Source organism: Burkholderia sp. Tr-20390, from assembly GCF_017104595.1.
Classification (GTDB): Bacteria; Pseudomonadota; Gammaproteobacteria; order Burkholderiales; family Burkholderiaceae; genus Burkholderia.
In genome coordinates this window covers 1-40,597 of record NZ_JAAGPC010000076.1, presented here as the reverse complement: position 1 = coordinate 40,597, position 40,597 = coordinate 1, and the positions used below count along the sequence as shown (strand labels likewise).

The 40,597-nt window shown below is 67.8% G+C and carries 36 protein-coding genes and 1 pseudogene; 29 read left to right on the top strand and 8 right to left on the bottom strand.

What is annotated here, in order from left to right; genetic code table 11:
* The 3 genes from G3N98_RS21115 to G3N98_RS21105 all read right to left on the bottom strand — a co-directional run.
* Window positions 1–619: PhaM family polyhydroxyalkanoate granule multifunctional regulatory protein (locus tag G3N98_RS21115; RefSeq protein WP_206149128.1), on the bottom strand; the 619-nt coding region annotated here is incomplete at its 3' end.
* An 88-nt stretch (window positions 620–707) separates the two neighbouring features.
* On the bottom strand, window positions 708–1,535 hold the full coding sequence (locus tag G3N98_RS21110; protein ID WP_039346345.1) for an enoyl-CoA hydratase/isomerase family protein: 828 nt from the start codon (window positions 1,533–1,535) through the stop codon (window positions 708–710).
* A gap of 137 nt (window positions 1,536–1,672) precedes the next feature.
* Entirely contained in the window at window positions 1,673–2,665 is a 993-nt protein-coding gene (locus tag G3N98_RS21105; RefSeq protein WP_039346348.1) for a fumarylacetoacetate hydrolase family protein, read from the bottom strand.
* Between the two features lie 167 nt (window positions 2,666–2,832).
* Here G3N98_RS21105 and G3N98_RS21100 point away from each other — a divergent pair, with 167 nt between their 5' ends.
* From G3N98_RS21100 to G3N98_RS21075, 6 genes are all read left to right on the top strand, one after another.
* Window positions 2,833–3,699: an IclR family transcriptional regulator gene (locus G3N98_RS21100; RefSeq protein ID WP_011353357.1), complete on the top strand. Its 867-nt coding sequence runs from the start codon at window positions 2,833–2,835 to the stop codon at window positions 3,697–3,699.
* Window positions 3,700–3,828: 129 nt separating this feature from the next.
* Window positions 3,829–5,118 (top strand): DUF3108 domain-containing protein, encoded by a 1,290-nt coding sequence (locus G3N98_RS21095; protein ID WP_206149127.1) that lies wholly within the window; start codon window positions 3,829–3,831, stop codon window positions 5,116–5,118.
* Window positions 5,119–5,372: 254 nt separating this feature from the next.
* Window positions 5,373–5,630 carry a DUF3567 domain-containing protein gene (locus G3N98_RS21090; RefSeq protein WP_006477667.1) on the top strand — a complete coding sequence of 86 codons (258 nt, stop codon included), beginning with the start codon at window positions 5,373–5,375 and terminating at the stop codon, window positions 5,628–5,630.
* Between the two features lie 201 nt (window positions 5,631–5,831).
* Entirely contained in the window at window positions 5,832–6,899 is a 1,068-nt protein-coding gene (locus tag G3N98_RS21085) for a homocysteine S-methyltransferase family protein (protein ID WP_206149126.1), read from the top strand.
* A gap of 43 nt (window positions 6,900–6,942) precedes the next feature.
* Window positions 6,943–9,660: a methionine synthase gene (metH, locus tag G3N98_RS21080; RefSeq protein WP_175236818.1), complete on the top strand. Its 2,718-nt coding sequence runs from the start codon at window positions 6,943–6,945 to the stop codon at window positions 9,658–9,660.
* 188 nt (window positions 9,661–9,848) lie between these two features.
* The gene (locus tag G3N98_RS21075; RefSeq protein ID WP_206149125.1) at window positions 9,849–10,436 is read left to right on the top strand and encodes a hypothetical protein; all 588 of its coding nucleotides are present in this window, start codon (window positions 9,849–9,851) and stop codon (window positions 10,434–10,436) included.
* 301 nt (window positions 10,437–10,737) lie between these two features.
* Here the strand turns inward: G3N98_RS21075 and G3N98_RS21070 are convergent, their stop codons facing one another.
* Entirely contained in the window at window positions 10,738–11,061 is a 324-nt protein-coding gene (locus tag G3N98_RS21070) for a DUF1840 domain-containing protein (protein WP_089426439.1), read from the bottom strand.
* A 200-nt stretch (window positions 11,062–11,261) separates the two neighbouring features.
* On the opposite strand from G3N98_RS21070, the gene argS reads away from it, so the two are divergent.
* The 6 genes from argS (at window position 11,262) to G3N98_RS21040 (ending at window position 19,382) form a co-directional block, all read left to right on the top strand.
* Entirely contained in the window at window positions 11,262–13,043 is a 1,782-nt protein-coding gene (gene argS, locus G3N98_RS21065; protein WP_089426440.1) for an arginine--tRNA ligase, read from the top strand.
* Window positions 13,044–13,148: 105 nt separating this feature from the next.
* Entirely contained in the window at window positions 13,149–14,054 is a 906-nt protein-coding gene (locus G3N98_RS21060; protein ID WP_089426441.1) for an SPOR domain-containing protein, read from the top strand.
* Window positions 14,055–14,123: 69 nt separating this feature from the next.
* Window positions 14,124–14,762, top strand: coding sequence for a thiol:disulfide interchange protein DsbA/DsbL (locus tag G3N98_RS21055; protein WP_085042702.1), 639 nt, complete (start codon window positions 14,124–14,126; stop codon window positions 14,760–14,762).
* Window positions 14,763–14,781: 19 nt separating this feature from the next.
* Window positions 14,782–15,555, top strand: coding sequence for an SDR family oxidoreductase (locus tag G3N98_RS21050; RefSeq protein WP_206149124.1), 774 nt, complete (start codon window positions 14,782–14,784; stop codon window positions 15,553–15,555).
* Window positions 15,556–15,940: 385 nt separating this feature from the next.
* Window positions 15,941–17,536, top strand: coding sequence for an ABC transporter substrate-binding protein (locus G3N98_RS21045; protein ID WP_206149123.1), 1,596 nt, complete (start codon window positions 15,941–15,943; stop codon window positions 17,534–17,536).
* 199 nt (window positions 17,537–17,735) lie between these two features.
* On the top strand, window positions 17,736–19,382 hold the full coding sequence (locus G3N98_RS21040; RefSeq protein ID WP_206149122.1) for an ABC-F family ATP-binding cassette domain-containing protein: 1,647 nt from the start codon (window positions 17,736–17,738) through the stop codon (window positions 19,380–19,382).
* Between the two features lie 16 nt (window positions 19,383–19,398).
* On the opposite strand, the gene G3N98_RS21035 is transcribed toward G3N98_RS21040, so the two are convergent.
* Window positions 19,399–20,478 carry an MBL fold metallo-hydrolase gene (locus tag G3N98_RS21035; RefSeq protein WP_206149121.1) on the bottom strand — a complete coding sequence of 360 codons (1,080 nt, stop codon included), beginning with the start codon at window positions 20,476–20,478 and terminating at the stop codon, window positions 19,399–19,401.
* 303 nt (window positions 20,479–20,781) lie between these two features.
* Here G3N98_RS21035 and aceK point away from each other — a divergent pair, with 303 nt between their 5' ends.
* The 11 genes from aceK to bioB all read left to right on the top strand — a co-directional run bounded on the left by aceK (window position 20,782) and on the right by bioB (window position 32,873).
* Window positions 20,782–22,599 carry a bifunctional isocitrate dehydrogenase kinase/phosphatase gene (aceK, locus tag G3N98_RS21030; RefSeq protein WP_206149120.1) on the top strand — a complete coding sequence of 606 codons (1,818 nt, stop codon included), beginning with the start codon at window positions 20,782–20,784 and terminating at the stop codon, window positions 22,597–22,599.
* 55 nt (window positions 22,600–22,654) lie between these two features.
* Complete coding sequence (gene can, locus G3N98_RS21025) at window positions 22,655–23,422, top strand: carbonate dehydratase (RefSeq protein WP_206149119.1); 768 nt, start codon at window positions 22,655–22,657, stop codon at window positions 23,420–23,422.
* A 112-nt stretch (window positions 23,423–23,534) separates the two neighbouring features.
* Window positions 23,535–24,212 (top strand): SDR family oxidoreductase, encoded by a 678-nt coding sequence (locus G3N98_RS21020; protein WP_089426447.1) that lies wholly within the window; start codon window positions 23,535–23,537, stop codon window positions 24,210–24,212.
* Between the two features lie 45 nt (window positions 24,213–24,257).
* Window positions 24,258–24,695: a YchJ family protein gene (locus tag G3N98_RS21015; RefSeq protein WP_069248996.1), complete on the top strand. Its 438-nt coding sequence runs from the start codon at window positions 24,258–24,260 to the stop codon at window positions 24,693–24,695.
* A 106-nt stretch (window positions 24,696–24,801) separates the two neighbouring features.
* Window positions 24,802–26,076 (top strand): CocE/NonD family hydrolase, encoded by a 1,275-nt coding sequence (locus tag G3N98_RS21010; RefSeq protein ID WP_206149118.1) that lies wholly within the window; start codon window positions 24,802–24,804, stop codon window positions 26,074–26,076.
* A 153-nt stretch (window positions 26,077–26,229) separates the two neighbouring features.
* Window positions 26,230–26,619, top strand: coding sequence for a helix-turn-helix transcriptional regulator (locus G3N98_RS21005; protein ID WP_241026014.1), 390 nt, complete (start codon window positions 26,230–26,232; stop codon window positions 26,617–26,619).
* Window positions 26,619–27,968: a HipA domain-containing protein gene (locus G3N98_RS21000; RefSeq protein ID WP_206149117.1), complete on the top strand. Its 1,350-nt coding sequence runs from the start codon at window positions 26,619–26,621 to the stop codon at window positions 27,966–27,968. The genes G3N98_RS21005 and G3N98_RS21000 overlap by 1 nt, the downstream gene beginning before the upstream one ends.
* A gap of 398 nt (window positions 27,969–28,366) precedes the next feature.
* Window positions 28,367–29,713, top strand: a complete 1,347-nt coding sequence (bioA, locus tag G3N98_RS20995; protein WP_175236828.1) for an adenosylmethionine--8-amino-7-oxononanoate transaminase — start codon at window positions 28,367–28,369, stop codon at window positions 29,711–29,713.
* Window positions 29,710–31,080, top strand: a complete 1,371-nt coding sequence (bioF, locus tag G3N98_RS20990) for an 8-amino-7-oxononanoate synthase (RefSeq protein ID WP_241026013.1) — start codon at window positions 29,710–29,712, stop codon at window positions 31,078–31,080. Before bioA ends, bioF begins: the two co-directional genes overlap by 4 nt.
* Window positions 31,077–31,796 carry a dethiobiotin synthase gene (gene bioD, locus G3N98_RS20985; RefSeq protein ID WP_089426452.1) on the top strand — a complete coding sequence of 240 codons (720 nt, stop codon included), beginning with the start codon at window positions 31,077–31,079 and terminating at the stop codon, window positions 31,794–31,796. The genes bioF and bioD overlap by 4 nt, the downstream gene beginning before the upstream one ends.
* 54 nt (window positions 31,797–31,850) lie before the next feature.
* Entirely contained in the window at window positions 31,851–32,873 is a 1,023-nt protein-coding gene (bioB, locus tag G3N98_RS20980) for a biotin synthase BioB (protein ID WP_206149116.1), read from the top strand.
* A gap of 78 nt (window positions 32,874–32,951) precedes the next feature.
* Here bioB and G3N98_RS20975 read toward each other — a convergent pair whose 3' ends face one another.
* Window positions 32,952–33,869, bottom strand: coding sequence for a LysR family transcriptional regulator (locus tag G3N98_RS20975; protein WP_069249003.1), 918 nt, complete (start codon window positions 33,867–33,869; stop codon window positions 32,952–32,954).
* A 259-nt stretch (window positions 33,870–34,128) separates the two neighbouring features.
* Between G3N98_RS20975 and G3N98_RS20970 the strand changes: the two genes are divergently transcribed.
* The 6 genes from G3N98_RS20970 (at window position 34,129) to G3N98_RS20945 (ending at window position 40,074) form a co-directional block, all read left to right on the top strand.
* On the top strand, window positions 34,129–34,911 hold the full coding sequence (locus G3N98_RS20970; RefSeq protein WP_089441145.1) for a 5-oxoprolinase subunit PxpA: 783 nt from the start codon (window positions 34,129–34,131) through the stop codon (window positions 34,909–34,911).
* 16 nt (window positions 34,912–34,927) lie between these two features.
* Window positions 34,928–35,170: an acetyl-CoA carboxylase gene (locus G3N98_RS20965; RefSeq protein WP_089457021.1), complete on the top strand. Its 243-nt coding sequence runs from the start codon at window positions 34,928–34,930 to the stop codon at window positions 35,168–35,170.
* A 4-nt stretch (window positions 35,171–35,174) separates the two neighbouring features.
* Complete coding sequence (locus G3N98_RS20960) at window positions 35,175–36,638, top strand: acetyl-CoA carboxylase biotin carboxylase subunit (RefSeq protein ID WP_206149115.1); 1,464 nt, start codon at window positions 35,175–35,177, stop codon at window positions 36,636–36,638.
* Window positions 36,635–37,510, top strand: coding sequence for an allophanate hydrolase subunit 1 (locus G3N98_RS20955; protein ID WP_069249007.1), 876 nt, complete (start codon window positions 36,635–36,637; stop codon window positions 37,508–37,510). Before G3N98_RS20960 ends, G3N98_RS20955 begins: the two co-directional genes overlap by 4 nt.
* Window positions 37,500–38,495, top strand: a complete 996-nt coding sequence (locus tag G3N98_RS20950) for a biotin-dependent carboxyltransferase family protein (RefSeq protein WP_206149114.1) — start codon at window positions 37,500–37,502, stop codon at window positions 38,493–38,495. The genes G3N98_RS20955 and G3N98_RS20950 overlap by 11 nt, the downstream gene beginning before the upstream one ends.
* Before the next feature lie 223 nt (window positions 38,496–38,718).
* Window positions 38,719–40,074 (top strand): allantoin permease, encoded by a 1,356-nt coding sequence (locus G3N98_RS20945; RefSeq protein ID WP_206149113.1) that lies wholly within the window; start codon window positions 38,719–38,721, stop codon window positions 40,072–40,074.
* On the opposite strand, the gene G3N98_RS20940 is transcribed toward G3N98_RS20945, so the two are convergent.
* On the bottom strand, window positions 40,020–40,280 hold the full coding sequence (locus G3N98_RS20940; protein WP_206149130.1) for a hypothetical protein: 261 nt from the start codon (window positions 40,278–40,280) through the stop codon (window positions 40,020–40,022). The two genes, G3N98_RS20945 and G3N98_RS20940, sit on opposite strands and share 55 nt — an antisense overlap.
* A gap of 86 nt (window positions 40,281–40,366) precedes the next feature.
* Window positions 40,367–40,597 (bottom strand): annotated as a pseudogene (locus G3N98_RS20935) (copper homeostasis protein CutC); the annotation flags it as partial.

Below are 40,597 nucleotides of genomic sequence, written 5' to 3'. Positions count from 1 at the left end.
CCGGCTCCGGCGCTGCGGCCGCGTCCGGCGGCGCATCGCCCGGCGCGGCGGGCTGCATGCCCGGCTGCGCCATCGCAAGGCTCGCGAGCTGGTTGAACTGCGACTGCAGCAGGCTCCACCAGCCCGACGGGTCGAAGGCTTGCTGCGCGGCGTCGCCCGACGCTGCCTCCGACGCGTCGGCATCCGGTGCCGGCGGTGTATCGCTCGACGCCGCCGACGCGTGTTTCGCCGCATGCGCGGCCGCGACGGCCGCTTCCTCGGCCGCCGACATCGAGCTCTGCGCGAACGCGCCGAACGCGCGCAGCGTCGCGAGCGTCGCGCGCTGCACCTCGAGCGCCTGGATCGCGGACTGCAGCATCCCGAGGTTGAGCTTCAGCCACTGCTCGACCGCGCGCAGGTCGGTGATCCGCTTGTCGAGTTCCTCGACGCTCGTGAGCGGCGCCATCATGTCGGACATGCTCGACAGCGACGGCGGCAGTCCTTGCGTGGCGCCCGGGAACGACGTCATCCCGCCGAACGGCGACATCCGCATCATGTCCCACATCCGGTCCATCATGTCGGCGGGCTTGAAGCCGGCAAAGCCGGCGAAAGGGTTGGAGCCGGAGGCATCGGTCGTCATACGGGCATCCTGGTTGACTGGGTGAGAGCGAGGCGGCCGCCATGCGTCGCGCGTGCCGCGCCTGGATCGATCATAGCGCCAGCGCGTGTCAGAACGGCGCGTCGCCGGGAAACTCGGGCGGGCGCCGCTCGCGCAGCGAGCGAATGCCTTCCTGCACGTCGGGCCCCGAAAAACCCATGAATTCGAGCGCCAGCGACGTGTCGAAGGTCGGCCCGGCCGTGCGCAGCCAGTTGTTCAATGCGTACTTGGTCCAGCGGATCGCCGACTGCGAACCGTGCGCGAGCCGCTCGGCCACTTCGTAGGCCTTCGGCAGCAGGTCGGCCGGCTCGACCGCGAGCGAGACCAGCCCGATCCGCTCGGCCTCCTCGCCGCTCACCGGCTCGCACAGCATCAGGTAGTACTTCGCCTTCGCCATCCCGCACAGCAGCGGCCACACGATCGCCGCATGGTCGCCGGCCGCGACGCCGAGCCGCGTGTGGCCGTCGATGATGCGCGCATCCTTCGCGGCGATCGAGATGTCGGCGAGCAGCCCGGCGACGAGCCCCGCGCCGACGGCCGGGCCATGCATCGCCGACACGATCGGCTTGCTGCAGTTGATCACGTTATAGACGAGGTCGCGCGCCTCGCGCCACACGCGGGCGCGCACGTCGAAGTCGTTCGCCATGTCCTCGACGAGCGCGAGGTCGCCGCCCGCGGAGAAGCCCTTGCCTTCGCCGCGGATCACCGCGACGCGCGTGTCGGGATCGCGGTCGACGTCGCGCCAGATGTCGGCGAGCTCGCGATGCATGCGTGCGTTCGCGGTCGCGAGGCCGCTGCGGTTCGCGCCCTCGCCGCTCATCACGATGTCGAGCACGCCATGGTCGCGGCGCGTCACCTTCAGTGCTTCGTAACCGCCGTACGCGGCGAGATCGGCCATGCGCTGCTCCTTGCTCGAGGCTCTCGCGCCCCTGAATCGAGTGTAGCCAAGCCCGCGCGGGCAAACATCAGGCGAAACCCGGCGCGCGGGCCGGGCCCGGGTTTCGCGAAAGCGGAGCGCTGCATGCTCCGCGTGACTTACGCCGCGCCGTCGGGCGGCGCGACCGACTGCTCGATCGCGCCGAAGATCGACTTGCCGGCCGTGTCGAACATCTCGATGCGCACGGTGTCACCGTAGCGCATGAATTCCGTCTGCGGCGCGCCGTGCTCGATCGTCTCGAGGCAGCGCTTCTCGGCGATGCAGCAGTAGCCGCGCTTCGCGTCCTTGTTCGACACCGTGCCCGAGCCGACGATCGAGCCGGCGCGCAGGTTGCGCGTCTTCGCCGCGTGCGCGATCAGCTGGCCGAAGTGAAACACCATGTCGGTGCCGGCATCGGGCTGGCCGACCTTCTTGCCGTTCCAGTGGACGATCATCGGCCGGTGCACGCGGCCTTCGCGCCATTCGTCGCCGAGCTCGTCGGGCGTCACGGCGACCGGCGCGAACGCGGTGGCCGGCTTGCTCTGGAAGAAGCCGAAGCCCTTCGCGAGCTCGGCCGGAATCAGGTTGCGCAGCGACACGTCGTTCACCAGCGTGACGAGCCGCACGGCCTTCAGCGCTTCGTCGGGCGTCGCGCTCATCCGCACGTCGCCGGTGATCACCGCGACTTCCGCCTCGAAATCGATGCCCCATTCCTCGGACGGGCACACGACGTCGTCGCGGGCCCCGAGAAAATCGTCGCTGCCGCCCTGGTACATCAGCGGATCGGTCCAGAATTCGGGCGGCATCTCCGCGCCGCGCGCGCGGCGCACGAGCTCGACGTGGTTCACGTACGCGGAGCCGTCGGCCCACTGGAACGCGCGCGGCAGCGGCGCCATGCAGTTGGCCGGATCGAACGCGAACGCATTGCGCGCGCGGCCGTGGTTCAGTGCGTCGTACAGGTCGCGCAGCTGCGGCGCGTAGAACGCCCAGTCGTCGAGGACGCGCTGCAGCGTCGGCGCGATCGCGTCGGCGATCGCCGCGGTGTGCAGGTCGCGCGACACGACGATCAGCTGGCCGTCGCGCGTGCCGTCCTTCAGCGAAGCAAGTTTCATAAGGGGACTCTGGCGTTGTAGTGACGATGGAGGGAATCTATTTTACGATGGTGAATCCCTGCGGCGCGCTGCGATCGTGCGTGCCGTTTTCGCCCCGATTTTTCGGCCCGGTTTTTCAGCCCGGTTTTTCAGCCCGCTTCCTGCCGCTTTTCGCGCCCCTGCCGCCCATGCCCGCCAGCCCGCTTCCCGACGACGATCTCGCCGACTCCGACACCGACGACGCCGCTTCCGGCGAGCACGGCGAGAAGGTCCGTTCCGGCATCCAGTCGATCGAGGTCGGCTTCCGCCTGCTCGACGTGCTGACGAGCGAGCCGCGCGCGATGATGCTGCGCGACCTCGCGCAGCGCGCGGGCATGAGTCCTGCGAAGGCGCACCGCTACCTGGTCAGCTTCTCGCGGCTCGGCGTGGTGTCGCAGGATCCCGTCTCCGGCCGCTACGAGCTTGGCGGCTTCGCGCTGCAGATGGGGCTCGCGCGGCTCGCACGCGTCGACGGCGTGAAGCTCGCGCGGATCGCGCTGACCGAATTCCGCGACCGGCTCGACCAGACGGTCGGCATCGCCGTGTGGGGCAACCAGGGGCCGACGATCGTGCACTGGATGGAATCGAGCCACCCGGCGAAGGCGTCGCTGAAGCTCGGCGACGTGATGCCGCTGCTCGGCTCCGCGACGGGGCTGCTGTTCGCCGCGTACCTGCCGCGCAGCAAGACCGCCGCGATGCTCGAGCGCGAACTCGCCGATACGCGCCGCTCGCCGCACCACGGCGGCCCGCGCACGCTCGACGAGGTCGACGCGGTGCTCGCCGACGTGCGCCGGCACGAGGCCGCGCGCGTCGAGGGGATGCTGCTGCCGACGATCCACGCGTTCTGCATGCCCGTGTTCGATGCGGTCGGCGAACTCGCGCTCGCGATCGTCGCGCTCGGCCAGGAAGGCTCGTTCGACATTGCATGGGGCGGCGAGATCGACACCGCGCTGCGCGCCTGCGCGCAGAAACTGTCTTACGAACTCGGCTATAGTCCCGACGCGCGCGACGCCTGACGCATCCGGCACACCTGCCCCCCGGCACCTGCCCGTCAAGCAGCGCGAACGCGCTGCGCAATCGACAGTCCGATTCCTGTGGCGCGCGCTGCGCGCCCGAGCTCACGCGAACGCCCCGATCCTGTTCCGATGCCCATGCAGCCTGCCGACACCCGCCCGAGTCACGCCGTGCCCCGCCACTGGCTGCGCGTGGGCATTGCGCTCGTCATCGTGCTGGTGCTGCACGCGCTCGCCGCGTTCTGGCTGATGCGCAACCGCGACGCGTTCACGCCGCCCGCGCCCGCCGAAGTCCCCATTCAGATCGAGCTGCTGAAACCGCAACCGATCGAGCGCCAACCCGCGCCGCCTGCGCCGAAGCCGGTCGAGCCGCCGGCCGCGCCCGCGCCGGTGCCCCCGAAGGCCGCCGCACCGAAACCCGCACCTGAGCCGGTTCTCACGTCGACGCAAACGGCCGAGCACGGCGAGCCGCCGGCCGCCGCGTCCGCCGCGAGTGGTGTGCCCGCCGCATCGGGCGCGCATGCCGCGTCGGCTGCCGGCGCCGCCAGCGCCGCCAGCACCGCGACTCCGGGCCCCGCGACGAACGGCGTGAAGTTCAACGCGCCGCCGTCCGGCGACCTGCAGTACGACACGTTCTACAACGGCATGCAGAACATGATCGGCACGATCCACTGGCGCACCGACGGGCACACCTACGACCTGTCGGTGTCGATGCCCGTGCCGTTCGTCGGCCCGTTCACCTACCGCAGCGAAGGCCGCATCGACGCGTTCGGCGTCGCGCCCGAGCGCTACGTCGAGAAGCGCGGCAAGCGGCCGGAAGACATCGCGATCTTCAACCGCGAGATTCGGCAGGTCGTGTTCACGCGCACGCCGAACAACGCGCCGCTGCCCGACGGCGTGCAGGACCGCTTCAGCATGCTGATGCAGCTGTCGGGGCTCGTGCGCGGCAATCCGTCCGCGTACAAGCCGGGCGTCACGCAGCAGTTCTTCGTGATCGACAACAACAGCGGCGAAACCTGGCCGATCACCGTGATCGGCGACGAGCAGGTGCAGACGCAGGCCGGCATCATCGGCGCGCGGCACTTCATGCGCCTGCCGCGGCGCGACGGCGATACGCGCCGCATCGACATGTGGCTCGCACCGTCGCTCGGCTGGCTGCCCGCGCGGCTCGTGCAGACCGAACCGAACGGCGCGCAGATCGAGCTGTTGTGGCATGGCCGGCTCGCGGCGCCGGGCGTATCGTCCGACGAAGCACCCGCAGGCGGCGCAACGCATGCGCCCGCCGGTGCGCCGACGCCCGACGCATCAACCGCTCCCGCCGCGGAACCGGCACAACCCGCGCCGCCGGCCACCGTGCAACCGCCGGCACAACCGGCTGCGCCGCCCGCGCCCTCGCCTGTCACATCGCCTGTCACACAGTGAACTCGCGCGCACATGGACGCGATTCGGCAATTTCGACCGATTACAGATTTCCGTGAAATGGCCGATGACACTCTTTAACAACTATTTCAGTCCACCGGCAGACAATGGGAAACGTTTCATAGACATCGGCTTCTAACCGATACACCCCATGCAGACGGGAACGGGGTGTGCAGCGCAAGCCCCTTGAAACCGGCAAGGCTCGCCCCACCTAGGGGACAACAAGGCCAGATGCCACTGCGAAGAGGAGTGCCGCCATGCAAATGATCTACAACAGCCCCAACTACTGCGTCGTCGAATTCGCGCCGCAGGCCGGTCACCACCTGATGAATGCCGGCGGATATGAAATCGTCGACAAGAACGCGCAGCGCGAAATCTTCATCGACGGCGAACTTGCCGAACGATTCCGCGCGCACGTGAAGCAGTTGATCGAGGATGAGCCGTCGCTCGATGAAGTCGACGAATTCCTCGGACAATTCGACAGCCTGATGATGATGCCCGTCGTGCTGCACTGACGACCCGCGGCCCGGCGCCTCGTGCGGCCGGGCCATTCGCCGCGCATCGACGCGGCGCCGCGAGCACTCCGATCCTGCCCCCGCCCGGTTCGCCGGCGGGGGTTTTCATTTGGCGGCCCGGCCGGCGCGGCGCAAGGCCGGGCGGCGCCCATGCGCACCGGCTACAATGACGGTTTTCCCGTCTTCGCCGGTCTTTCGCCCATGTCTGCGACTCCTCTCGCCGCTTCCGTCCCGCTCGACGCGTCCTATACGCGCGGCGCCGCTCTGCCTGCGCTGCTCAAATCGCGCATCCTGATCCTCGACGGCGCGATGGGCACGATGATCCAGCGCTACAAGCTCGACGAAGCCGCCTATCGCGGCGAGCGCTTCAAGGATTTCCCGCGCGACATCAAGGGCAACAACGAGCTGCTGTCGATCACGCAGCCGCAGATCATCCGCGAGATCCACGACCAGTACTTCGCGGCCGGCGCGGACATCGTCGAGACCAACACGTTCGGCGCGACGACCGTCGCGCAGTCCGACTACGAGATGGAAGATCTCGTCGTCGAGATGAACATCGAATCGGCGAAGCTCGCGCGCGAAGCGGCCGAGAAATACGCGACGCCGGAAAAACCGCGCTTCGTCGCGGGCGCGATCGGGCCGACGCCGAAGACGGCCAGCATCTCGCCGGACGTCAACGACCCGGGCGCACGCAACGTCACGTTCGACGAGCTGCGCGCGTCGTACTACCAGCAGGCGAAGGCGCTGCTCGACGGCGGCGTCGACCTGTTCCTCGTCGAGACGATCTTCGACACGCTGAACGCGAAGGCTGCGCTGTTCGCGCTCGACGAGCTGTTCGAGGACACCGGCGAGCGCCTGCCGATCATGATCTCGGGCACCGTCACCGATGCGTCGGGCCGGATCCTGTCGGGCCAGACGGTCGAGGCGTTCTGGAATTCGCTGCGCCATGCGAAGCCGCTCACGTTCGGCCTGAACTGCGCGCTCGGCGCGGCGCTGATGCGCCCGTACATCGCCGAGCTCGCGAAGCTGTGCGACACGTACGTGTCGTGCTATCCGAACGCGGGCCTGCCGAACCCGATGGCCGAGACGGGCTTCGACGAGACGCCGGACGTCACGTCGGGCCTCCTGAAGGAATTCGCGCAAGCCGGGCTCGTGAACCTCGCGGGCGGCTGCTGCGGCACGACGCCCGAACACATCGCCGAGATCGCGAAGGCGCTCGCCGACGTGAAGCCGCGCCGCTGGCCGAACCAGTACAGCGACAACGCCTGACCCGACCGCCCCCCCGTCCTTCATCACCAGAATTCGCACCGCCATGACCGATCACATGATGCGCCTTGCCGGCCTCGAGCCGTTCAACGTCACGCCCGGGACGCTCTTCATCAACGTCGGTGAACGCACCAACGTCACCGGCTCGAAGGCGTTCGCACGCATGATCCTCAACGGCCAGTTCGACGAGGCGCTCGCGGTCGCGCGCCAGCAGGTCGAGAACGGCGCGCAGGTGATCGACATCAACATGGACGAGGCGATGCTCGATTCGAAGGCGGCGATGGTGCGCTTCCTGAACCTGATCGCGTCGGAGCCGGACATCGCGCGCGTGCCGATCATGATCGACTCGTCGAAGTGGGACGTGATCGAGGCGGGCCTGAAGTGCGTGCAGGGCAAGGCGATCGTGAACTCGATCTCGCTGAAGGAAGGCGAGGACGCGTTCCGCCACCACGCGCACCTGATCCGCCGCTACGGCGCGGCGGCCGTCGTGATGGCGTTCGACGAAACCGGCCAGGCCGATACGTTCGCGCGCAAGACCGAGATCTGCAAGCGCTCGTACGACTTCCTCGTGAACGAAGTCGGCTTCCCGCCGGAAGACATCATCTTCGACCCGAACATCTTCGCGGTCGCGACCGGCATCGAGGAGCACAACAACTACGCGGTCGACTTCATCGAAGCGACCCGCTGGATCAAGCAGAACCTGCCGTACGCAAAGGTGAGCGGCGGCGTGTCGAACGTGTCGTTCTCGTTCCGCGGCAACGACCCGGTGCGCGAGGCGATCCACACCGTGTTCCTGTACCACGCGATCCAGGCGGGGATGGACATGGGCATCGTCAACGCGGGCCAGCTCGGCGTGTACGCCGACCTCGATCCGGAGCTGCGCGAGCGCGTCGAGGACGTGATCCTGAACCGCCGCGACGATTCGACCGACCGCCTGCTCGAGATCGCCGACAAGTTCAAGGCCGGGGGCGCGAAAAAGGAAGAGAACCTCGAGTGGCGCAACCAGCCGGTCGAGAAGCGGCTCTCGCATGCGCTGGTGCACGGCATCACGAACTTCATCGTCGAGGATACCGAAGAAGTGCGCGCGAAGATCGCCGCGGCCGGCGGCCGCCCGATCAATGTGATCGAAGGGCCGCTGATGGACGGGATGAACATCGTCGGCGACCTGTTCGGCCAGGGCAAGATGTTCCTGCCGCAGGTCGTGAAATCGGCGCGCGTGATGAAGCAGGCGGTTGCGCACCTGATCCCGTTCATCGAGGAAGAAAAGCGCCTGCTCGCGGAAGCGGGCGGCGACGTGCGCGCGAAGGGCAAGATCGTCATCGCGACCGTGAAGGGCGACGTGCACGACATCGGCAAGAACATCGTGTCGGTCGTGCTCCAGTGCAACAACTTCGAAGTCGTCAACATGGGCGTGATGGTCCCGTGCAACGAGATCCTCGCGAAGGCGAAGGTCGAGGGCGCGGACATCATCGGGCTGTCGGGCCTCATCACGCCGAGCCTCGAGGAAATGGCGTACGTCGCGTCCGAAATGCAGCGCGACGACTACTTCCGCGTGAAGAAGATCCCGCTGCTGATCGGCGGCGCGACGACCTCGCGCGTGCACACGGCCGTGAAGATCGCGCCGCACTACGAAGGCCCGGTGGTGTACGTGCCGGACGCGTCGCGCTCGGTGTCGGTCGCCTCCAGCCTGCTGTCCGACGAAGGCGCGACGAAGTACCTCGACGAGCTGAAGTCCGACTACGAACGCATCCGCGACCAGCACGCGAACCGCAAGGCACAGCCGATGGTCACGCTCGCCGAGGCGCGCGCGAACAAGACCAAGGTCGACTGGGCGGGCTACCAGCCGGTGAAGCCGAAGTTCATCGGCCGCCGCGTGTTCAAGAACTACGACCTGAACGAGCTCGCGCAGTACATCGACTGGGGCCCGTTCTTCCAGACCTGGGATCTCGCGGGCCCGTACCCGGCGATCCTGAACGACGAGATCGTCGGCGAATCGGCGCGGCGCGTGTTCTCCGACGCGAAATCGATGCTCGCGCGCCTGATCCAGGGCCGCTGGCTGACCGCGAGCGGCGTGATCTCGCTGCTGCCGGCGAATACCGTCAACGACGACGACATCGAGATCTACAGCGACGAGTCGCGCTCGGAAGTGCTGCTCACGTGGCGCAACCTGCGCCAGCAGAGCGTGCGCCCGGTGGTCGACGGCGTGATGCGGCCGAACCGCTCGCTCGCCGACTTCATCGCGCCGAAGGAATCGGGTGTCGCCGACTACATCGGGATGTTCGCGGTGACGGCCGGCCTCGGCGTCGACGCGAAGGAAAAGCAGTTCGAAGCCGACCACGACGACTACAGCGCGATCATGCTGAAGGCGCTCGCCGACCGCTTCGCGGAAGCCTTCGCAGAAGCGATGCACGCGCGCGTGCGGCGCGAGCTGTGGGGCTACGCGAGCGGCGAGACGCTCGACAACGATGCGCTGATCGCGGAAAAGTACGCGGGCATCCGCCCGGCACCGGGCTACCCGGCCTGCCCCGACCACCTCGTGAAGCGCGACATGTTCGACGTGCTGCGGGCGGACGAGATCGGCATGAGCGTGACCGACTCGCTGGCGATGCTGCCGGCCGCGAGCGTGTCGGGCTTCTATCTCGCGCATCCGGACAGCACGTATTTCTCGGTCGGCAAAATCGGCCAGGATCAGCTCGAGGACTACGCGCAGCGCATGGCGCTGTCGCTCGACGACGCGCGCCGCGCGCTCGCGCCGCAGCTCTGATCGATCGAACCGCGGCGCTACCGCCGCGCGTCGCCATCACGCGCCCCGTGGACGGGGCGCGTTGTACAACGCGCCAATCAATCAGGATAACTAATCTCAATATTATCCGTCCGAGGCAGCAAACGCCCTGGCCGTCAGGTAAAGGCGCAGGGAAAGCCCTTCCCGTTTAGCCCGAAATTCGCCCTGCCATGTCGACCTTCGAGATCCGGATCAACGAAACGCCAATCGATGCAGCCAGTCCGTTCCCGCCGACGCGCTATCGCGGCGAAAACTGGGACCTGAGTCATTTGCGTCCATTGACGTTCTCGTGCGATCTGGAAACCGGTTTCGACGTAACGGTTCTGGTCCTCTTCTCCTGTCACTGCTTCACCCGCAGTTTCAAATGGGACCCGCGCACCCGCGACAGCATTCCGGACGACGAGATCTACGACGATGGTCGCGAGACGCGTGTGCTCTGCGCGGACCGGTACCACGCGTCGCGACGCCTGTTGCGCGACGTGATCGTCGGGCTGGCGACGCGCCGGATCGTCGTCGCCGACGAACGGCAACCCAATTTCGTGACGGTGGAGACAGCCTCGCCGGATGGCGTACAGCGGATGTATGCCGTGTTCTTCGAGGTTTCGCGGGACCGGGCCAGAAAACGCCGGCTCATCCTGCGCGTCCAGTCGGCCTATATGCTGGATGGCGGGTTGAACAGGCGCCAGCGGGAAGCCAGGAAGGTGGCGTTGCGCACGTTGCTGCGCGCAAGCCTGGAGGGCCGCAAAATCCGGGCGTAGAAAAACCAACGGCCGCCTTTCGGCAGCCGTCGCATGCGGGATTCTCTTTCCGTCTTTCGACGAAGTACCCACTCCAGGTGGGGCCCGATCGCTCGGGCGGCGCCATGTTTTCGCACCCGCTTTCACATAGTCTTGCGTTGAATTATAAGGAATTTCACCTTTCGGTCAAGGCGAGCCGCCGTCCCCACGCGCTTCGAGCACACCACCGCCCAGCGCATTTTCGTCAGACAAAATAAAAAGCCCGCTCGGAAGCGGGCTTTTTCTGCCTTTCGATCCTTTCAGACCGGCCGGGCAAGCAGGCTCAGAAGCCCCAGTGCACGTCGGCTTCGCCGGCTTTCGCTTCGCGCAGCATCGTGAGGAAGGGCGCAACGCGCTGGGCCAGGCTCGCCGGCACTTCGTGGTGCGCGTGGTCGGCTTCGTCCTCGTGGAAATGGCCGGCGTGCTCGGCGCGTTCCTGCTTCGCCTGCGCTACCGCGCCTTCCAGCTTGGCGATCGCGTGGTCCAGCTCGTCGTGCGTAATCACCCCGCGCTCGCCCAGCTGCTTGCCGACGAGACCCAGCACATACACGGCGAAATCCTTCAGCACGTCGAGATCCTGTGCCGCCTTGCTCTTGAACGTAATCATGACAATTCCCTTTTCATCTTGTTGTGCCTGCGCGGCGCGGTTGGGGAACGCCGGCAGACCGGCGTCCGGCCTCGCGGACGCGGGCCGCCTGAGCGGCATATTAGCACCTGTTAAAATTCTGCGATCCCTGAAACGCGCGCTTAAAAAGCGCGCCGGCGGGCCGGCGTTTCCGGCCGCCACCAACGAAGCCTTCTACCAGCATGCTGCCAGCACACAAACAGACCCTCGAAGCCCTGCTCGCGGATAGCGTCAAGCAGGTCGCACACGCGCTGAAAGGCGCCGACGCCGCGTCCGTCGCCCCCGTCATCACGCTGGAGCGCCCGAAGGTCGCCGCGCACGGCGACGTCGCGTGCAACGTCGCGATGCAGCTTGCGAAGCCGCTCGGCACGAACCCGCGCCAGCTCGCCGAGCAGATCGTCGCCGCCCTCACCGCCCAGCCGGGCGCGCAAGGCCTCGTCGAAGCCGCCGAGATCGCCGGCCCCGGCTTCATCAACCTGCGCCTGTCGGCCGCCGCGAAGCAGGCGGTGATCGCCGCCGTGTTCGACCAGGGCCGCGCGTTCGGCACGTCGGATCGCGAGAAAGGCAAGCAGGTGCTGCTCGAATTCGTGTCGGCGAACCCGACCGGCCCGCTGCACGTCGGCCACGGCCGCCAGGCCGCGCTCGGCGACGTGCTCGCGAACGTGATCGCGAGCCAGGGCTACGCGGTGCACCGCGAGTTCTACTACAACGACGCAGGCGTGCAGATCGGCAACCTCGCGATCTCGACGCAGGCACGCGCACGCGGCCTGAAGCCGGGCGACGCGGGCTGGCCGGAAGCCGCGTACAACGGCGAATACATCGCCGACATCGCACGCGACTTCCTGAACGGCGAAACGGTCGCCGCGTCGGACGGCGAGCCGGTCAAGGGCACGGGCGACGTCGAGGATCTCGACGCGATCCGCAAGTTCGCGGTCACATACCTGCGTCGCGAGCAGGACATGGATCTGCAGGCATTCGGCGTGAAGTTCGACCAGTACTACCTCGAGTCGTCGCTGTACAGCGAAGGCCGTGTCGAAAAGACGGTCGACGCGCTGATCAAGGCCGGCATGACCTACGAGCAGGACGGCGCGCTGTGGCTGCGCACGACCGACGAAGGCGACGACAAGGATCGCGTGATGCGCAAGTCGGACGGCACGTACACGTACTTCGTGCCGGACGTCGCGTACCACGTGACGAAGTGGGAGCGCGGCTTCACGAAGGTGATCAACATCCAGGGTTCGGACCACCACGGCACGATCGCGCGCGTGCGCGCCGGCCTGCAGGGCCTGCACATCGGGATCCCGAAGGGCTACCCCGACTACGTGCTGCACAAGATGGTCACCGTGATGCGCGACGGCCAGGAAGTGAAGATCTCGAAGCGCGCGGGCAGCTACGTGACGGTGCGCGACCTGATCGAATGGTCGGGCGGCGCGGCGGCGGGCCAGGAAGCGGCGCCGGACCTGATCGACGAAGCGACCATCACGCGCGGCCGTGACGCGGTGCGGTTCTTCCTGATCTCGCGCAAGGCCGATACCGAGTTCGTGTTCGACATCGACCTCGCGCTGAAACAGAACGACGAAAACCCGGTCTATTACGTCCAGTACGCGCACGCGCGGATCTGCTCGGTGCTCAACGAGCTGAAGTCGCGCTACAACGTCGACGTCGCGCAGCTGCCGGGCGCCGACCTGTCGCAGCTGACGAGCACGCAAGCGGCGTCGCTGATGCAGAAGCTGGCCGAGTACCCGGACATGCTCACGCACGCGGCCAACGAACTGGCGCCGCACGCGGTTGCGTTCTACCTGCGCGACCTCGCTGGCGAATTCCACTCGTTCTACAATGCGGAGCGCGTGCTGGTCGACGACGAAGCGCCGCGCAATGCGCGCGCCGCACTCCTCGCCGCGACCCGGCAGGTGCTCGAGAATGGTCTGGCGGTGCTCGGCGTGTCCGCGCCCGCCAAGATGTAACGCAGCAAGCGGCCCGAACCGGGCGCGAATGGCTGCGGCTGGAGCGCCCGCCGTCGGGTGCCCGTCGCAGCCTTTTCACGATTCTTTTTGCAGGTGACTCAAGCAATGGCACAACCACGCCGAACTTCGAAGCAATCGAAACAAGCCGGAGGGACATTTCTTGGAATCGTGCTGGGCCTGATCGTCGGCCTCGCGATCGCCGTGGTGGTGGCGCTCTACATCACGCGTTCCCCGTCGCCGTTCGTGTCGAAGGTCGCGCCGCCGCCGGCCGACAACGGCGCGAGCCAGCCGCAGCAGTTCGATCCGAACCGCGCGCTGCAGGGCAAGACGCCAGGCCAGCCGGTGCCGCAGGCCGCGCAGCCCGCGCCGCCGAACACCGCGCCCGGCCAGGCCGCGAACCAGACCCAGGGCGGCCTGCTGCCCGAACCGCAGATCGTCGAAGTGCCGCCCCAGGCCAACGGGTCGAGCGGCTCGAACAACACCGGCAGCTCGAACAACACGACCGCGTCGAACAATACGTCGTCGAGTAACGGCGTCGCCGTCGCGCCGAAGCCGGCCGACACCACGCCGCCGCCCAAGAAGACGCAGCAAGCGCAGCAGCAACAGCAGCAAGGCGGCGAGGACGACCTCGCCCGCTTCGCCGCGCAGAAGCAGGCGCAGCAAGCCGCCGCGCAAAAGCAGCAGCAACAGCAACTGGCCGCGAACACGCCGAAGCCGACCTCGTCGGCCACGGCCGCCGCGACGGCAAAGCCGCCGACCGCGAACGACGCGAATACCGGCTACTTCCTGCAGGTGGGCGCGTACAAGACGGAAGGCGACGCCGAGCAACAGCGCGCGCGCCTCGGCTTCCAGGGTTTCGAGTCGAAGGTGTCGAAGCGCGATGTCAGCGGCGTGACGTATTTCCGCGTGCGGGTCGGCCCGTTCTCGAAGTTCGAGGATATGAACTCGGCCCGCCAGCGCCTGTCCGATGCAGGTGTCGACACGGCGGTGATCCGTTTCACGAAGCAGTAAGCAACCGGCCGAGCCCACGCAGAACCCGTTACGTTTCGTAACCCGAGCAACTGATTCGACGTTCACAACATGAAAAAACTGCTTAGCACGCTCCTTCTGTCCCTGGGTCTGGCCGCCGGCCTCGCGCAGGCTTCGCCCGCCGCACCGGTCGCCGGCAAGGACTTCGAGGTGATGAAGTCGCCGCAGCCGGTGTCCGCACCGGCCGGCAAGGTCGAGGTGATCGAATTCTTCTGGTACGGCTGCCCGCACTGCTACGAATTCGAGCCGACGATCGAGGCCTGGGTGAAGAAGCAAGGCAACAACATCGACTTCAAGCGCGTCCCTGTCGCATTCCGTGACGATTTCGTCCCGCACTCGAAGCTGTTCTACGCGGTGTCCGCGCTCGGCATCTCCGAGAAGGTCACGCCGGCGATCTTCAACGCGATCCACAAGCAGAAGAACTACCTGCTGACGCCGCAGGCGCAGGCCGACTTCCTGGCCACGCAGGGCGTCGACAAGAAGCAGTTCACGGACGCGTACAACTCGTTCAGCGTGCAGGGCGAAGTGAACCAGTCGGCCAAGCTGCTGAAGGACTACGCGATCGACGGCGTGCCGACGGTCGTCGTCCAGGGCAAGTACAAGACGGGCCCCGCCTACACGAACAGCATCCCGGGCACGGCCCAGGTGCTCGACTTCCTCGTGAAGCAGGTTCAGGACAAGAAGCTCTGATCCCCGCCCGCGCGCCGGCATGACTACTCCGCTGAAGGTCTTCATCACCGGCGCATCGAGCGGCCTCGGCCTCGCGATGGCCGAGGAATACGCCCGCCAGGGCGCCACGCTCGCACTCGTCGCGCGCCGCACCGATGCCCTCGATGCGTTCGCGCGGCGCTTCCCGAAGCTGTCCATCTCCGTCTATTCCGCCGACGTGCGCGATGCCGACGCGCTCGCGACGGCCGCCGCGTCGTTCATCGCGACGCACGGCTGCCCCGACGTCGTGATCGCGAACGCAGGCATCAGCCAGGGCGCCGTCACGGGCCAGGGCGATCTCGCGACGTTCCGCGACGTGATGGACATCAACTATTACGGGATGGTCGCGACGTTCGAGCCGTTCGTCGGCCCGATGACGGCCACGCGCCACGGCACGCTGGTCGGTGTCGCGAGCGTCGCCGGCGTGCGCGGGCTGCCCGGTTCCGGTGCGTACAGCGCGTCGAAATCGGCCGCGATCAAGTATCTCGAAGCGCTGCGCGTCGAGCTGCGGGCGGCCGGCGTCGGCGTCGTGACGATCGCGCCCGGCTACATCCGCACGCCGATGACCGCGCACAACCCGTACCGGATGCCGTTCCTGATGGACGCGGACCGCTTCGCGGCGCGTGCGGCGCAGGCGATCGCTCGGCAGCACGCGTTCCGCGTGATTCCGTGGCAGATGGGCGTCGTCGCGAAGGTGCTGCACGTGCTGCCGCGCTGGCTGTACGACCGCCTGTTCGAAAAGGCACCGCGCAAGCCGAAGGCGGGCGCACACTGACGCTCCGGTGAGCCGCCGGCCCGCGGGAAGCTTCGCGGGCCGCTTCCCCGCTTCTCCGCTTCTCCGCCCCTCCGAACCGACGCCTGGCCGTTTAGAGGTTTCGATTCGCGGCACACCCGCGCCGTCCCTGACGCACCACTGTCCAGCACCTCCAAACGCCAGCGTTCCTCAACCCGCAGCCTCCTCCGCCGCCGCCGCCGCCCCAACACCCGTTCCGTCGCGAACGCAGCCGTTTTTCGGTCAATTCACCGCGTTCAGGCGCCTTTTTTCACGCGTCGCACGCTTTGACGGTATGCTATTCGCCAGCCGCGCCGGCCCTGTCCGCTTCCGGGCCGCGCCCGCATCCCGTCACCCAGCAAAAAACACAAGCCACGTGGGAGATCCTATGCAGGTCAAGCTGTTCGCCGCGGCCACGCTCGCCGCCGCCCTCGCCGCCCCCGGCCTCGCCGCCGCCAAGCCGCTCACCGTCTGCACGGAATCGAGCCCGGACGGCTTCGACGTCGTGCAGTACAACTCGCTCGTCACGACCAACGCGTCGGCCGACGTGATCTTCAACACGCTCGTGTCGTACGACGAAGCCGCGAAGAAGGTCGTGCCCGCGCTCGCCGACAAATGGGACGCGAGCGCCGACGGCCTCACGTACACGTTCCATCTGCGCCCGAACGTCGCGTTCCAGACCACCGACTATTTCAAGCCGACCCGCGCGCTCGACGCGGACGACGTCGTGTTCACGTTCTCGCGGATGCTCGACGATTCGAATCCGTGGCACAAGGTGGCCGGCGCGAGCGGCTTCCCGCACGCGCAGTCGATGGGCCTCGTGAAGCTCGTGAAGTCGGTCACGAAGGTCGACGACAACACCGTGAAGTTCGTGCTGAACGAGCCGAACGCGACGTTCGTGCCGATCCTCACGATGGGCTTCGCGTCGATCTACTCGGCCGAATACGCGGACCAGCTGCTGAAGGCCGGCAAGCAGGCCGACCTGAACGGGAAGCCGGTCGGCACCGGCCCGTTCGTGCTGAAGAGCTACACGAAGGACGCGCTGATCCGCTACGACGTGAACCCGACCTACTGGGGCACGAAGCCGAAGGTCGACCGGCTGATCTATGCGATCACGCCCGATCCGTCGGTGCGGCTGCAGAAGGTGAAGGCCGGCGAATGCCAGATCGCGCTGTCGCCGAAGCCGCAGGACGTGCTCGCCGCGAAGGGCGAAAGCGCACTGAAGGTCGCGCAGACGCCCGCGTTCATGACCGCGTTCGTCGCGCTGAACACGCAGAAGAAACCGCTCGACAACGACAAGGTGCGCGAGGCGCTGAACCTCGCGTTCGACCGCGCGACCTACCTGAAAGTCGTGTTCGACAACACCGCGACGGCCGCGAACAACCCGTATCCGCCGAACACGTGGAGCTACGCGAAGGACGTCGCGCCGTATGCGTACGATCCGGCGAAGGCGAAGCAGCTGCTCGCGCAGGCCGGCTTCCCGAACGGCTTCTCGACGACGATCTGGACGCGCCCGACCGGCAGCGTGCTGAACCCGAACCCGAAGGTCGGCGCGGAGCTGCTGCAGGCCGACCTCGCGAAGATCGGCGTGAAGGCCGAGGTCAAGGTGATCGAATGGGGCGAGTTAATCAAGCAGGCGAAGCTTGGCCAGCATGACATGCTGTTCATGGGCTGGGCCGGCGACAACGGCGATCCGGACAACTATCTGTCGCCGCTGTTCAGCTGCAATGCGGTGAAGTCGGGCATCAACTTCGCGCGCTTCTGCGACACGCAGCTCGACAAGCTGATCGCCGACGGCAAGTCGACCGCCGACCAGGCCAAGCGCGCGAAGCTGTACGAAGCCGCGCAGAAGATCATCCACGACCAGGCGCTGTGGATTCCGCTCGGCTATCCGACCGCGGCCGCGCTCACGCGCACGAACGTGAGCGGCTATCACGTGAGTCCGTTCGGACGGCAGAACTTCACGTCCGTCGCCGTGCAGTAACGCGACCCTCGCGCGTGGCGAGCAAGCGACGGTGCGTCCGGCCGTCGCTTGCGGCCCGCGCGCCGCGCTTGCTACACTGCGCGCCTATTCCTCATACCGGACGCCAGCCAAAGTGAACAACTAAGCCTTCCCGAAATGTTTTCGCCGCCGTGCCACGCACGCCGCGCGCGAAGGTCTTCACGCATTTTTGGAGGTGCTTATGGCTGCTGCCACGCCCACCGGCGCGCTCGTCGCGCTTCATCACGTTTCCTTCCGCTTCGACGACGGCTTCACGCTGTTCGATTCGCTCGACCTCTCCATCGACCGCACGCCGACCGGCATCGTCGGCCGTAACGGCATCGGCAAGAGCCAGCTCGCGCAATTGATCGCGGGCCGCTGCGCGCCGAGTTCGGGGACGATCGAACGGCACACGCCGGTCGTCTACGTCGCGCAGCAGCACGACTACGGCGACATATCGGCCGGCCCGCGAACCGTCGCGCAGATCGCCGCGCTCGATGCACCGCTCGGCGCGCTCGCGCGTCTCGCCGACGGCCGCGCGGAACCGCGCGACTTCGACCTGATCGGCGATCGCTGGGATCTCGCGGAGCGTCTGCGCACCGCGCTCGACGCAGCCGGCCTGCACGACGTGCAACCCGACACGCCCGCGCAGGCACTGAGCGGCGGGCAGCTCGCGCGCGTCGCGCTGATCGGCGCGCTGCTGTCCGGCGCGGGCTTGCTCGTGCTCGACGAACCGACCAACCATCTCGACGCGTCGGGCCGCGCGTGGCTGCGCGCGGCGCTCGACGGCTGGCGCGGCGGCCTCGTCATCGTGAGCCACGACCGTGCGCTGCTCGCCGACGTGCAGCGCATCGTCGAGCTGACGCCACAAGGCGTGCGCGCGTACGGCGGCAACTACGCGCTCTACCGTGCGCAGCGCGACGCGGAACAGGATGCCGCGCAGTCCGCGCTCGACAACGCGCGTGCCGAACGCGGACGCGCCAGGCGCAGGCTCGAACAGGAACACGACACGATCCAGCGTCACGCGGCCGCGTCGCTGCGCGACGCGAAGACGGCCAACCTGTCGTCGATGGCAAAACAGAGTCGCAAGGGTGCGGCACGCAGCATCATGGGCACGGTGCGGCGCCACCAGAACGAATTCAAGGCAACGCTCGACGAACGCGTGCAGGAAGCGGCCGCGCGCGTCGAAGCCGATGCGCCCGTGCTCGTGTCGCTGCCGGGCACCGAGGTCAGCGCACGCCGTCAGCTGTTCACGCTCGACCGCGCGCAACTGCCGTGGCGCATCGCCGGCGATGCCGACGCGATCACATGGTCGGCCAGCGGCCCGGTGCGCATCGCATTGACGGGCCCGAACGGCTGCGGCAAATCGACGTTGCTGCGCATGCTCGCGGGCGAGCTTTCGCCGCGTTCAGGCGCGTGCACGACGCACGTGAGCGCCGCGTATCTCGACCAGCGGCTCGCGCTGCTCGATCCCGATCGTTCGATCGTCGCGCAACTGGGGCTGCTCGATACGCCGCTCGCCGAAGGCGACCTGCGCAGCCGGCTCGCGCTGTTGCAGCTCGATGCGGTGCGCGCAACGCAGCCGGCGCGGCAGCTGAGCGGCGGCGAACGGCTGAAAGCCGCGCTCGCGTGCGCGTTGTGGCGCGGCACGCCCGCGCAATTGCTGCTGCTCGACGAGCCGACCAATCACCTCGATCTCGAATCGGTGCGGGCGATCGAAGCCGCACTCGCGGGCTTCCCCGGCGCGATCGTGGTCGCGTCGCACGACCCCGCGTTTCTCGCGGCGCTCGACCCGACGCACACGATGCAATGGCATCGCGACGGATGGCGCTACGAACCCGTCGCTTGAGGAGAACGAAACGGTGTCAGCCGGCGGTGCGGAACCGCAGCACACCGTCGTCGCCCTGCTCGCGCACGAGCTCGCCCGCGAGCCACAGCAGGTTCAGGTGCGCGAGCGCCTCGCCGAGCGCGAACGTCATCTGGTGGATGTCGAGTTCGCGGCGGCGGAACATGATCGGCACGATGTCGGCCGCGCTCATCGGCTTTTCCGCGCACGCGACGCGCACTTCGGCCAGGCGCGCGTCGTGGTGTTCGCGCAGTTGCGTGATGCGCGTGCGCACGCCGCGGAACGGCTTGCCGTGCGACGGCAGCACCAGCGTCTCGGGCGCCATCGTCTCGTAGCGGCCGAGCGACTGCAGGTACAGCGCGAGTGGGTTCGCTTCCGGTTCGAGGTCGAACACGGACACGTTAGTCGAGATGCGCGGCAGCACCATGTCGCCGGAGATCAGCACGCCGTCCGCTTCGCTGTGCAGCGCGCAATGTTCAGGCGAATGGCCGAAGCCGGTCACGACGCGCCAGGTGCGCGCGCCGATCGTCACCGCGTCGCCCTCACGCAGGCGCCGGTAGCGCGGCGGCACGGCCGGCACGAGATCCGCGTAGTAGCTGCGGCGGTTGCGCAGCTTGTCGAGCGCGGCCGGATCGGTCAGCCCGTGGCGCGCGAAGTGATCGGCGGCCGCCGCGCCGCCCGCGTTCGAGCCGTTGCCGGCCGCCATCAGGCAGCCGAACATGTACTCGCCGAGCGTCATCCACAGCCGCACGTTCCAGCGGCCCTTGTCGCCGCCTTCGCACAGCCAGTTCGCGAGGCCGAAGTGATCGGGATGGCAGTGCGTGACGAGCACGCGCAGCACGGGCAGGCCGTCGAGATGCGTGTCGAAGATCTGCTCCCAGTGCGTGCGGATCGCGTCCGACGAGATCCCGCAATCGACGATCGTCCAGCCGGCCTGCCCGTCGATCTCGTCGCGCAGCAGCCAGAGGTTGATGTGATCGAGCGAGAACGGCAGCGGCATGCGCAGCCAGCGCACGCCAGGTGCGACCTCGAACGTGTCGCCCGCGGCGGGCAGCGTGTCGGCGAAGGGGTAGTCGAGTTGGTGTTCCAGTGCGTTCATCGGGGGGCGTCTCGTCGTTATCGGTGCGATTGCGTGCCGGCGGCAGGCCGTGGCGGGCGTTCCGTCGATTCTATCGCCGTCCCGAGGAACGCGTGCCCGGCGGCCTGCGCCCCGTCAAAAAAAGTTCGTGCCAGAATCGGTTCCGTACCCGTATCTTTACGCGAAGATGCACCGAACGGCACCCAACGGCGGGCAACCCGCCGCTTGCCGGCCGGCCGCGCCTTGCCGCAAAGCCCTTGAACCGCCCGCTTGGGCGCTAAAATGGCGAGTGCTTACAGCCCCTCCCGAACGAGCCTGCACGCGATGAATCACTTCCCCAAACTGCTGTCCTCGCAGATCGGTTTCGACGTCGCGCAGACGATGCTCGAAAACTTCGACCGCCACTACCGGATCTTCCGCGACGCGGCCGTCGAGGCGAAGACGCTGTTCGAGCGCGGCGACTGGCACGGGCTGCAGCGGCTCGCGCGCGAGCGGATCACGTCGTACGACGATCGCGTGAAGGAATGCGTCGAGGTGCTGGAAGACGAATACGACGCGGAGAACATCGACGACGAAGTGTGGCAGCAGATCAAGCTGCACTACATCGGCCTGCTCACGTCGCACCGCCAGCCCGAGTGCGCGGAGACCTTCTTCAATTCGGTGTGCTGCAAGATCCTGCACCGCTCGTACTTCAGCAACGATTTCATCTTCGTGCGCCCGGCGATCTCGACCGAGTATCTGGAGAACGACGAGCCGGCCGCGAAGCCGACCTACCGCGCGTACTATCCGGGCACCGACGGGCTCGCGGCCACGCTCGAGCGGATCGTCACGAACTTCCAGCTCGAGCCGGCGTTCGACGATCTCCCGCGCGACATCGCATGCGTGATGCAGGCGATCCACGACGAATTCGGCCACTTCGACGAAGCACCGAATTTCCAGATCCACGTGCTGTCGTCGCTGTTCTTCCGCAACAAGAGCGCGTACATCGTCGGCCGCATCATCAACGCCGACCGCGTGCTGCCGTTCGCGGTGCCGATCCGCCACGTGCGCCCGGGCGTGCTCGCGCTCGACACCGTGCTGCTGCGCCGCGACCAGCTGATGATCATCTTCGGCTTCTCGCACTCGTATTTCCTCGTCGACATGGGCGTGCCGTCCGCGTACGTCGACTTCCTGTGCACGATCATGCCCGGCAAGCCGAAGGCGGAGATCTACACGTCGGTCGGCCTGCAGAAGCAGGGCAAGAACCTGTTCTATCGCGACCTGCTGCACCATCTGTCGCATTCGAGCGACCGCTTCATCATCGCGCCCGGGATCAAGGGCCTCGTGATGCTCGTGTTCACGCTGCCGTCGTTCCCGTACGTGTTCAAGATCATCAAGGATCAGTTCCCGCCGCCGAAGGAAACGACGCGCGCGCAGATCATGGAGAAGTACCAGCTCGTGAAGCGCCACGACCGCCTCGGGCGGATGGCCGACACGCTCGAGTATTCGAGCGTCGCGCTGCCGCTCGCGCGGCTCGACCACGCGCTCGTGCGCGAGCTGGAAAAGGAAGTGCCGTCGCTGCTCGAATACGAGGACGGCAATCTCGTGATCGAGCACCTGTACATCGAGCGCCGGATGACGCCGCTCAACCTGTACCTGCAGAACGGCTCCGATGCCGACGTCGAGCACGGCGTGAAGGAGTACGGCAACGCGGTGAAGGAGCTGATGAAGGCGAACATCTTCCCCGGCGACATGCTGTACAAGAACTTCGGCGTCACGCGCCACGGCCGCGTGGTGTTCTACGACTACGACGAGATCGAGTACCTGACCGACTGCAACGTGCGCCGCGTGCCGGCGCCGCGCAACGAGGAAGACGAGCTGTCCGGCGAACCGTGGTATACCGTCGGCCCGCACGACATCTTTCCGGAGACCTACGGGCCGTTCCTGCTCGGCGACCCGCGCGTGCGCGACGTCTTCATGAAGCATCACGCGGACTTTTTCGATCCCGCGCTGTGGCAGGCCAGCAAGGACAAGCTGATCCAGGGCGAATTGCCCGACTTTTATCCGTACGACACCGCGCTGCGCTTTTGCGTGCGCTACCCCGCGCGCTTCGGCGCGACTGACCAGAACGAGGGCGCCGGCGACGCGCAGCGCGCCGCCTGACGCCCGCTAGACCGCACCGATTGCGACCCGATTTCCGTCAACGGAATCCACACCGATGAACCCCCAAGACAATCCGCTTTCACACCTGTTCGACAACAACGACGCCTGGGTCAAGCACAAGCTCGAGGACGACCCGCAGTTCTTCGCGCGTCTCGCCCACCAGCAGGCGCCGGAATATCTGTGGATCGGCTGCTCGGATTCGCGCGTGCCCGCGAACGAGATCATCGGCCTGCCGCCGGGCGAAGTGTTCGTCCACCGCAATATCGCGAACGTGGTCGTGCACAGCGACCTGAACTGCCTGTCGGTGATCCAGTTCGCGGTCGACATCCTGCGCGTGAAGCACATCATGGTGGTCGGCCACTACGGCTGCTCGGGCGTGAACGCCGCCCTGCTCAACCGCCGCGTCGGCCTCGCCGACAACTGGCTGCATCACGTGCAGGACGTGCGCGAACGCCACACGGCGCTGCTCGACGCATGGCCGGTGGGCGAAGCGCGCTATCGGCGCCTGATCGAGCTGAACGCGATCGAGCAGGTCGTCAACGTGTGCCGCACGACGATCGTCAACGACGCGTGGGCGCGCGGCCAGTCGCTCACCGTGCACGGGCTGGTGTACGGCGTGCATGACGGCCGGATGCGCAACCTCGGGATGGCCGTGTCGAGCTTCGACGCGCTCGACGAGACCTACAAGCGCTGCGTGGCCGCGCTCGTCGCCGGCGGCGAGCATGCCCCGGACAACGACATGATCGCGGCGGACGCCGCACGGCTCGAAGGCGTCGCGCAGGCGGTCGCCGCCACGCTGAAGCCGTGCGACGACGCACAGTAACGCGCTAGCCTGCGCAGCGGATCGCTACGCTGGCGTGCCGCTGCGCCACCCATCGAACGGATCTGACCCCGGCACTGCCGCCACGGCGGCGCCAAGCAAAGGAGCGACGGGCATGAAAACCGCATTGATCGTCGGTGCATCGCGCGGCCTCGGCCGCGAATTCGTCCGCCAATACCGGCGCGACGGCTGGAACGTGATCGCCACCGCGCGCGACGACGCGTCGCTCGACGCGCTGCGCGCGCTCGGCGCGCAGGCCCATGCGCTCGACATCACGCAGCCCGAGCAGATCGCGGCGCTCGGCTGGAAGCTCGACGGCGAGCGGCTCGATGCGGCCGTGCTGGTGTCGGGGGTGTACGGGCCGCGCACCGAGGGGGTCGAGACGGTCACCGCCGAGGATTTCGACGCGGTGATGCATACGAACGTGCGCGGGCCGATGCAGTTGCTGCCGATCGTGCTGCCGCTCGTCGAGGACGCGCGCGGCGTGCTGGCCGTCGTGTCGAGCCGGATGGGCAGCATCGCCGAGGCGACCGGCACGACCGGCTGGCTGTACCGCGCGAGCAAGGCCGCACTGAACGACGCGCTGCGCATCGCGTCGCTGCAGACGCGCCACGCCGCGTGCATTTCGCTCCATCCCGGCTGGGTGCGCACCGACATGGGCGGCGCGCAGGCCGCGATCGACCCGGAAACCAGCGTGGCCGGCATGCGCCGCGTGATCGCCGAATCCGGCGCGGACGTGTCGCAGGCAAACGGCCGTTTCTTCCAGTACGACGGTATCGAGCTGAGCTGGTGAGCTGGTAGGCAGCCGACAACTTTGCGTCGTTAATTCCTGTTTCGCATGATTTTGAACCGACCTGACGCGTGCCCGTGCGGCGGCGCATCCCCCGCTCCCGCCGGCAAAGCGCCGGCGCCCCGCTATGCGGCCTGCTGCGGCCGCTTCATCGACGGCGGCGAAGCCGCGCCGACCGCGCTCGAGTTGATGCGCTCGCGGTACAGCGCGTACGTGCTCGGCGCGACCGACTACCTGCGCGCGACCTGGGCCGCACGCACCTGCCCGCCCGATCTCGATACCGACCCCGAAGCGCCCGACGCGCCGCGCTGGCTCGGCCTCGCGGTCAAACGCCATGCGCCGCTCGACGAGCGCCACGCGGAGGTCGAGTTCGTGGCCCGCTACAAGGTGGGCGGACGCGCTTACCGGCTCCACGAGACGAGCCGTTTCGAGCGCGACGAACAGGGTTTCTGGCGCTACGTCGACGGCGAAGTCAGTGAACGTTGACAAATAGTTGCTGTGTCAGACGCCGGGTAATTCCCGCATTGCACAACCCCATTTTGTCCGGCTACGATGACCTCGAATTGGTCATGTTGCATGGCAGGGCTTACGAATGGCGTTCAGCAAGGGATTGGTGGGATGGATGGCGGCATGTGCGCTGTCGGCCGCTCAGGCCGGTACGCTGCCGAACGCCAATACGGGGACGGGTGCCGGCGCCAGCGGGTCGCTCGCCCACGCCGAACGCTTCGACTACGCCGATTCGAACCTGCCGCAGGTCGCCGCCGACCTGAACGAACAGATCCTCCGCATTCCGGCCGACGCATCGGGCACCGTCACGCTCGAGGCCACACTCTTCAAGCCGAACGGGCCCGGCCCGTTCCCGCTCGTCGTCTTCAACCACGGCAAGAACACCGGCGATCTCCATCAGCAGCCGCGCAGCCGGCCGCTCGCGTTCGCGCGCGAATTCGTGCGCCGCGGCTATGCGGTGATCGCGCCGAACCGCCAGGGCTTCGCGGGCTCGGACGGCACGTACCAGCAGGAAGGCTGCAACGTCGGCAAGAACGGCCTCGCGCAGGCAGCCGACGTCGACGCGACGGTGCGCTACATGTCGCACCAGTCGTACGTCGATGCGTCGCGCATCGTCGTCGCCGGCACGTCGCACGGCGGCCTCGTATCGGTCGCGTACGGCACCGAAGCCGCACCGGGCGTGCGCGGCATCATCAACTTCTCCGGCGGGCTGCGCCAGGACCTCTGCGACGGCTGGCAGAAAAACCTCGTCGACGCGTTCGACCAGTACGGTGCGCACACGGCCGTGCGGTCGCTGTGGCTGTACGGCGACAATGACTCGGTGTGGACACCCGGGCTCGTCGCGCAAATGCACGACGCGTACGTTTCGCACGGCACGCAGGCCCAGTTCATCGATTTCGGCCGCTACAAGGACGACGCGCACCGGCTGATCGTCGATCGCGACGGCGTGCCCGTGTGGTGGCCGGCCGTCAACGCGTTCCTCGCGCAGCTGAATTTGCCGACGTCGGTGCGCTACGCGGTCGCGAGCCCGCACGAGCCGAAGGCGAGCGGCTATGCGTCGATCGACTCGGTCAACGCGGTGCCGTATGTCGACGAAGCCGGCCGAGAAGGCTACCGCCGTTTCCTGAACCAGCATCCGAGCCGCGCGTTCGCGGTGTCGTCGGAAGGCGCGTGGTCGTGGGCCGAAGGCGGCGACGATCCGATGGCGCTCGCGCTCGACAACTGCTCGAAGCAGGGCGCAGGTTCGTGCCGGCTGTATGCGGTCAACGACCGGGTCGTGTGGAACGACGCGACGCAGACGGCCGGCAACGACGACGGCAACGCACGCGACACCGGCACGCCGGCGTTGGCTTCGCGCTGATCCAAGCGCGTCATTTCCTCCCCTCGCCCATCACACCGAGGCCATTGCAGCGCCTCACTTCACGCCTCGCTCGTGCTCGTAAAATCGAGCGCAATCCGTGGAACGCTCGTTTTTACGAGCATCCAGCTTGAATTCGCGTAGTCATGATCTATCATGATCGTTATTTCGATCCCTATCGACATAACGATCGATTTTACGAACATGAAGGTCAATCAAGCCGCTGCCGCCAGCCCAACCGTTCTCGCGGAAGCCGCCCGCGTTGGCGAAGCGCTCGCCCGTCTGCGCGTTTCGCGACGCATTCAGCAAAACGAGGCGGCCACCCGCGCCGGGCTCTCGCGCAATACCGCCTATCGTATCGAGAAAGGCGATCCTGGCGTCGCCCTCGGCCAGTGGCTTCGGTATCTCGACGCGATTGCGCCAGGAACGACCCTGCTGGAACTGCTCTCCGGAACGGACCCGTCGCTCAAGGCTCAAGCGGCCCGCGAACGCGGCCGGCGTGTGCGCTCGCTCACCGACAACGAACTCAAGGATCTGGACTTCTGATGGCTGCCGTCGTCAAAAGACTCGCGGTGTTTGCCTATCTCGACGATGACTGGGCACCCGCCGGCCTGCTCGAAATGACCGAAGAGGGCGTGAGCCTGCAGGCGTCGAGCTTCGCATACGGCTTGCGCTATCTCGGCCGGCCCAACGCCATCGAAGTCGACCCGGTCAGCCTGAGCCTCGCAAGAAAGGACGAGATACGCGGCAAGATGAACTTTCCGGCGGGCGGATTGACGCAGTTCGGCGGTATTCGCGATGCCGCGCCCGATGCATGGGGGCGACGTGTCATCGAAGCCAAGCTCAGGGCCAAAGCCAACGCGCTGCCCGAGTCCACCTATCTCCTGCACGCCGGCAGTCAGCGGATCGGCGCACTCGATGTTCGGGAAAGCCTGGACACGCCCCCCGGCCCGCAGGCGGGCAATGGCCTGCTCAACCTCGAATACCTGGTCGATTCGGCGGCGCGCATCGAGGAAGGCGAGACCGTGCCCGCCGAACTCGAGGCCATCTTCGTACAAGGGAGCGGCCTCGGCGGTGCTCGCCCGAAGGCGACGGTGCGAGATGAAGACGGCGTGTTGTGGCTGGCCAAATTCCCGAGTCTCAGCGATCGGTTGAACCTGACGGTCATCGAAGAAGCCACGCTTCGTCTGGCGGCACGGTGCGGCATTCGGGTGCCGCCCACCCGCATCGTCGACGTGGGAACCCGTCAGGTCATGTTGATCCGCCGATTCGATCGGTACTGGACCCACCCCGAATTCGACACCCTTCGCGGCGACGACGCGTTATACCTGCCCCCTCGCGCCGGAACGACCGAGCGAAGACTCCCCTTCGCCAGTGCGTTGACCCTGGTCGGCTGTGCCGAAATGGAATCGATGGCGAAAAGTTACCAGGACGTCGCGCACGCGATCCGGCAGCATGGACACATCGATACCATTCGCGCCGACAACCGGGAACTGTTCAAGCGGATGGTCTTCAACATCCTCGTGAGCAACGACGACGACCACCTGCGCAACCACGGATTCATCCACGACCCCCGCCTGCCCGGCTGGCGCCTCAGCCCGCTGTACGATGTCCTGCCCCGGCCGAGTAGCGCGCATGAGCGCTATCTGCACCTTGGCATCGGGCCGCAAGGCCGGCTCGCGACGCTCGACAACGCGTTCGACGCCCGGGATGCGTTCGGTCTTTCGAAAACGGATGCCGGACTCGCGATTGCGGAAGTCTGGCAACCGACCCGCGAGTGGAAGACGTGTTTCGAGGCGCGCGGCGTGCCCGGCAAGGAAATCGACAAGATCGCGCCGGCGTTCCGCCACATCGATGACGTATCCCACCCGGCGTTGCGTAAAGCGTTGCCCTGATCTCACCTTCCATCGGCGTCCGTCCCGGCGCCTTGCCACGCATGGCCCCCGTCGATCGGGCAACGCGAGACGCTGAATCGTTCGATCTCCCAGTGTCGCCACAAACCACTCACCTCATCATTCCCCATATTTCTGCGCCGTCACGCCCCACTCGCCCCACGATTTTTTCAGTTGGGGGGCCTCACTCGAACGTCGTCATCTGCGGTCATTTCTGGATATCTGAACCGTACCGTCCCGAGCCGCTCCGATCTGCGCCGAACTCCCGCCCGACAAGGCTTTGCGGTGTTTGTAACCGGTAGTGCAACGGGTCGCGGAACACGCTAATCTCAGCGCGTTTCGTATCTCGCTGCGCGGCATCCCGTCGATGCCGCGCAGCCGTTTTATCCCCCGGAGTCGCCTTGAGTACGCCAGCCACCGACGACTGGGTCGCGCGCAGCCTGCGCGCGGTCTGGCATCCCTGCACCCAGATGAAGCATCACGAGCGCCTGCCGCTGATCCCCGTCGCGCGCGGCGCGGGCCTGTGGCTGTACGACCGTGACGGCCGCCGCTACTTCGACGCGATCAGCTCGTGGTGGGTCAACCTGTTCGGCCATGCGAACCCGGACATCAACGCGGCGCTGAAGGACCAGCTCGACACGCTCGAGCACGCGATGCTCGCCGGCTGCACGCACGAGCCCGCGATCGAACTCGCGGAGCGGCTGCACGCGCTCACCCGGCGCACGCTCGGCCATGCGTTCTTCGCGTCGGACGGTGCGTCGGCGGTCGAGATCGCGCTGAAGATGAGCTTCCACGCGTGGCGCAACCGCGGCCGCGCGAACAAGCAGGAATTCGTCTGCGTCGCCAACAGCTATCACGGCGAGACGATCGGCGCGCTCGGCGTGACCGACGTCGCGCTGTTCAAGGACGCGTATGACCCGCTGATCCGCCATGCGCACGTCGTCGCGTCACCCGACGCACGCGGCGCACTGCCGGGCGAAACGGCCGCCGACGTCGCGGGCCGCGCGCTCGCGGACGTGCGGCGCCTGTTCGTCGAGCGCGGCGACCGGATCGCCGCGCTGATCGTCGAGCCGCTCGTGCAGTGCGCGGCCGGCATGGCGATGCACGATCCGTCGTATGTCCGCGGGCTGCGCGCGCTGTGCGACGAATTCGGCGTACACCTGATCGCCGACGAGATCGCGGTCGGCTGCGGCCGCACCGGCACTTTCTTCGCGTGCGAGCAGGCCGGCGTGTGGCCCGATTTCCTGTGCCTGTCGAAAGGCATCAGCGGCGGCTACCTGCCGCTGTCGCTCGTGCTCACGCGCGACGACGTGTTCGCCGCGTTCTACGACGACGACACGACGCGCGGCTTCCTGCACTCGCATTCGTACACGGGCAACCCGCTCGCGTGCCGCGCGGCGGTCGCGACGCTCGACCTGTTCGAGCGCGACGACGTGCTCGCGGCCAATGCCCGCAAGTCGGCGACGCTGCGCGCCGCGCTCGCGCCGCTCGATTCGCACCCGCAGGTACGGCACCTGCGCGAGCGCGGCACGCTGTTCGCGTTCGACGTCGCGCTCGACGGCGACGCGGCGCGCGGCTTCTCGCGCCGCTTCTTCGAGCGCGCGCTGGAACGCGAGCTGCTGCTGCGCCCGATCGGCACGACCGTGTACCTGATGCCGCCGTACGTGATGAGCGACGACGACATCGCGTGGCTCGCGCAAAGCACGCGCGACACGCTCGATGCAACGCTCGCGGAGATCGCCGGATGACACAACAGCCCCCACGCTCACTTCGTTCACTGCCCCCCGAGGGGGCGGCTGCCTCCCTTGGGGCGGCCCGGCGGGAGGCAGCGACGAACCCTCTGCTCGATACCCTGCAACGCGGCCTCGCCGCGCTCGACGCGCAAGGGCTGCGCCGCGTGCGCCGCACCGCCGACACCGCGTGCGATGCGCGCATGACCGTCGACGGTCGCGAGATCGTCGGCTTCGCGAGCAACGACTACCTCGGCCTCGCCGCGCATCCGGCGCTCGTCGCCGCGTTCGCCGAAGGCGCGCAGCGCTACGGTTCCGGCAGCGGCGGCTCGCACCTGCTCGGTGGCCATTCGCGTGCGCATGCCACGCTCGAGGACGAACTCGCGGCCTTCTCGGGCGGCTTCTCCGACGCGCCGCGCGCGCTGTACTTCAGCACCGGCTACATGGCGAACCTCGCCGCGATGACGGCGCTCACCGGCAAAGGCGCAACGATCTTCTCCGACGCGCTGAACCACGCGTCGCTGATCGACGGCATGCGGCTGTCGCGCGCGAACGTGCAGGTCTATCCGCATGCGGACACGGCCGCGCTCGCCGCGTTGCTCGACGCATCGGATGCCGAAACGAAGCTGATCGTCAGCGACACGGTGTTCAGCATGGATGGCGACATCGCGCCGCTCGCCGAACTCGTCGCGCTGGCCGAACGCCACGGCGCGTGGCTCGTCGTCGACGATGCGCACGGCTTCGGCGTGCTCGGCCCGCAAGGCCGCGGCGCGCTCGCGGCCGCCGCGCTGCGCTCGCCGCATCTCGTATACGTCGGCACGCTCGGCAAGGCCGCCGGCGTCGCGGGCGCGTTCGTGATCGCGCACGAGACCGTGATCGAATGGATGATCCAGCGCGCGCGCAGCTACATCTTCACGACGGCCGCGCCGCCGGCCGTCGCGCACGCGGTATCGGCCAGCCTGAAGGTGATCGCGGGCGACGAAGGCGACGCGCGACGCGCGCATCTCGCCGCGCTGATCGACCGCACGCGCGCGCTGCTGCGCAACACGCGCTGGCAGCCGGTCGATTCGCACACGGCCGTGCAGCCGCTCGTGATCGGCAGCAACGACGCGACGCTCGCGGCGATGCGCGCGCTCGACGCGCACGGCCTGTGGGTGCCCGCGATCCGGCCGCCGACGGTGCCGGCCGGCACGTCGCGGCTGCGCGTGTCGCTGTCGGCCGCGCATTCGTTCGACGATCTCGCGCGGCTCGAAGCCGCGCTGATCGAAGCCAGCGAGGCGCAGGCCGTGCAGGAGGCAGAACAGCCCCCACGCTCACTTCGTTCATTGCCCCCCGAGGGGGCTGCAGCCTCCCTTGGGGCGGCCCGGCGGGAGACTGCGGCATGACCGCCCCGCTCTCGCTGTTCGTTACCGGCACCGACACCGAAATCGGCAAGACCTTCGTCTCGGCCGCGATGCTGCACGGCTTCGCGCGGCATGGCCTGCGCGCGGCCGCGCTGAAACCCGTCGCGGCCGGCGCGTACGAACGCGACGGCGTGTGGCGCAACGAGGACGCCGACCAGCTCGACGCGGCCGCGAACGTCGTGCTGCCGCCCGAGCTGCGCACACCGTTCCTGCTGAAGGCACCGGCCGCGCCGCATATCGTCGCCGCGCAGGAAGGCGTGACGCTCGACATCGACACGATCGTCGCGTGCCATCGCGAAGCGCTGACGCGCGCGGAGATCGTCGTCGTCGAAGGCGCCGGCGGCTTCCGCGTGCCGATGAACGACACGCAGGACATGGCCGATCTCGCGGTCGCGCTCGGCGTGCCGGTCGTGCTCGTGGTCGGCGTGCGGCTCGGCTGCATCAACCACGCGCTGCTCACCGCCGACGCGATCGCCGCGCGCGGCCTCAAACTCGCCGGCTGGGTCGCGAACCACGTCGACCCGGCGATGTCGTTCCCCGATGAAAACATCGCGACGATGCGCGACTGGCTCGCGCGCGAGCATGGCGCGCCGCTGCTCGGCCGCATTCCGCACCTGAGCCCCGCCGCCCCCGAATCCGCCGCGGCGATGCTCGACATCGCCACGCTCGTCGAGACACTGCGCACCGCGCAGCATTGACCCAACCGAAACAGATCCCCGATCCCTCATCCCCGACCAGGACAGGAAAACGATATGACCCAAGCCCAGACCGCCGCCACCGTGCAACCCGACGCGATTCCCGTGGCCGCTCCGGTCTCGCAGCGCTGGCGCGTCGCCGACGTCGTCGCGCTGTTCGAGCTGCCGTTCAACGACCTGCTCTTCCGCGCGCAGCAGGTGCACCGCGAGCACTTCGACGCGAACGCGGTGCAGCTGTCGACGCTGCTGTCGATCAAGACGGGCGGCTGCGAGGAAGATTGCGGCTACTGCTCGCAGTCGTCGCACCACGACACGGGCCTGAAGGCCGAGAAGCTGATGGACGTCGGCGCGGTGCTCGACGCCGCGCGCGCGGCGAAGGCGAACGGCGCGAGCCGCTTCTGCATGGGCGCCGCGTGGCGCAACCCGAAGGAGCGCCACATGCCGGCGCTGACCGAGATGGTGCGCGGCGTGAAGGAGCTCGGCCTCGAGACCTGCATGACGCTCGGCATGCTGGAAGACCAGCAGGCGCAGGAACTCGCAAGCGCGGGCCTCGACTACTACAACCATAACCTCGACACGTCGCCGGAGTTCTACGGCCAGGTGATCTCGACGCGCACCTACCAGGATCGCCTCGACACGCTCGACCGCGTGCGTGACGCGGGCATCAACGTGTGCTGCGGCGGCATCATCGGCATGGGCGAATCGCGCCGCGAACGCGCGGGCCTGATCTCGCAGCTCGCGAACCTGAACCCGTATCCGGATTCGGTGCCGATCAACAACCTCGTCGCGATCGAAGGCACGCCGCTCGAAGGCACCGCGCCGCTCGACCCGTTCGAATTCGTGCGCACGATCGCGGTGGCGCGGATCACGATGCCGAAGGCGGTGGTGCGCCTGTCGGCCGGCCGCGAGCAACTCGACGACGGGCTGCAGGCGCTGTGCTTCCTCGCCGGCGCGAACTCGATGTTCTACGGCGACCAGCTGCTGACGACGAGCAACCCGCAGTCGCAGAAGGACCGCGCGCTGTTCGAACGCCTCGGGATCCGTTCGAGCGATGCGGACGCGATGACGGCGAACGCGTAAGCGCCACGCACGGCGCGTTCGTTCGCCACATGAAAAAGCCGGGATACGTCCCGGCTTTTTTACGCGTGCGTCGCGCCCTCAGCCTGCTCCCCCCAGCGCGCGCGGCTCCATGAACGTGTGCCGGAAATAGTCGCGCACCGCGTGCATCGCGGGGCTCAACTCGATGTCCTTGCGCCAGGCGAGACCGACGCTCATCGGCGGCACCGGATCGCGCAGCACGATCGTCTCGATCCGCCGCCCTTCGAGCGACCACGGCCGATACACCATGTCGGACAGGATCGCGACGCCGCTGCCGTTCGCGACCATGCTGCGCACCGCCTCGACCGACGACGTGCGCAGGATCACGTTCGGCCGGTACGGCGTCTCGTTCCAGTAGCGCAGCGCCGTCTGCCCCGCCTCGTCGACCGTCAGCATCACGAACGGCTCGCGCGCGACTTCCGCGAACGTGACGCTCTCGTGCCTGAGCAGCGGGTGATGCGCACCGACCCACAGCCGTCGCACCGAGTGGATCACCGGCTCCAGCACGAGCGCCGGATTCGACACGTTCGACGTGAGCAGCACGGCCATGTCGTAGCGGCCCGCGATCAACCCTTCCTCGATCGACTCGCGGTTCAGCTCATGCAGGTGGATCGTCAGCCGCGGATACAGCGTGTTCAGCCTCAGCACGTGATGCGGCAGGAAGTAGCCGAGCACCGTGTAGCTCGCGGCGATCGCGAGCGTGCCGGTCAGCGTGCTTTCGAGGTTCGGAATCCGCATCGCCTCGTCGACCGACGACAGGATCGTGTACGCATGATTCAGGAAACGCCGCCCCGTGTCGGTGAGCGTCACGCCCGACGGCGTGCGCAGAAAGAGCTGCGTGCCGAGGCTGTCCTCCAGCTCCTTGATCGCGCTCGTCACGGCCGACTGCGAAATCGTGAGCTGGATCGCGGCCTGCGAGATCTGGCCGAGCTCGGCGGTCGCGACGAAATACTTGAGCTGTCTGAGGGTCAGGGCCATGGTCGATGAGAAAGCAGATGGGCACGCGATAAACATCATAACAACCGTGCCGCGCCCGTGAACCCGGCCTCGTGAAAACCCTGCCATCCCTACTGCGACGGCCATCTGCGGCCGCTCTCCGGGGTATCGAAAAAATCGATACGGCTGCATACAAAAATAGAACTTTTTTGACGCAACCCGCGCGGCTAACCTGCGTTCAACACGGTTTCGGCATGCGCCACGACGCACGCGAACCGGAGAACCTGGAGGAGCACACCGTATGAGGAAGCACAGCGTCGACCTGAACTCCGACATGGGAGAGGGCTTCGGCCCGTGGACGATCGGCGACGGCGTCGACGAGCAGATCATGCCGCTCATCAGCTCGGCGAACATCGCCACCGGTTTTCACGCCGGCGATCCGAACATCATGGCGCGCACGGTGCAGCTCGCGCGCGACGCCGGCGTCGGCATCGGCGCGCACCCGGGCTTTCGCGATCTCGTCGGCTTCGGCCGCCGCACGATCGCCGAAACGCCGCAGGCGCTCGTCAACGACATCCTGTACCAGCTCGGCGCGCTGCGCGAGTTCGCGCGCCTGAACGGCGTCAGCCTGCAGCACGTGAAGCCGCACGGCGCGCTCTACATGCATGCGGCGGCCAACGAGGCGTTCTCGCGGCTGCTGATCGAAACGCTGCAACGTGTCGACCCGGGCCTGTGGCTGTACTGCATGGAGGCGTCGGTCACCTACCGCGTCGCCGTCGAATACGGGCAGCCGGTGATCCGCGAGTTCTATGCGGATCGCGACTACGACCGCAGCGGCTCGATCGTGTTCACGCGCCGCGTCGGCCGGCTCGATCCGCGCCAGGTCGCCGACAAGGTGCTGCGCGCGTGCATCGACGGCAAGGTGCGCACGATCGACGGCGACGACATCGACATCGATTTCGACTCGGTCTGCATCCACAGCGACACACCGGGCGCGCTCGACCTCGTGCGCGACACGCGCCACGCGCTGATCCGCGAAGGCATCCGGACCGCCGGGCCGCAACCGCTCGCCGCCCATCACTGATTCAAGGAGACCCACGATGGCATTGCACGAAATCGTCAGCCCGCTGCCGGGCACCTTCTACCGGCGTCCGTCGCCCGATGCGGACTACTACGTCGCGGTCGACGCGACGGTTGCCGCCGGCGCGGTGGTCGGCCTCGTCGAGGTGATGAAGCAGTTCACCGAGATCGAAGCCGATGCGGCCGGGCGCGTGGTCGAGCTGCTCGTCGAGGACGGCGAGCCGGTCGACGCGGGCCAGGTGCTGATGCGGATCGAGGGGTGACGCGATGAAACCGGAAACTTCCCCCGACACGTTCTACCGCCCGTCGCGAATCCGGACCGTGCTGGTCGCGAACCGCGGCGAGATCGCGGTGCGCGTGATCCGCGCCGCGCGCGAGCTCGGCATGCGCGCGGTCGCCGTGGTCAGCGACGCGGACCGCGACAGCCTTGCCGCGCGCATGGCCGATGAAGCCATCCACATCGGCTCGTCGCATGCGGCGAAAAGCTACCTGAATCCCGCCGCGATTCTCGACGCCGCGCGGCGGTGCGGCGCGGACGCGATCCATCCCGGCTACGGCTTCCTGTCGGAAAACGCCGCATTCGCCGCGCAGGTCGAGGCGGCCGGCCTGATCTTCGTCGGCCCGGACTCGCAGGTGATCGCCACGATGGGCGACAAGGCCCGCGCCCGCGAAACCGCGCGGCGCGCCAACGTGCCGACCGTGCCCGGCAGCGACGGCGTCGTGCAATCGCTCGACGAGGCGCGGGACGTGGCCGCGCGCATCGGCTATCCGATCATGATCAAGGCGGCCGCCGGCGGCGGCGGGCGCGGCATCCGCGTCGCGCACGACGCCGCGCAGCTCGACGCCGAGCTGCCGCTCGCGCAGCGCGAGGCGCAGGCGGCCTTCGGCGACGGCGGCGTATACCTCGAACGCTTCATCGCGCGGGCGCGCCACATCGAGGTGCAGGTGCTCGGCGACGGCCGCCACGTCGTCCATCTGTTCGAGCGCGAATGCTCGCTGCAGCGGCGCCGCCAGAAAATCCTCGAGGAAGCGCCGTCGCCTTCGCTCACGCCCGCGCAGCGCGACGCGCTGTGCGCGTCGGCCACGCGCCTCGCGGAAGAAGTCGGCTATCGCAGCGCGGGCACGCTCGAATACCTGTTCGACGACGCGCGCGGCGAGTTCTACTTCATCGAGATGAACACGCGCATCCAGGTCGAGCATCCGGTGACCGAGGCGATCACCGGCATCGATCTCGTGCGCGAGACGCTGCGCATCGCCGACGGCGAGCCGCTGCGCTTCGCGCAGCACGACATCACGATGCGCGGCGCGGCGCTCGAATGCCGGATCAACGCGGAAGATCCGTTGCAGGATTTCCGCCCGAACCCCGGCCGGATCGACGAACTGGTGTGGCCGACCGGCCCCGGCGTACGCATCGATTCGCTGCTCTATCCGGGCTACGTCGTGCCGCCGTTCTACGATTCGCTGCTCGCGAAGCTGATCGTGCACGACGAGCGCCGCGCGGCCGCGCTGCGGCGCATGACTCGCGCGCTCGGCGAGCTGCACGTCGGCGGCCTGAAGACGACCGCGCCGCTGCACGTCGCGCTGCTCGCGGACGACGACGTGCGCGCCGGGCGCTATCACACGAATTTCCTCGAGGCGTGGATGCCGAGATGGCGCGAAGCCGCCACCGCCGCCGCGCAGCAACACGCAGCCGACAATGCAGACGCCGTGCGCGTCGGGGAGGCGATGTGACGACCCGTTATACGTTCGGCGGCGACGAGTTCGTGTTCGTCGAAATCAGCGAATCGATGTCGCTCGACGCGTTCTTCAAGGGCACGGCGATCACGCGTGAACTGCAGCGCCGCGCGGTGCCGGGCATCACCGAGATCTGTCCGGCGAATGCGTCCTACCAGGTGCGCTACGACCCGGACGTGATCGAGCCCGACGCGCTCGTCGCGCTGTTGAAGACGATCGAGGCCGAAGTCGGCGACGCGCCGCTCGAACTCGACACGCGCATCGTCGAGGTGCCGGTGCTCTACAACGACCCGTGGACGCACGAGACGCTGATGCGGTTTCGCGAGCGTCACCAGGACCCGTCGTCGACCGATCTCGAATACGCGGCGCGCATCAACGGCAAGCGCGACGTCGACGCATTCATCGCCGCGCACTCGGGCTCGCCGTGGTTCGTGTCGATGGTCGGCTTCGTCGCCGGCCTGCCGTTCATGTACCAGATGGTCGAGCGCGAACGCCAGCTCGAAGTGCCGAAGTACCTGCGGCCGCGCACCGACACGCCGAAGCTGACGGTCGGCCACGGCGGCTGTTTCGGCTGCATCTACTCGGTGCGCGGCGCGGGCGGCTACCAGATGTTCGGCGTGACGCCGGCGCCGATCTTCGACCCCGAGCAGCGGCTCGACTACCTGCGCGAGTTCATGGTGTTCTTCCGGCCCGGCGACATCGTGAAATTCCAGCCGATCGATCGCGACGCGTACGACGCGGCAGTGGCGGCCGTCGAGGCCGGCACCTTCTCGCTGCGCGTGCGCCCGGTGAAATTCTCGCTCGACGCGTTCCTGCGCGATCCCGATGCGTATAACCGCTCTCTCGTCGAGGTGCTGCATGCAAACTGACGCGCACAACCTGATCGAAGTCGTGAAACCCGGCCTCGCGACGTCGGTCCAGGACATGGGCCGGCAAGGCTACTACCACGTCGGCATTCCGCCGTCGGGCTCGCTCGACCAGTACGCATCGCGTGCGGCGAATCTGCTGGTCGGCAACCCCGAGGAAGCCGCCGTGCTCGAATGCACGCTGCTCGGCCCCGAGCTGATGTTCCATACGGATGCGCTGATCGCCGTCACCGGCGCCGAGATGACGCCGAAGATCGACGGCATCGGGCAGCGCTGCAACGTCGCGCTGCGAATCCGCGCGGGCAGCGTGCTGTCGTTCCATTACGTGAAGGCCGGTGCGCGCGCGTATCTCGCCGTCGCGGGCGGCATCGACGTGCCGGTCGTGCTCGGCAGCCGCTCGACCTACACGCTCGGCGCGATCGGCGGCCACGCGGGCCGGCGCCTGCAGAAAGGCGACCGGCTGACGATCGGCGCCCCCGTCGGCACGCACCGCGAAGGGCGCGAGCTGCCGGCGGCCGTGAGCCGGCCGCTCGACAGCCAGGTCGAGCTGCGCGTGCTGACGGGCCTGTACCACTACCGGCTCACCGACGAATCGGCGCGCACCTTCTTCGATGACGAATGGACGGTCGCGCCCGAAGCCGACCGCATCGGCTACCGCTACAAGAACGGCCGCGCGCTGCAGTTCCGGCCGCGCGAGCAGCCATTCGGCGCGGGCGCCGACCCGTCGAACATCGTCGATGCGTGCTACCCGATCGGCTCGATCCAGGTGCCGGCCGGGCTCGAGCCGATCATCCTGCACCGCGACGCGGTGTCGGGCGGCGGCTACGCGACGATCGGCACGGTCATCAGCGCCGACCTGGACCTGATCGGCCAGATGCAGCCCAACCACCGCGCGCGCTTCGTGCGCGTGACGATGGCCGACGCGCTCGCCGCGCGCCGCGAGTACCAGCGGCGCCTCGCGCTGCTGCGCGCCGTGCTGCGGGACTGAGCTCCGGGCGCCCGGCGCGCGTGCCGGGCGCCTGACGCCGTCTCGTTCCTGTTCCGCTGTCGTTTCCCGACCGCGCGGCCGTGCGCCGCGCGGCGGGGACGCTTGCGCGCTGTTTCCGTTCCTGCCGAACCGGTTGCCCGCCCGACGTCGGGGCAACCCTGCGGATCGCATGTACCGCGGCCGAGACGTCGTTCGCAGTTTCCGCTCATCAAGGAGCACGATCATGGCCAACCTGGCTCAGGCCCGCCCCGACGAGGATCTCGACCTGTCGACGCTCGCCGTTCCCGACCACGCGCGCATGCCGCCCTTTTCGCTGACGATGGCGTGGTGGGCCGTGTGCAGCGCGGTGTTCTACATCGTCGTGGGCGCCACGCTCGCGCTCACCTATGGCGCGCGCAACGCGCTGATCGGAATGGCGCTGTCGGTCGTGTCGTACGGCCTCGTCAACACGATCATCAGCCGCTATGCGATCCGCACGGGGCTCTCGGTCGCGCTGTTCTCGCGCGTGCTGTTCGGCAGCGCGGGTGCGGCGCTCGCCACGCTGATCTTCTTCGCGACGGCGATCTACTACGCGGTGTTCGAGGGTTCGGTGATCGCGGTCGCGGCGCATCACCAGTTTCCCGGGCTCGATTACAAATGGGCCGCGCTGATCGTCGTCTGCTACAGCGTGCCGCTCGTGTTCGGCAGCGTGCAGCACTGGCTCGACAAGTTCAACGGCGTGCTGCTGCCGTTCTACCTGCTCGGGCTGCTCGCGGCGGTCGGGCTCGCGACGGCCGAATACGGCTACCACGCGGCCTGGCTCGATTTCGGCCCGACGGGCGCCGTGCCGGCCGGCGGCTGGTGGCACTGCTTCGTCTACTACATGGGCGTGTGGGTGCTGATGATGTTCACGTTCGACTACGCGCGCTTCGGCCGCAAGGAAGACGCGGGTTATCACGGCCGCTTCAACTTCGGGATGCCGTTCTACCTCGTCACGTTTCTCGTCAACGGCGCGGCCGGCATCTATCTCGTCAGCACGATTCCGGGGCTCGGCACGCTCTCCGAAGTATCCGTGGTGCTCGCGCTGCTGAAGCTGATGGGGGTATGGGGGTTGCTGTTCGTGTGGGTCACGCAATCGCGGATCAACACCGCGAACTACTACCTCGCGACCGTCAACATGCAGGCGTTCTTCCTGAAGGTGGCCGGCCTGCGCGCGCCGAAATTCGTGTGGGCACTCGTGGTGGGCGCGGTCGTCTATGCGCTGATGATGGCGGACATCTTCTCGCGGATCCTGCAGGCGCTCGCATACCAGGGGATCTTCGTCGTCGCATGGGTCGGCGTCGCGCTCGCGCACATCCTGTCGGATCGCTACGGGAAACTGGTCGGCGACGACGTCGAATGCCGCGACGCCCATGTACCGACCTTCAACCCGGGCGGGCTGACCGCCTGGTTCGCCGGCGCATTCGTCGGGCTCGCGCTGAACCAGGCGACGGGGTTCGCCGCATCGCTGTCGGCGCCCGCGACGTTCGTCGTGTCGTGGGTGGTCTATCGCGCGCTGCTGGGCACGGCCAAGCGGACCTGGTTCGTGCGCAATTCGTGACGGGACACCCGCGCGCCGCCGCGCGTCACCTGACGCGTCTGTCCCGCGTTGCCCTGCGCGTCGCGAATCGCGGTCTTCCCGACCCGCCAGCGCACGCCGTCGAGCCCGTCGACCGCATACTCGCCGGCGCGCGGCTGCGCGTGCACCGGATCGACGCGTGCGCTGTCATCTGCGCCGTCCTGCGTGGCGGGTGATACGCCCGTCATGTGACCCGCCCTTCCGGATGGCATACCGGTGCGTCGTATCGGCACGTACGGCAGCGGCCGCTGCCCGCTACCGTGCGCCATGTGCATCACACGTGTGCCGCCGCGCCGTCGATCGCCGCGCGCACGCGCTCGACGAGTGCTTGATCGACCGGCGCCAGCACCTCGCCGCGCGGCCGCACCCCCGAGCCGAAATGCACCGCGCGCACGCCGGTCGCGCGGACGAAATCGCCGACCGCATCGACCGTGAGCCCCGAGCCGGCCAGCACCGTGCAGGTCGAGCCGGCCGCCTGCCGCGCGAGCCGCGTGATCGTCGCGAA

Coding starts and splice junctions, on each gene's coding strand:
- G3N98_RS21110 (WP_039346345.1), bottom strand. CDS start 1,535: ATGGCCGATCTCGCCGCGTACGGCGGTTACGAAGCACTGAAGGTGACG.
- G3N98_RS21105 (WP_039346348.1), bottom strand. CDS start 2,665: ATGAAACTTGCTTCGCTGAAGGACGGCACGCGCGACGGCCAGCTGATC.
- G3N98_RS21100 (WP_011353357.1), top strand. CDS start 2,833: ATGCCCGCCAGCCCGCTTCCCGACGACGATCTCGCCGACTCCGACACC.
- G3N98_RS21095 (WP_206149127.1), top strand. CDS start 3,829: ATGCCCATGCAGCCTGCCGACACCCGCCCGAGTCACGCCGTGCCCCGC.
- G3N98_RS21090 (WP_006477667.1), top strand. CDS start 5,373: ATGCAAATGATCTACAACAGCCCCAACTACTGCGTCGTCGAATTCGCG.
- G3N98_RS21085 (WP_206149126.1), top strand. CDS start 5,832: ATGTCTGCGACTCCTCTCGCCGCTTCCGTCCCGCTCGACGCGTCCTAT.
- metH (WP_175236818.1), top strand. CDS start 6,943: ATGACCGATCACATGATGCGCCTTGCCGGCCTCGAGCCGTTCAACGTC.
- G3N98_RS21075 (WP_206149125.1), top strand. CDS start 9,849: ATGTCGACCTTCGAGATCCGGATCAACGAAACGCCAATCGATGCAGCC.
- G3N98_RS21070 (WP_089426439.1), bottom strand. CDS start 11,061: ATGATTACGTTCAAGAGCAAGGCGGCACAGGATCTCGACGTGCTGAAG.
- argS (WP_089426440.1), top strand. CDS start 11,262: ATGCTGCCAGCACACAAACAGACCCTCGAAGCCCTGCTCGCGGATAGC.
- G3N98_RS21060 (WP_089426441.1), top strand. CDS start 13,149: ATGGCACAACCACGCCGAACTTCGAAGCAATCGAAACAAGCCGGAGGG.
- G3N98_RS21055 (WP_085042702.1), top strand. CDS start 14,124: ATGAAAAAACTGCTTAGCACGCTCCTTCTGTCCCTGGGTCTGGCCGCC.
- G3N98_RS21050 (WP_206149124.1), top strand. CDS start 14,782: ATGACTACTCCGCTGAAGGTCTTCATCACCGGCGCATCGAGCGGCCTC.
- G3N98_RS21045 (WP_206149123.1), top strand. CDS start 15,941: ATGCAGGTCAAGCTGTTCGCCGCGGCCACGCTCGCCGCCGCCCTCGCC.
- G3N98_RS21040 (WP_206149122.1), top strand. CDS start 17,736: ATGGCTGCTGCCACGCCCACCGGCGCGCTCGTCGCGCTTCATCACGTT.
- G3N98_RS21035 (WP_206149121.1), bottom strand. CDS start 20,478: ATGAACGCACTGGAACACCAACTCGACTACCCCTTCGCCGACACGCTG.
- aceK (WP_206149120.1), top strand. CDS start 20,782: ATGAATCACTTCCCCAAACTGCTGTCCTCGCAGATCGGTTTCGACGTC.
- can (WP_206149119.1), top strand. CDS start 22,655: ATGAACCCCCAAGACAATCCGCTTTCACACCTGTTCGACAACAACGAC.
- G3N98_RS21020 (WP_089426447.1), top strand. CDS start 23,535: ATGAAAACCGCATTGATCGTCGGTGCATCGCGCGGCCTCGGCCGCGAA.
- G3N98_RS21015 (WP_069248996.1), top strand. CDS start 24,258: ATGATTTTGAACCGACCTGACGCGTGCCCGTGCGGCGGCGCATCCCCC.
- G3N98_RS21010 (WP_206149118.1), top strand. CDS start 24,802: ATGGCGTTCAGCAAGGGATTGGTGGGATGGATGGCGGCATGTGCGCTG.
- G3N98_RS21005 (WP_241026014.1), top strand. CDS start 26,230: ATGATCGTTATTTCGATCCCTATCGACATAACGATCGATTTTACGAAC.
- G3N98_RS21000 (WP_206149117.1), top strand. CDS start 26,619: ATGGCTGCCGTCGTCAAAAGACTCGCGGTGTTTGCCTATCTCGACGAT.
- bioF (WP_241026013.1), top strand. CDS start 29,710: ATGACACAACAGCCCCCACGCTCACTTCGTTCACTGCCCCCCGAGGGG.
- bioD (WP_089426452.1), top strand. CDS start 31,077: ATGACCGCCCCGCTCTCGCTGTTCGTTACCGGCACCGACACCGAAATC.
- bioB (WP_206149116.1), top strand. CDS start 31,851: ATGACCCAAGCCCAGACCGCCGCCACCGTGCAACCCGACGCGATTCCC.
- G3N98_RS20975 (WP_069249003.1), bottom strand. CDS start 33,869: ATGGCCCTGACCCTCAGACAGCTCAAGTATTTCGTCGCGACCGCCGAG.
- G3N98_RS20970 (WP_089441145.1), top strand. CDS start 34,129: ATGAGGAAGCACAGCGTCGACCTGAACTCCGACATGGGAGAGGGCTTC.
- G3N98_RS20965 (WP_089457021.1), top strand. CDS start 34,928: ATGGCATTGCACGAAATCGTCAGCCCGCTGCCGGGCACCTTCTACCGG.
- G3N98_RS20960 (WP_206149115.1), top strand. CDS start 35,175: ATGAAACCGGAAACTTCCCCCGACACGTTCTACCGCCCGTCGCGAATC.
- G3N98_RS20950 (WP_206149114.1), top strand. CDS start 37,500: ATGCAAACTGACGCGCACAACCTGATCGAAGTCGTGAAACCCGGCCTC.
- G3N98_RS20945 (WP_206149113.1), top strand. CDS start 38,719: ATGGCCAACCTGGCTCAGGCCCGCCCCGACGAGGATCTCGACCTGTCG.
- G3N98_RS20940 (WP_206149130.1), bottom strand. CDS start 40,280: ATGACGGGCGTATCACCCGCCACGCAGGACGGCGCAGATGACAGCGCA.